This window comes from Clostridium magnum DSM 2767 (assembly GCF_001623875.1).
Lineage (GTDB): Bacteria > Bacillota > Clostridia > Clostridiales > Clostridiaceae > Clostridium_AM > Clostridium_AM magnum.
The window spans coordinates 1-57,671 of sequence record NZ_LWAE01000007.1; the positions used below are offsets into that span (position 1 = coordinate 1).

A 57,671-nucleotide genomic window follows, 5' to 3' on the forward strand; every position below is an offset into this window, starting at 1 on the left:
CAACTGCAGCAGCTGTAACAGCATATGATAATAATCCAGTATACACAGATACAAACTTAGATAAAATTGAAGCTATAAAGGCACAAGGTTCAGCAGCACAACTTGTATTAGCTACTAATACGCTTAAAAAGACCTTGCTGGAGCAGCAATTGCGCCAACAACTTTAGCTTCAACAGTATATAATTATACAGCAGCACCAAAAACTACTTCAGATTTCTGGTATGCAACTGCTGGTAGCACAGAATCAACAGTAGTTATAACATTTGATAATGTTATTGATTCACATAGTGGAGTTAAAACTGATGACTATACATTCGTTATAGATGGAGAATCAGTAAAAGCTGATGCTGTTCAAATAGTTGATAATACTTTAGTGTTTAAATTCAACACTGCTGATAAGGCTACTAAGTTTGTTGCAACTAACAAAGTAGGAGTAGCTCTAAAGAATACTGCAATTAATGTAGAAACTCTTAAGGATGCTGATGGAAAACTAATATGTACCATCAACTGATGACACTACTAAGACAAGTTGTTATTCACTAATTTAAAATTATATAGTGTTATTGATTAAAATACACAAATTGTAAGATGAGAGGGTAGCCCTGGAGCTATCCTCTCATTTTTAGTTTTAATAGAGAAATAAATTAGCATAACTGAAAAAGTATGGAAATACATATATCCTTGTGGTAAAATTATACTTAATAATTGATGTTAAATTATTAAACAGAAAAGTAATAATCACATCACTGGCCCATTAACAGAAAGTGAAAGTCTTCTTCCAATAGTACAGCTTCAGTTTTGGTAGACAAGCTTGCAGGGAATGTTAACTAGAGTTAGAGATGTAGATGACAGGAGAAAAGTGTTAATATGCATAACAGATAAGGCCATGGAGTTAGAAGAAAAGATTAGTGGCGAATTTACTGAATATCTTAAAGAATTAATAAATCCAGCTACAGATGAAGAAGTTGAAACTATTTTTAAAGGACTTGAGACTTTGACAAAGGTAATAGAGAATGGTGATCAAATGAAGTAAAATCTTAACCAGATAGGAGTATTTGGGTGAGTAACTACTGAATAAACAGGAGAAGTATATAAAAATGTTACAAAAATGTAAAAGTTCTATGTGATTCTATGATGTATAATTAAGAATATAACCTTCTGATATTTTCTAAATGTGGAATAAGTTATGAGTAAATTAAAGAAGGAGATAAATATATAATAAATACTTCTGAAAATAAAACAACAAATCTAACTTAATTACTAAGTAGTAAGATATGAATAGTAATAGTAAACGAGGAGGGAAAGTATGAAAAAAATTAAAATGCTGGTTTCAGCAGGATTAATAATTGCAGCTTGTTTAAGCAGCAATACAGTTTTTGCAGCATCAAATACCTTGGATATAGATTCTGTCCTAGATACTGCTGTGCAAAGTTCAGTAACAATAAAAAGCATTGATATCAGTATTCAGAAGAGTGAAAACTCATATAAAAAAGCAGTAAAAGATGCATCAGATTATGATGAACAACTAGATAATTTAAAAGGCAGTGATGATGCCTCAAAGCTGCAACTTATGCAGTCTAGGGATGATGCCCCAGCAATACAGAAAAATGCCTTATACCAATATACTAATAAAAAAGAAGTCGCTAAGAATGGAGTAAACTTAAGTGTGTATCAGCAATACATTACTTTATTAAATTATAAGGATACTGTAGATACAGAGCAAAAAAGATTGAATAATGCAGAAGCAGATTATAAAAAAGCACAACTGCAACTGGATATGGGAATGGCGTCAAAAGGAGATGTGTTAACAAAGCAATCAGCCTATCTTGCTCAAAAGGCTAAATTTAATTCTGTAAAAAGACCAATATGATTTGCAAACAATGCAATTGAATAAAACAGTAGGAGTACCTATTGAAACTAAATATGATACTCTTTTAAAAGATAAAATTACAGACAAGCCCTACATAAGAAGTTACAATGATTATTTAAATGATGCCTTAAAAAATAGAGCTGAGATTTTAAATGATCAAGATACAATAAAGTTGAAACAGTTTGAATTCCTTACTATAAAAGGAGTTTATCATTATAATACTCAAGATGAATATAAAGATGGACAATTTTATATTAATGAAGCACAGAATACTTTAGAGAATGATAAAATAGAAATTTCAATAGAGATTGATAGTCTGTATAATGATTTACAAAATAAATCTAAACAGCTAAAGTCTAAAAAGGAAAACGTTGAATTTACACAAAAGGATTATAATCAAGCATTGCAGAAGTATAATTTAGGAATCATAAGTAAAATGGATTTAGATTCCAAAGCAGTAACACTCCAGGATGCACAAAATAGCTTAAAAACACTAGAAAGAGATATATGGTTATCACAGACTAAACTCAATTATGCTTGTGGTATCGGTGCAGATACTTCAAAGCTTTAATGATCCAAGGCAAAATTAAGGAGGAAAATTTAATGAATAAAAAGGTTAGTTTATTAATTGCACTAGTAATGTCTGTAGGAATAAGCAGTACTACTTTTGCAGCAGATACAACAACTACTTCAAATGGAACTAATATAAATATAACACAAAGTGCTACTGGCACAATAAGCCTTACTTTAGTGGATGCACTAAATAGTATAGAAAAGAATAATACAACAATAAAATTATTAGATCAAAAAATAAAACTTACTAATAGACAATATGATGATGCTCATCAAAAGGCATTACAAATTAGTACTAGCGGTAAGAGTGCTGTTAACTATTCTGGAGATAGCTATGCTGGTGTAAAAATTCAAGAAACAGTAACACCGCTGCAGGCTAGTCAAAATATAGAATATGCAAAACATGATAAGGAAAGCAAATTAAAAGACTTAAAAGTAAGTCTAGAAAAGTACTATATGGATGCTTTAAATTGTGAGGATCAAATAAGAAATATAAATAGTACTATTGAAAATATAGACAAGCAAATAGAACAGACAAAAGCAAAAATAGCTCAAGGAACAGTAACTTCTGATGCAGTGGATTCACTAAATTTACAAAAAAGTCAGAAATTAGCTACGCTAAATACTCCGAAGGCACAGATTGAGCAGGATATTTTAAATATAAAGCAGATACTAAACATAGATTTGAATAGTGATGTAGTATTAGCTCCTGTAACAAAAGAGTTTGTAAAATATGATGATAGTAAAATAGAAGAGATAATAAATACTGCTGCAGAGAACATCTATAGTATTCATAAAGCGAATAACAATATTCAGTTGTTAAAAATGCAAGCTGATATTTATGCAAGATACTATTATGTAGATAACACTAATGTTCTAAATTCTCAATTAAACTTACAGGATGCACAAAACACTTTACAAGATACTATAATCCAAAATAAAATAACTTTGTGGCAAGCTTACTATACTGCAAAAAATTACGAAGATAATATAGCAACAGCACAGGTAAGTGTACAAAATGCTCAAACTAAATACGATAATACTCTTGCTAAATTTAATTTGGGACAGGTAGATAAGCTTCAAGTAGACTCTGCTAAGTTAGCACTAGATAGTGAAAAAATTACTCTTCAAAAGGCAGTAAATGATTATATGGTAAATGTACAGGCATTTATCAATCAGTTAACACAATAAATATTACAGCTAATAGATGATTTTAATCATTTATTAGCTGTTTTTTTATTGTAGAAGGTATCTATAAGAAATCAGCTAAATAGCATAGTAAAATTTCTGCAGTCTAGCAAATGCCAAATTAGAAGGGAAAACTTCGCATAATTATTGGAAAAAATTTATTATTGTAGTATAATATAATTACTTTAGCTAAAATAAAGGAGTTTTTTACTCTTGTAGAACAAATTCAAGGGCGTGGACATTCTTTGCGCAGATGAATTATTAATTAAACTTTATATTTTATAAGATAAATGGGGGGATGAATAATGCAAAAGAAGATAAAAAGAGCTTTATCAGCAAGTACTATTGCATCTTTACTGGTAACAAGTTCAGTAGTATCTGTAAATGTAAAAGCAGCAACGACCACACCGTCAGAAAACCCAAGATTATGGGGTTCAGACAGATATGAAACAGCAACAAAGGTAGCACAAACTGGATGGACAAGTACTTCGGATTATGCTGTAATAGCAAGCGGAGAAGGATATGCAGATGCACTTTGCGCAGCACCACTGGCAAAGGCAAATAATGCTCCTATCCTTTTAACTCAAAATGGTGATTTGAATGCAAATGCTTTAAGCGAGTTAAAAAGATTAAATGTAAAACATGCATTTATTGTAGGTGGAACAGGAGTAGTATCTCAGAATGTAGAGGACAAAATTAAGGCTCAAGTTGGTGATGTTCAAAGATTAGCAGGACAGAACAGATATGAGACTTCAGTTAAAGTAGCTGAAAAGCTAGGAACTAATTCAAAAATAGTACTAGCTTCAGGAGAAGGCTATGCAGATGCTCTATCAGCAGCACCAGTGGCAGCTATAGAGGGAATGCCAATACTTTTAACACAAAGCAATACACTATCAACTGCAACAGCTGAGTACATAAAAGCTAATACAGGTATAACAAAAACCTACGTAATTGGTGGATATGCTTCAGTTAGTGATGTAGCTATGAACTCAACTCCAGGTGCTGAAAGAATATATGGTTCAGACAGATATGCAACTAATGCAGCAGTAATTAATAAATTTGCATCAGATTTTAACTTTAACAAGGCATATTTTGCTCTAGGAAATGGACCAACTGGTAATGAATTTGCAGATGCTTTAACAGGTTCTGCATTAGCAGCTAAAGACAAAGCACCTCTAATAATAGTAGGAAAAGAATTAAGTGATAGCACTAAAGAACTTATTAAGACAAGATTAACTAAGAATACTACGATAACAGTGCTAGGTGGAACGGCTAATATAGCAGATTCCATGGTAAGCGATGTTATTACATTATCAGCCACAGGCACAATAACTCCAGGTGGAAGTTCAGGTGGCGGAAGCTCAAGTAGTAATAGCGCAACTTATTTAAATACTACAAATACTTCATTAGGAACTATAAGTGGTCCTGCATATATTACAATTGCAGGTGTAGCACTTTCAAACGGAACTATAAATGGAGACCTTTATGTTAAGGCTGATAGTACAACGCTTTCCGCTATAACAGTAACTGGAACACTTTATTTGGATCCAGGTGATGGTAAAAGTGTAACCCTTGACTCAGTGACTGCTGCAAATGTAGTAGTTCAGTCAGGTGGAAGTAACAGTATACATTTTAAAGGCAATACAAAAGTTGATAAATTAGTAATAGCAGCTGTAAACAATAATGGTAATAAAGTAAGAATAGTAATAGAAGGAAATATAGATATAAAAGTGACTGAAGTAAATTCACAGGCAAAACTTGAGGCGATTGAAGGATCCTTTGGTGATGTTGAACTGCAGCCAAGCACTGCAAATAAGGCTGTAGAACTTATAGGAGCCTTTGACAAACCTGTTATAATCAAAGGAAATGTAGATGTACAAACTTCTTCAGATACTAATATAGCAGCACTTGTAGTTGCTGCAGATGCAAATGCAGATGAAATAAAGGTTGAAGGTAGTGGAAATGTTACTAATATTCAAATTAGAAATGCAAAGGTAACAGTAACTATAACTAATGACATAATCGTTGTAACCGTAGTATCTGTACCTGATGCTAGAGTAACTGCCCCTGTGCCAGTAGTTATAAAACCTATAGATCAAATGACTGATCTTGATTCCCTATCATATAATGATATTACAACATTTGTATCAGGAATATATACTAACAACATTGCTACTTATATAGCAAAGCATCCAAGCTTAAATAACTACTTTACAGTAAATACAGAAAGTGGTATCAATGTTCAATTAAATAAAGACAGCTTAAATTCATTAAGTACTGCATTTGATACTGCTCAGAGTAAGGACTATGCTACAATAAAAGCAAAATTAACTAAAGTACAGGAGCAAATTGATTTACATTCTTCATATATTAAAGTTGATGGAGTACCAGTTAAAGAATTCTTAGGAAGATTAAATTACTCACCATATATCACTACTAATGGAGATATAAATGTGTATGAGGTTGCAACAAGAATATTAGACAAAACATTAACTTACGAAATATTCAAAAATAACTTAAAAACTAGAATAGAAGCAATGTATAATACTAGCAGTGCTGCTCCAAAATTAAGTATTAGTTATGCAGGTTTCTCTAAAGAGATAACTAAAATAAGCAAAGATGGTAAAGTTATATACAATACTTCACTTTCAAGAGAAGCTAACATAACAAATCTATTAAACCTTGGAGACTCAACTCCAGGAACATATACAGTATACTGTGGAATGGACTTCTTTACAGTAAAAGTTTTAGCTAAATAGGTTATTGAGTAAAAATAAAAAACTCAGGTATTGTACCTGAGTTTTTTAATGAACTGATGAAACCTCAGCTGATTGAAGTTTAGGGTTATTGATGTTAAAATAACAAATACAATGATGTAATTAAGTACTTTCATATTATAAAAATAAAAAGGAGAATAACACATGGTAGTGAGAAATAAAAAACTTATGAGTGCTATTTTAGGAGTTTTAGTAGCAGCTTCTATAAATGCTTTAGGATCTTCTTATGTATCTGCAGCTTCTTCTAGACTTGGAGGACAAGATAGGTATCAAACAGCAGTAGCAATATCAAAAGAAGGTTGGGCAACATCCGATTATGTTGTACTTGCCAGCGGTGAGGGTTATGCAGATGCATTATGTGCAGCGCCTCTTGCTAAAAAATATAATGCACCAATACTTTTAACTGGTAGTCAAGAATTAAATAGTACTACAAAGGAAGAGATAAAAAGATTAGGAGCAAAGCACGTATTCGTTATAGGAAAATATGCTTCCGTTTCTCAGCAAGCAGAAAGTGATTTATCAGCAGTTGTAAGTGATATCAAGCGTCTTGGAGGAAATGATAGATATGAAACCTCTGTTATAGTGGCGAAGGAAATTGGTCCAATTAATGCAGTGGCTGTAACTTCTGGTTATGGTTTTGCAGATGCTCTTTCAGTAGCTCCAATAGCAGCTCAGAAAAATATGCCTATACTTTTAACAGGTAAGGACGGATTACCGGAAGTAGTTCAAAACTATATTAATGATAACAAAGCCTCTATAAGTAACTCATATATAATAGGTGGTTCAGGAGTTATAAGTGATAGTACAGCGCAGCAGGTTTCAAGTTCAGCGGTAAGAATTAGCGGCCAAAATAGATTTGAAACAAATCTTAAGGTAATGGAGTACTTCGCAAAGGATTTAAAATTCGACAATTTATATGTAGTACAAGCAGATGGTCCTACAGGAAACGAGTTTGCAGATGCACTTTCAGGAACTGCTTTAGCAGTACAAACCTCATCTCCTGTAATTTTAACTTATAAAACTATTCCAACAGCTACAGACAGCTTTATAAAGAGTAGTATAAGTGGAAATACAAAGGTTGTGGCCCTAGGTGGTACTGCTGCAGTTCCAGAAGCTATTGTAAGTACCCTTGAAAACTATGTTACAACAAGCAGTGGAGAGCAGACAACTACTCCTCAAACTCCAGCAGCTGGTGGCGGCGGGGCAGCAGGAGGCGGAGGTAGTACTTCAGTAACAACTGATGCAGATGGTGATGTGGAAATTATATTCTCAAATGGATCCAAATCTGAATTTAATATTAATAATGAAAGTTCTATTGATATAAGTGATAACTTTAATAATAATAGACTTACTAAAATAAGAGTCTATTCAGCATCAGCAAGAACTTTAAAGTTATCAATGAATGGTTTGCCGGTTTCAAAAAGCGTAAGTGCTGGATGGACAGAATTGAATGTTCCTGCTGATTTTGGATTGACAGATACAGGAAGTACAGGAATAGCACAAGGTGCTCTCGACCTTATATGCACAGGTGGAAAGTTCAATCTTTCAATAAGTAGCGATGGCAGTAGCAAAACTATAGAAGTAATCTATAAATAATCAAGTGTCATTATAGAGCTAATAGATTGATAGTTTGTCCGATGACTACCCGCTCTAATACTCCCATGCTTTATATGAAAACCCTCTTCCTATGTCAGAGGAGTAAGCAATTCACACCAAATCATAGATTTGGGCTCTCTGATTAAATGGGAGTAAAGAGCGGATACGTCCCTGGATTCGTTCAACTAAGAATCAGGTGGAGTTTGAAACTCGACCTGATTCAAGTTTTCACTTCATTAGCTCTTTTCCAGTTATATGTGGAAGTTAAAGTTAGTAAGGCTAAAAATATTATAAGTTTACGTATAAAAGAGATAATGATAAAATAAATACGAATATATAAAATATAATTTCTGAGGAGATATACAATGACTAAATTAAAGAATAAGAAAAAAATTAGTATATTTTTGTCTGTTGCCTTAATTTTAATTGTATTACTAGGTGTATTTTTCACATCATTATTCTCCAATTCTTCCTATGTCCAATCAGATATAAAGATATCCTCTGAATTAATAGATAAAATTAGAGAAGCCCAAAAACAAGGTGCTACCCTACAGCTTAATAATGAAGAGTTAAATCAGGTTAAAAATATGTATTTTAAAGGACAAATGACTTCGGGAAGTATTACAGTTAAAGGAATATATCCTCATATATTAAATAATGGCCTAAAACTTTATATTCCTATATCCTACAAAGGATATAATTTGTTAGTATCCTCAGAAGGTAACTTAACTTTAGATAATAACAATATTCAGTATAAATCATCATATTTTAAAGTTGGAACTATAAGAATACCTAATAGCTTAGTACTAAATAAGCTAAAAAACTATTTGAAAAAGGGAGTATCCATAAATAGTGAAAATATAGTATTAGATAAGTCTATGATATCCTTACAGATCAAATCTCTCCAAATTAAAGATGAGAAGCTTTTACTGGGCGTAGAAAAAAGTTCTACTACAATAGAGGAACAGTTAAAAGCCTTAGAAAATAAAACTAAAAGTTCATTACAAGGTGGTTCAAAAAGCTTATCAACTACAGATACTGAAGAAAATTCAATCATAGAAAAAAGTGATGAACCTTCTAAAAAAGAATCAGCAGATAATAGTTCCTCACAACCTGCAAAAAATACCGAGGAAATGAATCAGGCATTTGACAGAATAAGCAGTGGTTTAAATGCAGCTATGTCTTCTGTGAGCACCAGTGGACAAAAGGCTGTCATATCAGAAATGATCTCTGTAATAAACAGTATGAAAGGCAATCCATCAATGGATACTTACTCAGCAGCTAGTGGTGCCAGAGACATATACAAAAACTTGTCCCCTAGTGAAAAAGCAGAATTAAAATCCGCTGTATTTTCTAATATAAATGGAAATGATATCAACATAGTAAGTCAAATGTTAGGGAAATAAGTTTAATATAACTAAGGAGGAATAGCGATTTATGGATGAAGAAATAACACTGGATTTAAGGGATTTCTTTAATATACTAAGAAAAAGATTAAAATTGATAGTTGGTATTACTGTTTTATGTACACTAGTTTCAGTAATACTTAGTTTTTTTGTGATCAAACCAACCTACCAGGCAAAAACTAGTATTGTTATAGGTAAAACAGATAGCGAATCAACTGTTGATAAAAGTCAATATAATTATAATGATGTTATGATGTTTCAAAAGCTTGTAAAGACCTATGCAGAAATTGGAAAATCCAGAGCGGTTGCAGAAAATGCTTCTGCTAGAGTAAAGGGTGTAACAGCAGATCAGATTCAAAAAATGGTCACAGTAACACCCCAGGCAGATACTCAAATTATTGAATTTAACATTGAAAATAACGATCCAAAACAAGCCTATCTTATAATCAATGCAGTTAGTGAAGCTTTTATTCAAGAAGCTAAAAGGATATATCCATCAGGAAATATTCAAGTTATGGATAATGCAAAGACCCCTGAAAAGCCTATAAAACCAAAGAAGGCTTTAAATGTAGCTATAGCATTTTTTATAGGATTAATGGCTTCTGTTGGACTTGCTTTTGTACTGGAGTATATGGATAGTACCATAAAAACAGAAGATGATATAAGTAGATATTTAGATTTACCTGTCATAGGCATAATACCTAAAAATATGGAATAGTAAAAAGGTGATATAATTATGATAGATATACACAGTCACATACTTCCAAGAATAGATGACGGAGCAAAAGACATAGATACCACACTTAATATGCTTCAAATTGCAATAGATAATGGAACGGCTAAAATAGTAGCCACTCCCCATTATAGAACTGGCTATTTTGAGAATACTTATGAAGACGTAAAGAAAGCTGTGGACGAAGTTAATAGTGTAATCATAGATAAAGCTATGGATATACAGGTGGTGATAGGTCAGGAAATATTTTTAGACAACCATACTATGGGAAATTATAAAAAAGAGGTAGTAGGATGTATAGGGAATACAGAATATATGCTTATAGAACTTTCTATGGATGTACTGCCTAAAAATGCAATAGATATAATATATGAGCTTAAGTTAAAGGGAATAAGGCCTATAATTGCTCATCCAGAAAGATATAATTATATAATAGAAAAACCTTCTATAATAAATGATTTCATAGAAGAAGGGTGTCTTTTTCAAATAAATGGAGGGAGTATTACTGGATTATTTGGAAAGAAGGTACAGAAAACCTCCGAAGTTTTAATTCAACATGGCGTGTGTGATTTTATAGCCTCTGATGCACATTCAACAGGAAGGCGTTGTCCAGGCATCAACGAAGCTTTTAAAGTATTAGAAAGCTTAAATAGAGACCTAGCTAAGAGTGTTGTAAATAATGGACAAGTTCTCTTAAATAATGAAAAAATACATTTAAATGCTCAAAAAATAAAAGAGAAAAAAAGTTTATTTAGTTTTTTCAAAAGATAAAATTAGAAATATAATTAATTTACGAGTTTATATTAGTTTTGCAGTAATATAATTTTGTATATTATGGATAAATGGAGTGGAAAATATGGAGAAACCAGATATTATATCAGTTAAAAGTCCTAAATCTCCTATAGCAGAAGCTTATAGGACTTTAAGAACTAACATTCAATTTTCATCCTTTGATAATAAAATTCAAACTATAGTCGTAACCAGTTCAGGACCAGGAGAAGGAAAATCTACTACAGCATCAAATCTTGCTGTGGTTATGGCGGAGAGTGGAAGTAAGACAATATTAATAGATTGTGACCAAAGAAAGCCTAGATTACATAAGGTATTTTTAACCACCAATGAAAGGGGTATATCAGACTTACTTGTAGGAAAGGTAAAGTTTGAAGAAGCTGTTCAAGAAACAAAAGTTCCAAACTTAAGTATTTTGACATCAGGCACAAGACCTCCCAATCCATCAGAACTTCTAGGTTCAAGTAAGATGAGGGCCTTTATAGATGCTTTGAAGGAAAGATATGAATACATAATAATAGATACGCCTCCAATAATAGCGGTAACAGATGCACAGCTTCTAGCAAGTCACGCAGATGGCTCTCTTTTAGTAATAGCCTCTTCACAAGCAGAAAGAGAAGCAGCAGTAAAGGCTAAGGAGCTTTTACAAAAGGTTAATGCTAAGATACTAGGAGTAGTACTAAATAAGTTAGAAGTACAGGAAAAGGGTTATTACGGATATTATTATCATTATTATTATGGTAATGATGGTGGAAAGAAAAAGAAGAAAAAAGGAAAATAGAATTTTAGTATTTATGGAAGAAGTCTTGATTAAAAAAAGGACTTCTTTATTTTGCGTTAAAGAAAAAATAAATTTAATTCAAATATAAGTGAAAATAAAATTCGTATTAAAGATATATTATATCATAATTTTACTTGGATTTTATTAACAATTGATTAAAAATAGGTTGTTAAAGCTATTATGCGGTATTATAATGTAATTAATATTATTGCAGGAAAGGTTGGATGGATATGGAAGAGGTTAAGGAAAACACTACCGCCATTCAGTGTATGGATACCTATAACAAGAGCATAGGATATTATTTTTTTAAAAGAGTTCTAGATATTTTTGGATCCCTGTGTGGAACTATACTTTTAAGTCCGGTTATGATAATAGTAGCTATTGCTATTAAAATAAATTCTAGGGGACCGGTGTTTTTTGCTCAAGAAAGAGTAGGTAAGGATGGCAAGAAATTTAGAATGTATAAGTTTAGATCTATGGTAATAAATGCAGAAGAAATTTTGGACAAACTAAAAGATAAAAATGAAATGACAGGACCTATGTTTAAGATAAAGGGGGACCCAAGGGTTACTAATGTTGGAAGGTTCATTAGAAGGACAAGCATTGATGAATTACCTCAATTGCTTAATGTACTTAAGGGGGAGATGTCTTTGGTAGGACCTAGACCTAATTTGCCAAGGGAAGTTGATAAGTTTAGTGAATATCATAAGCTGAAGCTTTTGGCTAAGCCAGGACTTACTTGTTATTGGCAGGTTATGGGGAGAAGCAGTATTGGCTTTGAGGAATGGATGAGGCTAGATATTAGGTATATTGAAGAGCGAAGCCTTTGGGTGGATTTGAAGTTGATATTTAGGACGGTTTGGGTGTTGTTTGGAGATGAGAATGCGGCATAAGGGGGGGCTTAGTATGTTATGTGCACTAATTATGGCAGGTGGTAAAGGGGAAAGATTTTGGCCTTTATCAACAGATGAAAAACCAAAGCAGTTTTTGAATCTTTTAGGGAATGAAACAATGATTCAGATGACAGTGAAGAGATTGGAAGAGTTAATTCCTATAGAAAGAGTTTTTGTTGTAACCGCTAAAAGATATGTAGAATTAGTTAGAGAGCAGCTACCTAATTTGCCTGAAAGAAACATCATAGTAGAGCCAGTAGGTAAAAATACAGCACCCTGTATAGCACTTTCTGCTTTTATAATAAACAAATGCTACGGAGATGCATCTATAGTGGTTCTGCCATCAGATCATTTGATAGTAGATGAGAATAAGTTTAGAAAAACTATAGATATGGCGAATGAATTTGTAGAAAATTGCGATAGTGCTATTGTAACACTAGGCATGAGACCAGATAGGCCAGAAACAGGATATGGTTATATAAAATACAGCGAGATAGAAAAAACATTAGATGAATTTGAAATTAGAAAAGTAGATAAATTTGAGGAAAAGCCTGACTTGGACAAAGCTAAAAGATATCTAAGTGAAGGAAACTTTTTATGGAATGGTGGAATGTTTGTATGGAAGTGTTCTACTGTACTTAATCTAACTAAGGAATATCTGTGTAATACATATGAGGTATTGAGTGAAATAGCAGCTGCTTCAGAAGAGGAATTTAATAAAGTTTTAGAGAGCAAGTACCATCAGGTAGATAGTGTATCGGTAGATTATGGAATAATGGAGAAGGCAAAAAATATCTATGTTATACCTGCTGATTTTGGATGGGATGATATAGGAACGTGGTATTCTGTTGAGAGATATCGAGAGAAGGATGATAACAACAATGTTTGTGTTGGAGATATAAAGAATATTGAGGGAAGTAATAATATTGTCGTGAGTAAGGAAAAGCCTATTGTTGTTGTAGGACTTGATGATGTTTTTGTGGTAGAGAGCGATGATATTATTTTTGTGGGGAAGAAAGAGGATATTGAGAGGATTAAGGAGATAAAGAAGAAGGTTTGTTAACAACTACCTTAAAGTCATGTTTAATAATTGAGGGTATGCATTAGAACATAGAGGTTAGGGGAGAAGATTGAAATGAAAATAGTTGTAGCAGGTACTGGATATGTGGGATTAGTAACGGGAGCGTGTCTGGCTGAGGTTGGTCATAACGTGACATGTGTGGATGTTGATGAAAAAAAGGTCGATATGATGAAAAGTGGAATCTCACCAATATATGAACAGGGGTTAGATGAATTACTTGAAAGAAATTATAAAGAAAGCAGATTAAATTTCACAATTGATTACAAAGCAGCATACAAGGATGCAGATGTAATCTTCATTGGTGTAGGTACCCCAGAAAGAGAAGATGGGTCCGCTAACTTAGATTATGTATATAAGGCTTCCGAACAAATAGCTGAAAATATAGAAAAAGATTGTTTAGTTGTTGTTAAATCAACGGTTCCAATAGGAACTAATGATAAAGTAGAAGAATTTTTAAAGGAGCATTTAAAAAATGATGTTCAAATAGAAGTGGCTTCAAATCCAGAATTTTTGGCACAGGGAACAGCTGTTAAAGATACTTTACATGCTAATAGAATAGTAATAGGTGTTGAATCAAATAGAGCTAGAGATATTTTGAGAGAAGTCTATGAAAGATTTAATCAACCAATAGTTGTAACTAATAGAAGAAGTGCCGAGATGATAAAATATGCATCAAATGACTTTTTAGCATTAAAAATATCCTTTATGAATGAAATAGCTAACTTCTGTGAAATGGTTGGTGCGGATGTTGAAGATGTGGCAAAGGGAATGTCTTATGATCCTAGAATAGGAGACAAGTTCCTAAAAGCAGGAATAGGATATGGAGGTTCCTGTTTTCCAAAGGATACGAAAGCACTTCATTGGTTAGCTAATGATAATGGATATGAGTTAAAGACCATAAAAGCAACGATTGAGGTAAATGAAAATCAAAAGTATAAGCTGTTTAGAAAAGCTAAACAAAGATTTGGAAGTTTAAAAGGAATGAAAGTGGCAGTCTTAGGGTTAACGTTTAAACCAGGAACAGATGACTTGAGAGAAGCGGCGTCTATACCTAATGTAAGAAGGTTATTAGAAGAAGGGGCAAAAATCTTTGCTTATGATCCGGTTGGAATAGAGAACTTTAAAAGGATTTATCCATCAGAAATAGAATATGTAAATGACCCAGAAGAAACATTACAGGATGCAGATGCAGCTTTTATATTTACTGAATGGGAAGAAATAAGAAGTATAGATTTGGATGTTTATGAAGATTTAATGAAAGTTCCAATAATTTTTGATGGTAGGAACTGCTACGATGTTTCAGAAGTGGAAAAGAAAAAAATAGAATACCACTCAGTTGGAAGAAAAACGGTGGGCGTTTCACAAGACTACACTCAAATAATTGAAGAGGTAGCTACAGATAAAGAAAAATAGGTTAAAAAATGAAAAGTAAATAAGAAATAAGGTTGGTTAATGGAAGGTGGAAAATTCGTGAAAAAAGCATTGATTACAGGAATAACAGGGCAAGATGGTTCGTATTTAACAGAATTATTACTAGAAAAGGGTTACGAGGTACATGGAATCATAAGAAGGCATAGTACAATAAGTACAAGTAGATTAGATCCTTTGTTTGAGGATCCTGAGATTGGAAATAAGAAGTTATTTTTACATTACGGTGATTTAACAGATTCAAGTAATTTAAATAGATTAATAGAAAAGATTCAGCCAGATGAAATATATAATTTAGCAGCTCAATCACATGTAGCTGTATCCTTTGAGGTGCCAGAATATACAGCAGAAGCTACTGGTGTAGGAACCTTAAGACTTTTAGATGCCATAAGAGAAAGTGGACTCAAGTGTAAATTTTATCAAGCCTCAACTTCAGAACTTTTTGGAGGACTGCCAGATACAGCACCACAAAGTGAAAAAACACCATTTTATCCAAAGAGCCCATATGGGGTAGCAAAGCTTTATTCCTATTGGATAACAGTAAACTATAGAGAATCCTATGGAGTATTTGCGTGTAATGGAATATTGTTCAATCATGAATCTCCAAGAAGAGGAGAAACCTTTGTGACTAGAAAGATTACCAGAGCAGTAGCATCAATTATGGCAGGAAAACAAGAAAAGTTAAGTCTCGGAAATATGGATGCAAAGCGAGACTGGGGATTTGCTGGAGATTATGTTGAAGGAATGTGGAGAATACTGCAACAAGATGAGGCAAAGGATTATGTACTTGCAACAAATGAAACTCATACTGTAAGAGAGTTTGTTGAGCTGACCTTTAAAGAAGTTGGTGTAGAAATTCAGTGGAAAGGTACTGGTGTTGAAGAAAAAGGATATGATAAAGCTACTGGAAAACTTCTTGTAGACGTTAATCCAAGATACTTTAGACCAGCAGAGGTTGAACTTTTATGGGGCGATTCTTCTAAGGCAGAAAAAGAACTTGGATGGGAAAGAAAAGTTGATTTTTCTGGGCTAGTAAAAATGATGGTAGATGCGGATATGAGAGAAATTGCTGGGGTAGGTACTGAAGAATTTTTAGCACAGAAGGAAGCTGCAGTAACAGAATAGCGGGGAGTGAAAAATGTGAAAAAGGACAGTAAAATATATGTGGCAGGACATAAAGGATTGGTTGGTTCTGCTATAGTTAGAAAGTTAAAAGAAAAGGGTTATACAAATATAATCGGAAAGACTCACAGTGAGCTTGATTTAAAGAATTCATTTGAAGTTGAAGAATTCTTTAAAACAGAAAAACCTGAGTATGTATTCTTGGCAGCAGCTAAGGTTGGAGGAATTCTTGCAAATAGCACTTATCCTGCAGATTTTATATATGAAAACCTACAAATACAAAATAATGTTATAGGAATGGCACATAAATATGAAGTGAAGAAGCTAATGTTCCTTGGAAGTTCATGTATTTATCCTAAAATGTGTCCGCAACCAATAAAGGAAGAGTATTTACTTTCAGGATATTTAGAGGAAACTAATGAAGCTTATGCATTAGCTAAGATATCTGGACTTAGGATGTGTCAATTCTTCAATAAACAATATAGGACAAACTATATAAGCGTAATGCCTACAAATTTATATGGACCTTATGATAACTTTCACCCGGAAAACTCACATGTAATGCCAGCGCTAATTAGGAGATTTCATGAAGCTAAAGAGAAGAATGCTCCAGAAGTTGTAGTATGGGGAAGTGGAACTCCACTTAGGGAGTTTTTATATTCTGAGGATATGGCAGATGCTTGTGTTTATTTGATGGAAACATATGAAGGTAATAATTTCTTTAATATTGGGACTGGTAAAGAGATTAGTATAAGAGGACTTGCTGAAATGGTTAAGGAAGTTGTGGGGTATGAAGGTGAGTTAGTATTTGATGCTAGTAAACCAGATGGAACTCCTAGAAAGCTTCTTGATGTAAGTAGACTTGAAGCAGCAGGGTGGGCTTATAAGACTGAACTTAGAGATGGGGTTGAGAAGGCTTATGAATGGTTTAAGGAGAATTATATTAATAAGTAGAAGGGATTACCTATGGCAGATTTAAAGAAAAAGCTACTAGTATATGCTCACTATTACTATCCTGATGTTGCTTCAACGGGTCAGATATTAAAGGAATTATGTGAAGGCATGAAGGATAAATTCGATATTACAGTAATTTGTGTAGTGCCTAGTTATAGTGGAAAAGTAGATGAGAAATATAAAACAGATAAATACTACTATGAGAATATTAATGGAGTAAAAGTTATAAGGGTAAGAGTACCTGAATTTACCAAAGGCAATAAGAAAAGTAGAATTGAAAATCTATTAGTATATTTTTTTAGAGCAGTATGCTCAACATTAAAGCTTGAAAAGCAGGATTATATATTTACAATTTCTCAGCCACCAATACTTGGCGGAGTTTTAGGAGTAATTGGAAAATGGGTTAAAGGCGGAAAGTTAATTTATAATATCCAAGACTTTAATCCAGAGCAAACTGTAGCAGTAGGGTATAGTAAAAATAAGCTTATACTCAACATGGCAATGTCGATAGATAAATTTTCTTGCAAGAGAGCAGATAAGGTAATAGTTGTTGGGAGAGATATGCAAGAAACGTTAAGAAATAGGTTTAAAAATAAAAATGTGCCCAATAATGTTTTTATAAATAACTGGATTGATGAAAAAGAAATATATCCTTTACCAGATGATAATGAAAGAGTAATGGCTTTTAAAAAAAAATACGGGTTTGAAAACAAAATAGTAGTTATGTACTCAGGGAATATAGGGCTTTATTATGACCTAGAAAATTTAATTAAGGTCATTGAAAGATTTAAAGATAGAGATGATGTGGTTTTTGCTTTTGTAGGAGATGGAACTAAAAAGCAGGATATAGAGACTTATGTTAATGAACATAAGCTAAGAAACATTAAGTTTATACCTTATCAAGATAAGGCAGATTTAATTTATTCTTTAAATGCTGGTGATGTTCACTGGGTAGTTAATGCTAAGGGAATTAAGGGGGTGTCTGTTCCTAGTAAGCTTTATGGAGTTATGGCTGCTGGAAAGACTGTGTTTGGTGTTTTAGAAGAGGGGTCAGAGGCTAGGTTGATTATAGAAGAGTGTGGATGTGGAGTTTGTATTGAGCCTGTTAAGTATGATGAGATTTATGAAGAATTGAAAAAGGTTATTGATAATAATGATGAATATAGGAGACTTGGAATTAAAGGCAAAAGGTATGTTGATAAGTATATAAAGAAGGATGTTGCTATTAGGAAGTATAGTAGGGAAATTCTTTGTGAAGATGATGTAGTAGTAGAAGTTGATGCTAAGGAAAGAATAAGTATTTAGGAGATCGATAATGTTTAAAAGTAATTACTTTAAAATATTTATGAAATTGAATGGAGTTACTTTTGGTAAAAACTTAAACTTATTTGGAGTGCCAGTAATATTTAAAAAAAGTGGATCAGTATTAAAAATAGGAGATAACTGCAGCATAAAAAGTAGTTTTCTTTCTAATTTAGTAGGGTTAAGTCAAAGGACTATTATTGTTACCAGAACTAAGGAAGCAAAGATTGAAATAGGAAACAATGTAGGTATTTCTGGAGCTACTATATATGCTAGAAAAGGAATTTCTATTGGAGATAACACTTTGATTGGTGGTAATGTTAAGATATTGGATAATGATTTTCATCCTATAGAGCTTGAGGCTAGGAATAGGGATGATAAGGATATGATTAGGAGTAAGGAAGTTATTATAGGAAAAAGTTGTTTCATAGGATGCAATGCGTTGATACTTAAAGGCACTAGGATTGGTGATGGATCTGTGGTCGGAGCTGGAAGTGTTGTTAGTGGAAAATTTGGTAGTGGTGTTATAATTGCTGGCAACCCTGCTAGAGTTATCAAGAATATTTAATAGTCATAGAGTTATATAAAAAAGATAAGAATTATATATTGGATTTTAACACTAATGTATGTCTTATTTAAAACTAAATATACCTTGTATAACTTTAATTCAACTGAAAAGTTTGAGTTCGAAAAAGTTAATCTTACAAATAATGATGCAATAAGTATCAAAGCATGAGGTGATTAATTTGAATAAAAATAGAATATTTGACGCTATAGAGAAGACGAATGCTAAAGTAGTGGCATTTGATATATTTGATACGGTAATTCATAGGAGTGTATCTCCAAATCACGTTCATAGAATGTGGGCAAAGTATTTAATAGATTATTATGATTTAAATATGAGTATTAACCGCTTGGTATTACTAAAACTAAATTCAAGGCGCTTTGCCAAATTGCATAATGTAAGAAAAGGGCTTGATAAGGAATGTAGATATGATCAAATGACAAAGAGAATATATACGTTCCTAGGTATACAGGAATCATATAATGAATTTAATACTAGATGCATTGATTTTGAATTGAAGATAGAAAAAAAGGTTGGACATATTGATGAGAAATTCTTGGAGTTATATATTGAATTGCTTAACATGAATAAGGATATTATATTCATTTCTGATTTCTATCTGCATGGTAGTACTTTGTTTGAATTGTTGAAAGCAAAAGGATTAGATGTTAAAGAACAGCAAGTATTTTCATCTAGTGATTTCTGTAAAACAAAGATTACTGGTAACCTGTATCAATGTGTTATAGAAAAATTAAAAATCGAACCGGATAAAGTAGTAATGGTTGGTGACTCAAAGACAAGCGACTATCAAAATGCAAGACTGAATGGGTTAAATGCTTATTGTATTGACAGTTCTAAGTATTACGGTAGATATAAGGCATTTGAGAATGAATTCCAGAAAAATAGAATGTTTTTAGATTTACTTTTGAACGAAGGCTGGGTGAAAGAAAGAGAAATACCTTTTTCTCATGTTGCTTTTTGCATGTTTCCTTTTGTCGATAACTTATACAAACAGTTGCGTAGAGATAACAGAAGAAATGTATTCTTTTTATCAAGGGAAGGAGAGTTGTTTAAGCGATTATTTGATATATATCAAGAAATTACTATTCCTAACCAACAGGAGAGAATTAACACATACTATCTTAAAGTATCGAGACATGCAACATTAATTCCATCAATTTTTGATGTTGAAAAAGATAGCTTTCAGGAAATATATAAGAATTATCCCGATATTACATTAGAAGCTTTCTTAAAAAACTTAGGGTTAGAAAAAAATAATGCTATAGTTACTGAATTTGAAGATACTCTTATAGCAAAAAAAATGATTAACGACTTTAAAAATAGCAGTATATATGATGAAGTATTAAAATCAGAAGTTTTTCAGAGGGAATGTACGGCACGTGCAGAACAACAACGAGAATTATTCATCAGCTATCTTGATAGCTTTAATGTAGATTACCGTTCAGAGGGACTTTCCATTGTTGATGTTGGATATAGTGGAACAACACAGGAGAATATAAAGAAGATTTTTTCCAATGAAGTAGCAATGTATGGTTATTATATGTTTTCGTATGCAAATCCTAAAACAATGAATTCTATGAATCAAAAAATTGGAATTTTATACGATAAAAATAATAGTAAAAGAAAAAAAGACTATTTTGCATATAATTCTGCAGTTCTTGAGCTGATATCACTAGCATCACATGGTTCCGTTAATGACTATGTTACGGAAGGCAAGGCTGTTGCTCCAACGTATGATTTTATAGAAAGTGAAGAAACTGCATATAAAGAGGTTATATTGCCAATACAGAAAAATATAGAAGATGCAATGAGAAAAATATGTAGTGCTTATTCTCGAACAATATTTGTTAAGAAAGATTACTATAAGTGCTTTATGCGTCAATATCGAAGGTTTATTTTTAATCCTACATTGGAAGAAATGTCTTTGTATACTCAAATTCCTTTTGTTGATAATTTTGCAGCTTATGTAACCTACGATAGCTCTATAGTAAGGAAACAGTCAGCTTTAGTTAGCATTGTAAAGTTAATTTTAAGCTGTGGTAGGTTGATCAGAAAGCAAAATACCCATTGGGTGGCTGTTGCTCTGGATCGACTTAGACTAAGATTGTTTAATCCCTTATTATATACTTTTGCGCCGATATCTTTGTTAATTTTTGACTTACTGGAATTATTAGAAAAAAGGAAGAAGGGGTTATCATCATGAAAATTGTTCACATTTGTTTATGTGGAGTTGTAACTGATAATTTTTCTTACCAGGATAACTTGTTGTCTAAATATCATGTGAAATTGGGACATAATGTAACGTTCATTGCCTCTCAATGGTCATACGATACAAAAGGTATGTTAAAGTCTTTTAAGAAAAGTGATTATATGAATGATGATGGTGTGAAAATGCTTAGATTAAAAATGCGTGGAAAAGATGATTTCAGTAAAAAGTATAAACGCTTCTACGGTTTAAGTGAAGCATTGAAGATAGAGCACCCTGATATTATATTTATACATGGCTGTCAGTTCCCTGATATTGATAAAGTAGTTAACTATTTGAAAGAAAATAAGGTAACGAAAGTTTACGTGGATAATCATGCGGATTTTTCTAATAGTGCAAGAAATTGGGTATCAAAGAATATATTGCATAAAATTTTATGGAGACATTGTGCACAATTAATCGAACCATATACAACAAGGTTTTATGGTGTACTTCCTGCAAGAGTGGATTTTTTAAAGGATATTTATAAATTACCAGCGGAAAAATGTGAACTTCTTGTTATGGGGGCCGATGATGATAAGGTTGAAGAGGCACAAAATGAAGTAACGAGGAAATCCATACGTGCCCAGTACAATATTAAAGAGGATGAGTTTCTTGTTATGACAGGAGGTAAAATTGATCCTGCTAAGAAACAGACTTTGTTGCTTATGGAAGCAGTTAACCAGATAAAAGATCCAAGAGTTAAATTGATTATTTTTGGGTCTGTTACAGAAGATTTGAAAGATAAATTAAATAGTCTTTGTGATGGAAATAAAATTCAATATATTGGATGGATACAATCACAAGATTCTTATAAATATTTTGCAGCAGCAGATTTGGTTACTTTTCCAGGTAGACATTCTGTTTTTTGGGAACAGGTTGCTGCGCTTGGAATTCCAATGGTTGTAAAGTATTGGGAGGGTACTACTCATGTAGATTTAGGTGGAAATACAAAGTTCCTCTATAGAGATAGTACTAATGAGATTAAACAGAGTATTGAAAGTTTAGTTGATAGTGAAGAATATAATAATATGAAAAGAATAGCGTTAAAAAAGGGAGTGGAAATGTTTTCGTATAAAGAAATAGCAAAACGAAGTATTAATAGCAATGAATAAAGTGTTAAAACAATAGAGGTAAAATTCTCAGGTTATTAATCAAATTCCACAAAAATTATAGATTTATAAAGTTATAATTTTGTGGGTAAAGTTTTGCAAAAGTATATGAGATGAACTAGAGTATTTATTTTGCTCCGTATTCTTAAACGATTTTTTTATTGGTGAAAACTTATGTCTGTATTTTAATTTATGTACTTATGGAATAGGTTTTTGTTATATTAAATATTAGTAATAAGTACTTGAATTTCTGTTAGTATTTGGTTCATGATTTATATTATTTAAAGAATATCCATAAAAAAAATTTGAAACTAGGTCAAAAGAAAATTTTAATTAAAGAATAAATTGAAAAAAAGATAGAATTGTTTAAAGACAAAAATTGATCTAACAAGTAATCTTATAATAATGATAAATAAAACAATGTATGTCAACGTTGGAAGTTCTGTGAGGCTTACGGATAATATTTTTAAAAATAAAATTATAACTACTATTTAAGAATTATTAAGTAATAAATAAAAGTATGAAAGTAGTTGCTATGATTGAGAAATGGTAGTTTTTTATGGAGATATTGAAGAGCAGAGTATTGATAGTTAACATGTTTAATCTAATGGATATAGGTAATATGAATATTATTATAATGTTTACAAAGTTTTATTTCTATCATTGGAGGTAATTAAAAACACGTCTTTTAATTTTTGTAGTATTATAAATTTATAACAGTTTTAGAGTGAAATTAGAAAAAGTAATCTTGTAATTATTTGAGAGTACAACATTTTTATATAAATAGTAAGGTTAGTAGGTGATTCTTTATGGTCCAATCCGAATATGATCAAATGAAGAAATGTGTGGAAAGAACAAATGATAAGTTATATCGCTCTCATGAAATTCGAAATGAAAGGATAAACTTTATAGTTATTTTTCTTATTGTATACATACAATATTCACTTTGGTTTTTAGAATACAGTGCTTCTATTCGAATGGCATTAACTCTTGGTTTAATAGGCGTGCTATTGACTTTTCATAATTTTAAGCTTCGTATTAACGTATATAGTCTAATAGTATTTGTTGTAGGTATACTATGTATAATTATTAGTTGTTTAGTAAATGGATTCAATTTACAATTTGACGGTTGGAATGTTGTAACTTGGTCTTGTGCTTTTTTAACAAGTTCTATAATAGGTTCATCTTCCTTTTACAAAGCTTATACTAAGACAATTGCAATTTTGGCGTTTTCTGGAACTGTGGTCTTTTGTATATCACTATTTATACCTAGCATATTCTTTCATCTTCCTATACTTGATAAACAGAGTTGGACTAGCGACGCAATTATCCATAACGCATTTTTAGGAACAGTATCATTATATAGTAACTATAAAAGAAATTTTGGTATATTTTACGAACCAGGTTTATTTGCATTTCATTTAAATTTAGCTGTTTTTTTAGAACTATTTGTCTTAGAGCGACCAAATACTAAACATTTAATGATCCTTTTAGCTGCACTTTTAAGTACATTTTCTACTAACGGATTTATTACTGTTTCAATTTTTTTTATAGCATATTTTTTAAAAAAACATAATCAATTAAATAGAACTCAAATAAAAAAAATTAAAGGAATATGTGGAGTAATAGTTATCATTGCTATTTTTATTTTCGTAACTAACAATTCTATCTGGCTATTTTTGATCAACAAGTTATCTGAGCTAAATTCAAGTTCGACGGCTGGATCTGGATTCGAACGTTTTCGTGCGTTCAAATATGCTACTGAAACATTTCTAGAAAATCCTGTTTTTGGCGTAGGCCAGGAAGGTTGGATAACTATATTTAACGGATACATAGCAACATTTACACCTATAAACTGGTTTGCATTATATGGTATTATTTATGGCTTGTTATGTATTATTTTATATGTAAGAATAATCACTGTTGGTAAGAGCAACGTAGTTTCAATGGCAATTCAGTTTGTAGGGTTGTTAACATTAATAGTATCGCAAAATGTTTCTAATTATTTTGTTATAATAATTATTATATTATATAATGCTAGTACTTTTACTCGAAAAATTTAACCGATTATATAAAATTATGACATTATAATATCATTGTTGGAGCAAGCAAAAATAATATGAATAAATTAATATATAATAAGTATGTAAATAGGAGCGTATATTCATGATATCAATAATCGTACCCGTATATAATACACAACGATATTTGCATCGGTGCATTGAAAGTATATTGAAACAATCATACAAGGATTTAGAAATTATATTAATTGATGATGGATCAACAGATAACTCTCTATCTATTTGTCAAGAGTATGCAAGTCGTGATAAGCGTATAAAAGTTATGCATAAAGATAATGAGGGACAAGGTGCTGCTAGAAATTTAGCTTTAGATATCTGTAAAGGTGAATATATTGGATTTGTGGATAGCGACGATTATATTATGCCTGAAATGTATCAGATAATGTTAGAGTCAATTAAATTTCATAAAGCTGATCTTGCAATATGCGGATTTTCACGGGACCACAACTTTACAGTGAGAAAGCAGCCTACTCCTAAGAAATATTGTATATATGATAATATTACTTTGATAAAGAATTATATAAATACTCCTTATATAACTACAAGTGTGTGTAATAAGTTATATTCACGAGGGTTATGGGAAAATGTTCGTTTTCCCAAAATCCGTGCTCGTGAAGATGTAAGTATTTTATATAAAGTTCTTGGAAAATCTCAGTGTGCTGTTCATATTGGGAGTTGTCAATATATTCAATTTGTACGTCCAGGTAGTACTGAAAGAACAAAGTTTTCTGAAGCAAAACTTAGTGCTATTCCGGCAAGTCGGGCTAATATGGAGTTTATCGAATCAAATTATCCAGAGTTAATAAAGTATAGCTTTTTAAGAGTCACCAATACTTACGTTAATTTAATGCAAGATATTATATCTTCTTTTCAGTATTTTAAGCAAAAAAGTATTTATCAGAAGCTATATAAAGAATTTGTAATTGAATTGGGAAATGTTTTTGAGATAAAGGAATTTGATCTTGAACAATACAGTAGATTATGTGATATTCGAGATAATCAGGGAAAATTCTTTTTATGTTGCCATATTTGTGGAATTAAGAACTTGATAGTGAATTTTGCTACTAGAGTTCTACCTAAAAATTAATTTAAAATGGTTATTTATGACGAGGAGATATAAAAATTATGCGTATTTCAATTATTACTGTTTGCTATAAAGCTAAAAAAGAACTTGAGATTACTATTAATTCTATCCTTAAGCAGGATTATAATAATATTGAATTTGTAATCGTTGATGGAAATTCACAAGATGGAACTTTACAGGTGGTCAATGAATATCAGCAACAATTACAGCAAAAGGGAATAAAAGTATTGTTTAGTAGTGAGTCAGATAAAGGCATATATGATGCTATGAATAAAGGAATGCAAAGATCGTCAGGAGAGTGGTGTATTTACATGAATGCAGGAGACGTTTTTTATCAAGATGATGCACTAACTAGTTTGTCACAATATTGTACAAATGACCGTGATATTATTTACGGTGATGTGATTCATTGCTATCATAATAAGATGAATATTTATAAAGCTAAAGATGATACTGAATTAACTTTTAAGAAAGGAATGGAGTTTTGCCATCAGTCTACTCTTATCAGGACCTCATTACTAAGAAAAAGAGGATATGATATCAATTATAAGATTGCTGGTGATTATGATTTTTTTGTGAATGCATATAAACATTCTTCTAAATTTTATCATGTTGATTGTATTGTATCAGTTTTTCAAAAAGATGGTATAAGTTCTACAAACGCAGGGTTAGTGAAGCTTGAGAATGCTCAAGTTCAATATAAGTACGAGTTAATTAAAAGAAATCAATATTATCGGAAGATCTTCAAAGCCAAGGTTTTTATTTTTATAAGATCTTTGATTCCGAAAAGCATAGTTGATAGAAGGCATGAAAAGATTATGAAAACTGCCACAGGAAGCTGGATGAGTTTTCATAAGTAGTATTAATGTAGTCATTTTAACAAAATACGGTGAAATATTTGGAAAGCTGAAGAAACCTATAATTAAATTTAACATTTTTGCTGCTTAGGGTAAAGAAGAGTTCATATTCAAAAGCCTTGAATTTTAATGATTGTTTACAATTAGCATTTTTTAAAAATCTATGCGTGTGTTTTTTAATTATGTAAGCATAAGCTTTTATTAAAAATCAAATCTATGCGGTGGTTCATAAGGTTGTGGATTTTAAGATAAAAAAATCCTCATATGGATGTGGCGTCTAAAGTAATAGATGTAATTAGGTGAAATTCTACTCTACTGCAACATAATAAGGATACATTAGTTCTTTCATAATGATCTTTGTAGTTAGTGCACAATCTAAGAGTTTAATAAAATACATTTATTTAGTCAAAGGGTATGTTCTTATGATGTTTTTATATAGAATTATTTTATCCTTCAAGAAGGATGAGAGATAAAGAAAGAGTCAAATACTATAATTATGGAACGGACAGACTAGCAGTATTTAAATGTATTGGTCGTGGTGAATCTACAATAGGCAGGGAGATACAATAATAAAAAGTGATATTAAAAATAATACTTCTAAAGAGCGGAATCCAAATAGAACTACTAGGGATAATATAGAATGGAGTATATTAAAAATGGCAAGAATTTTGGTTAATTTTAAGAAGCTAGTTAAAAATTATATTAAGAAAAAAGTAAAAAATTATAAAGTAATTCAAAATATAAATTTAGATGTTACTCAAAATCAAAAAAAAATATTATTTATTTACTTAAATCAAACTTTATACCAGAATATAAGTAAGAATTTAGCTCATACAAATTATTTAGAATCATCAATAATGATAAAAGTTTTAATAGAAAATAATTTTTGTATTGATATTCTTAAAGTTAATGATATGTTATCAATCCAGCCTATAAAAAATAAAAAATATGATTATATATTAGGTTTCGGTGATAACTTTTATGAAATGGGTAAGTTTAATATGGAAGCAAAAAAAATATTATACTTGACAGAAAATCCACCTGAAATATCCTTAAAGAAAGAATTAGAAAGATTAAAATATTTTCAACAACGTAAAGGTATTAAAAGTAGCTTAACTAGAAGTGGGCAATTTTATAAGGAAAAACACTTTACAAACATAGATTATTGTATCACTTTAGGTGAAGAAAAATTTCACGAATATAAACATTATAAAACATATAGAATGCTACCGACTGGCTTGTATAATGAAAACTTTAACATAAAGAATATTAAAAATACGAGAGGAAAGCCTAATTATTTATGGTTTGGATCCAATGGGGCTATACATAAAGGATTAGATATATTATTAGATGTTTTTAAAGATAGAGGTGATATAAACTTATATATAGCTGGCTTGAATAAGAAAGATGAAAAAATATTAAAAATACCAAGGAGAAATAATATTCAAAATCTAGGATTTTTAAAGGTAAATAGTTATGAATTTATTGACACTATCAATAAGTGTGATTATGTTATATTACCTTCTTGTTCTGAAGCAACATCTACTTCGGTTTTGACGTGTATGAGACATGGAGTGATACCAATAGTACAAAATGATATAGGATTTAACCATATGAGAGATGAGTATGTTTATATATTAGATGAATTCAGTATTGAATATATTAATAACTTTTTAAACGATTTAATTAAAATTGATAAAAATAAAATTTTAGAAAAAAGATTAAAAATATATGAGTTTGCGAATTATAAATTCACATTGGGATGTTTTAAAAAGAATTTTAATAATATAATAAATAAAATAGTAAGTGAAGCTAGTGGTAACAGGAAGGAATCGAAACATGATAAGTAAAATGAAAAAAGAAAGTATGTATAATTATGCATATAAAGCATTGCTATTTTTGGTTGGTTTTTTAAATGTAAGAGTAACTATTAATTATTTAGGTACGGAGACATATGGTTTATGGGCAACAATGATTTCAATTCTTGGTTGGATAAACTTGTCTGATTTTGGAATATCAAATGGTATGAGAAATAAACTTACAGAATTAATTACTTTGGGAGAAAAAAAAGAAGCAAGTTCACTAGTATCAACTGGATATAATATTATTGCTATTATAGCTGTCACTATGTTTTTTATTTCGGTAGTAATTTTTAATATAATAAATATTTTTAGGGGAGTAGATGTAAGAATAATAATACCTTTTTACATAAGTATTTGTGGGTTTTGTATCAATTTTGTTCTAAATATATCAAGAAGTATTGCGTACAGCATACATAAAAGTTTCTTAGTTATGTTTACCCAAGTACTAACAAGTATATTGACTTTGTTTGGTACCATATTAATAAGTATATTTAGTACCAAAAATTTGACTCTTTTTTCTATAAATTCTTTTATAGCAATCTTTTTGTCTAATTTAGTTCTATCTACAATAATTTTTAGGAAGTATAAATTCCTTATACCTAGAATAGGAAAAGTTAACACTAAAAAATTTAAGGATATAATTAATAATGGAACTAAATTCTTTATAATTCAATTATGTATGATAGTACTATTCTCTACAGATAATGTTATTATTTCTAATATTTTAGGAAACGAAGAAGTTGCAAGATATAACGTTATTTCTAAGGTGTATAATTCATTAAATGATTTACAGTCAATTATGTTGATAAGTTTTTGGGCAGCAGTATCAAAAGCTATAACATTGAACGATATAAAATGGATAAAATCAGAGAAAAATAAACTTCTGATATTAGTTATACCATTTACTATTTGCATTATATTCATAAGCGTTTTTCTAAATCCAATTATAAAGATTTGGCTAGGAAATGAAAGTTTTATATTTGATACAGGGACAATTATCGTATTTGCATTATATTCAGTTGTAGTAGCATTAAGTGGGATATATGCCAATATAGCAAATGGCATAGGCAAACTTAATATTCAGGTTGTTTTATCTATAATTGGAGCAGTAAGTAATATTCCTTTATCGGTCATTTTTTCTAAATATATGAGTATGGGAATTGCAGGAGTAAAACTTGCAACATTATTAGCAGTAGCATTAAATGTTATATTTATACCTATACAACTAAGAAAAGAATTTAAAAATTTGCAATTAGAAAAGTAAAGTTGATGTGCAAGCTAGGGGGCTAAGCATAACTCTGTAATGGCACTAAGAAAGGTTCTGAAAGTTAATGCAGATGGAGAATGATACAAAAATACTAATAAATTTTTATAGTCCCTATAGCATTAACAACTGATTGTTGATTTATAATTAAAATATATGAAGATTAAATAGAGAGGAGCAATATGAAGAAACAAAAATTTTTAAATATTATTAGAAAAGTAGTTGTCTTTCTTGAAAATTTATTTCACATCGCATTAAACAAAAATAACAACATTAGTATTAATGGTTACAAAAATAGAGTGAAAATTAAAGGTGAGTCTAATATTATTACAGTAAATAAAAATTGTGTAAAAAGCTCTTTTATTATAAGTGGTAATAATAACATTATTAGAATAGAAGAGGGGGTCATAGTAAATTGTAGGTTTACTATCAAAGCTGATAACTGCAGAATATTAATAAAAAAGAATAGAGGAATATCAAATTCAAATATTATATTATTAGACAATGAATGTGAAATTAAAATAGAAAAGAATACTGGGATTGGTGGAGCAAGAATAGTTGTGGCTGGAAGTAAGAATTTTATAAACATAGGCGAATGGTGTATGTTATCTGATAACATAGAAATATGGGCTAGTGACACACATCCTATATTTGATTTACAAACTAACCAAAGAATTAATAAGGATAAACCTATAATTGTTAGAGATCGTTGTTGGATTGGGACAGGGGTAAGAATTTTAAAAGGTACAGTAATTAATTCAGATTCGGTGGTAGGTATGGGAACGATAGTAAATAGTAATATTAAGAATAACACTGTAGTTGTTGATAATCCAAATAGAATTATTCGAGAAAATATAAGATGGAGTATATATTAGAGAGTCATAAAAATTTTCGTTAATTTTAAATTATAATCAAGCTTGAACAAAGCTTGCTCCCTCAAAAGTACCAGGTACCACCTACAATTTAGCAAGGAGATAACTTCCAGTTGCCTCCTAGCACCTCGGAGGAACCTACTTATTTTGGAAACTACGTTAAACAAAAAGCTTAGCGTGTTTATTTTTTAGGTTTAAATTGATTAATATAGCAAGTTCGGGCAAGTTTGCCCTCACAATAGGGTCAGTCCCTGCGGAAGGAAATGGAAGCGGAGAGCTAGGCGAAAATGGGACATTTGATGCGAATGGGTAGAGAGGGAAATTAGGTTTAAGGGAAGATAGTTTGAGGAAAAGAGAATAAAAAAACTTGGCGAAGCAAGCTCAGTCAGGCAAAGCCTTCCTTCGCAACGATCCCCGGGGGATGTGAACGTTCTGTGAACATTGATAAGTGAAGCGATGCGAAAATGGGACATTTGATGCGGATGGGTAGAGGGGAAATTGGGTTTATTAAAAGATAATTTTAGAAAAAATAGAATAAAAAAAGTTGGCGAAAGCCGGGGGTGAACTACAGAAATTTGGAGGAGATAAATTTCTGTAGTTTTTAGCTTAAATGAGCATTTAGCAAAATTATTAAAATTATTGAAGTATGCGTGAACTAATGCTAAAATAAAATTGAAAAGCTATTGATAAACAATCTTATTAAAAGGAATGAATGGAGTTCTATTCCACCGCATTTTCATGCCGAATATGGAGAATATAATTGTTGTATTACCATTGATGATATAGAATTACTTACAGGTTCTATGCCTAATAAACAGCTTAAAATGCTATTTGGATGGGCTGCTTTACATCAAGAAGAGCTAAAAGAAGAGTGGTATCTTGCTCAATTACAGAAAGAGTTATTTGCAATAGAACCTTTGAAATAGAATTTTGGAGGTGAGTGGTTTGGAAGCAAACATAATTCCTGATAAAGTTAAAGAATATTTTATCAAAGGACCTAGGAAAATTAAAAAGATAACTCCAAATGATGATTATACGCTAACGATAGTATTTGATAATGAAGAAATAAGGTTATATGATATGTCTAGTAGCTTATTTGGAGTATTTGAAGTACTAAAAGATATAGATAAGTTTAAAGAAGTATTTATAGATGAATCGGGAAACATTGCCTGGGATATAGATAAAAATGTTGATTCAGCTATTGTGTGGAATAATAGGATTGATATATGTAGAGATTCGGCATATATGGATTCTATGCCTGTTTAATAAGCTGATTAGCAAGCTCGGTCAGACAAAGCCATCCCTCGCAACGATCCTCGGGGTATGTGAACGAATTGTGAACAATGTTAAGCGAAGCAATGCGAAGATGGGACATCTGATGCGGATGGGTAGAGAAAAAGGTTAGGTTTAAGAGAAGAGAGTTTAGAAAAAAGAGAATAAAAAAAGTTTGGCGGTAGCTAGGGAGAAAGCTAAATAAGCTGTTTTATATTCCATGGTTGCTCTAAATATTAAGGTATGATAAACTAACTACATACAATTTAATATGGTTGCGTGTGGGCAACTGGTATTGCTATCCCTTTTAGGAGGGAGGTGATACATATGTACGAAATGTTTATAGTGGTTTTTGCTGCTCTATCATTTTTGGTAGCTTTGATAAATTTAGTTATCGTACTAATAGATAAAATAAAAAAGTAGCCCACCGACGCAATTGGTAATGGCTACTTTTTTTAACATTTAGCTTTGCCGGTTGCCTAAGCAACTAGAATTGTATACTACAGGGTGCACCAACACCCTGTTTTTATTATGTCAATTTCTTAATTAAATTATACAACATATATTGGAGATAAACAACTCTAAGAATTAAAGAATTTGGTTCAAGTTAGAAGCAAGTAACATAAATCCAGATAATCTCGGTAGTTTTTACGTTAAAACTATCTTGGTAAAAGTAAATAAAACACAAAGAAAAACAGAAGCGGAAGTTTCTGTTTTTCTTTGTGTTTTTGATTAAACTTTAGTACCTATGTCAAAAATTATAGGAAAGGAGTTGGGAGAATGACAAATAAGAAAAGACCATGGTGTCCAGGAGCTATTTTTCATATTACTGCTCGTGGAAATCATAGAAATGATATATTTAGAAATCAAGAGGATTTTCAGGTTTATTCTACTTTTTTAGAAGAGGCATTACAACACTTCGAGAATCAATTTCAGATATACTGTTATTGTTTAATGAATAATCATGTGCACCTTCTTGTAAAGACTGAGAATTTGCATATATGCAACTTTATATCAAGAGTCCACAGTATTTATGCACGATATTTCAATAAGAAATATAAATATATAGGACATCTTTATCAAGATAGATATTATACAGAACTTATTGAAGATGATGCTCAGCTTCTGTCAACTAGTAGGTACATACATCTTAATCCAGTAAGGGCTAATATGGTAAAAAAGCCAGCAGATTATCAATGGAGTAGTTATAGTATGGTCATAGGTTTAAATAGAGAAAAACTTATAAATTCGGAACCAATACTTTCATATTTTAAAGCTAATAAGAGTAGAGAATTCTATAAAAGTTTTGTTGAAAGTGCAATAAAAATTAAGCTAGATGAGGGTGAAGAGGTGATTTAATGGCATCAGTTATAAATAGTTTTGCAATAGCAGGTATAGATGCTTATGTGGTGAATATAGAAACGGATACTATATATGGGCAGCCTTCAGTTTCAATAGTGGGACTTGGAGATGCAGCAGTAAAAGAAGCAAGAGAAAGATTAGAAGCAGCGATAAATCATGAGAAATATGAGTTTCCCAAAATGAAAGTGGTAATAAATTTAGCACCCTGTGATATGAAAAAGAGTGGCTCTCATTTTGATTTAGGTATGGCAATTGGCATATTGATTAAAACTAAGCAGGTTACTTCTGATAAAATCAATGAGTTTGGATTTATTGGTGAGTTATCTCTAAATGGACAAATAAGACCCTGCTTAGGGGTACTGCCAATGGCAATAGAAGCAAAGAAAAAAGGAATAAACAATTTAATAGTTCCAAAGGAAAACTACACAGAAGCTAAATTAGTGAGTGAATTAAATATTTTTGCTTTTGAAACGCTAAAAGAGGTTATAGAATTCTTTGAAAATGATATATATGATTTTAAATTGAGTTCATATGATAGAAACACATACAATAAATCGAATTTATTAGATTTTAGAGATGTACAAGGACAAGATAGTATAATAGATTTTGTTATCGCTGCAGCTGCAGGTGGCCATAATATGATTCTATCAGGTTCACCGGGATGTGGTAAGTCTATGATAGCGAAGAGGATTCCCACAATTTTGCCTTCTATGATTGAAGAAGAGGCCTTAGAAGTAACAAAAATATATAGTGTAGCGGGGCTACTAAAGAGTAGAGGAAGTTTAGTGGAAGCAAGACCTTTTAGATCACCTCACCACAATGCTTCCATGAATTCATTGATAGGTGGAGGAAACTATGCAAAACCAGGAGAAATATCTTTAGCTCACAATGGAGTTCTCTTCTTAGATGAAATTGCAGAGTTTAATAAAAGAACTTTAGAGGCTTTAAGGCAACCTATGGAGGACAATGTTGTAACTATATCAAGAGTAAAATATTCACACAGCTATCCAGCAAGTTTTATGTTAGTAGCAGCAATGAATCCTTGTCCATGCGGGTATTACGGTGAAGAAAGATGTCATTGTACTGATTATGAAGTCATGAAATATAGAAGTAAAATTTCCGGACCTATTCTCGATAGAATTGACATACAAAAATATGTTCAACCAGTAAATTTTATGGATTTATCTGAACATAAAGAAGGTAGAAGTTCAAAAGAATTAAAAGATATAGTTGATAAAGCTAGAAAAATACAAACTAATAGATATAAGAGTATAAACAGTTTTAATTGCAATGCTCAAATGACTCCTGCTCTTATTAAAGAATTTTGTGTATTAGATAATGAAAGTAGCAAGATATTAAGGTTAGCTTATGAAAGATTTAAATACAGTGCAAGAACCTATCACAAATTTTTAAGAGTTGCTAGAACCTTTGCTGATTTAGAAGAATCTCAAAGAATAAGAAAAGATCATGTAATAAAAGCTTTGTTATGCAGGGACTTAGAAAAAGAACAAGCAAATATGATTGTAGTTTAGGAGAAGATAAATTATGGATAATATAAATTATTTATATTATATTTGGTTAACTCAGATTAAAGGTGTAGGGCCTATTATAGGTCAAAAGTTAATGGATAGATTTAAATCACCGAAAGCTATATATAATTTAACTTTTGAGAAACTTCTAGACATTGAAGGCGTAGGAGCAGGAGTAGCTAAAAAAATAATAGAATCAAGAGATTTAACTAGTGCTGAGGCTATTTTAAAAGAATGTAATGATAAAGGAATAAAAATTACAGTTATAGATGATGAAACTTTTCCTCAAATTGTTAAGCAATATACTGATACTCCTATAGTACTTTATTATAAGGGAACTTTGCATAAAAACTTAACTGGAGTTGCTATAGTTGGATCTAGAAGGTGTACAGACTATGGAAAAAAGGTTACAGTTGAAGCAGCTGAATTTTTAGCAAAAAACAATATCCCCGTTATAAGTGGAATGGCAAAAGGAATAGATAGTTACGCACATACAGTTTGTTTAAAAGCTGGTGGTTTTACAGTAGCCGTTTTAGGATGTAGTGTCGACGTTTGCTATCCAAAGGAGCACAGCGAACTTATGAAAAAAATTATAGAAAGCGGAGTTGTCATATCGGAATACCCACCTCATACACAACCTAAACCCGAATACTTTCCTAAAAGAAATAGAATTATAAGTAATTTATCTAATAAGATTTTAATAGCTGAAGCAGGAGAAAAAAGTGGTGCATTAATAACTGCTAAATATGCAATAAAACAGAAAAAGGAACTATATGTAGTACCGGGAGATATATATTCTAAAGCATTTAAAGGCTCTAATAAACTAATTAGTGATGGGGCAATAATATATTTATCTAAAAATCAGCTACTAGGTACTGGTCAGCAAGCTAATAATTTTATAGAGAGTAAGAATAATATAATAGATGATAATAACAGTGCTTTAGAAAAAAATATAATTAAAACACTTAGTCTTAAAGCTTTGACAGTAGATGAGTTAGTTTTAATACTAAAAATAAGTAGAAACAAGTTAATAAATATACTGTTTTCAATGGAGTTAAATAATAAGGTGAAAATAATTGGTGGTAAGTATGCTAGGTAGTTTCCGAGAACCAAAGGGGGGCGATCCTTGGGGTAGGTAATGGAAGCAAAGCTATAGCAAGTTCGGGCAAGCATGCCCTCACAATGGGGTCAGTCCGTGCGCCAAGCAAAGGGCGTAATATATAGTAGGTGGGAAGCCTACATGGCAAAGTTTAGCCAACAGCCATTAGCGAGTCTTGGGCTCTTTGGGGTGACCCAAGGAGTCAAGCGTAGACAGTTAACTAGTGGGTCATAAACCGAGAGAGGTTGAAGCTAGTAGCTCCGAAATCCCAGTGGGTAAAGTCGATATGTTGGTCTGTATAGAAGACAGCACTGATATAATCATTACTGGCAAGAGGATATCAGTTTACCCGGAGTCGTAGAGCATGACACGCTAGATATCGTTATATTACGTCAACTTGAAGCAAGCTCAGCCAAGGCCTCGCAACGATCCCCGGGGATGTGAACGAACTGTGAACATCGAAAAGCGAAGCAATGCGAAGGTGGGACATCTGATGCGGGTGGGTAGAGAAGAAAGTTAGGCTTAGGAAAAGAGAGTTTCAGAAAAATAGAATAAAAAAATTGGCGAAAGCCATGGAGAAAACAACCGAAATTTATGGAGGAATTCGGTTGTTTTTACGTTAAAAATAAATTTTAGTGCAGTTGTTTATAAGTTTGGTTATAATATAAATACGTAGAGGTATATTATAAAAGATAACAGAGTACGAATAAAATGAAGATAGATGTAGGTGTATAAAGTGGAATTTAATATAGATGATGTAAGAATGCTTATCAAAGAAGATAGAATTCAATGGAGTAAAGATTTAAAATGTAGGAGGAAATAGTAATGGATTGTATCATATGTAAAGGGAAACTGATAGAAGGAATTGTTAATCATATTGTAGATATAAAGGGACATATAATAATAATTAAAAATGTACCAGCTAATATTTGTACACAATGCGGAGAATATTATATCGAAAATAAAATAGCATTAATATTAGAGGAACTAATTGATGGGATACTAAGTAGTAATGCAGAAGTTTTGATAATAAATTATCCTGGATCAGCAGCATAGATAAGCTAGTGTTAAAATGTAGAAATACAATTATTAAATCAGTATAATATGGTAGAAAGAACTTTGTTTTATTGGAGCAGATTATTTAATAGCCAATTAAAGAAAGGCCAAAATTATAGAAATTTGAAAAGGACAATAACAATTAATATATTAAATTTTGATTATATAGATATAGAAAAATTCCATTCAACTTTCGGATTGTATGAAGAAGAATTAAAAATAAAGTTAACTGACTTGATGGAACTAGACTTTATAGAATTACCTAAGTTTTTGAAGCAACAGAAAGATTTAGAAGATTCTTTGCAGAGATGGTTATTGTTTTTGATTAAACCCAATAAAGAGATATTGGAGGAGATAGAGATGAAAGATCCTACAATAAAAAAGGCTAAGACAATATTAGAATTTTTAGAAAGAGATGCAGAAACAGTAAGATTAGCAGAACTAAGAGAAAAAGCAATAAGAGATGAGATATCTAGAATCGAAGGTGCAAGAGAAGAAGGAAGAGAAGAAGGAAGAATAGAAGTTGCAAAAAAATTATTGAAAATGAGAATGGATATACTTACAGTAATAAATGCAACAGAATTAAAAAAAGAAGAAATTGAAAAAATAAAGTCAAGTATGAATTAGGAGAGCCTTACTAAGGAAATACTAATATAAAGCATTGACAAGCATGACCAAGTCCTTACAACGGGGTTAGTTCCTCTTAAAAAATGGAAATTAAGTCCTGTAAGAAAAGTTAGAGAAAGTAAATAAAGTGAGGCCGAAAAGAGAAACGAAGTGTTGCAAAAGAATTAAAGGATGAAGAACTTATATTATCGGAAAAAGATATGAAGTGGCCAGCACTTAAAGAAATTAAAATAAGGTTTTAACAAAAATACTTCAAGTTTTCCAAAGCTTGAAGTGTTTTTAATTATTTTTAGATAAGGCGAAGCAAGTGGGGCCAGCAAAGTATGTTCCCACTAAGGTACGCGGTACCACCCGCAATTTGTAAAATTTTCAGAAGTTGTCCACAAACAGCCTTTTGGCTGTTTTTTGATTTGATAAATGAGCATTTAGTGAATATAAAATGTTATTTTAAGGTTGGTTTGTTTATACTTAAATGTGGTAAAATATAAATAAAGAATATATATTTAGCGTATTTTTATTAAATAAAAAGTAATCTGTGGAGAGTGAAATACTATGCTATTTAACAGAAATCAATCTTATAATGATATAGTACCTGAGTTAGATACTAAAAAATTAATAATGTTAGTTAAGAAGTTATTGCCGGATGTTGTATTTAACATGGCTAGTTTGGAAGGAAATCCATTTACATATCCTGAAGTACAAACCTTACTTGAAGGAATTACTATAGGTGGACATAAAATAAGTGATGAACAACAGATTTTAAGTATTAGAAATGGGTGGAATTACTTGTTCGATTTAGTAATCCGAAATGATGCATCTATTGACATTAATAAATTCAATAAATTTAATGATATTGTTGCTAAAGAGGAAGCGTTAATTAGTGGTACATTTAGAAATGGGCAAGTTAGAATAGCAGGTACAGATTTTGTTCCACCAAGGGCAGACGAATTAGAAAATATTTTTGAAAGTGAGTTACCTAAGTTAATAGAAAGGTGCAAAAGTAAAACTGAATTAGCTTTTGAAATATTCTTATGGGGAGCTTTAAACCAATTTTATTATGATGGAAATAAAAGAACTTCTAGATTAGTATCTAATATGATTTTAATATCAAATGGCCAAGGAATATTTAATATAAAAGCAAAGGATAGATTGGAGTTTAATACTTTAATGGTTGAGTTCTATAATACAAGAGAAGCAGATAATATATTTAAATTTTTATATTATAAGTGTCTAGAAAGATATTAGCAAGCTCAGCAAGTTCGGGCAAGCATGCCCTCACAAAGGGGTCAGTCCGTGCGGAAGTAAATGGAAGCGGAGCGATGCGAAGATGGGAACATCTGATGCGAATGGATAGAAGAGAAAGTTATGTTTAGGAAAATAGAATTTGAGGAAAATAGGACAAAAAAACATGGCGAAAGCCAGGTGTGAACTACAGAAATTTGCAGGAGATAAATTTCTGTAGTTTTTAGCTTAAATGAGGATTTAGGGAATATTATATTAGTGTAAAAAACAAAATAGTTTGATATAATGAAATAAATGAAAGTATATATTAGGTAGGTGAAGAAGCTTGGAAGAAAACAAGGATATATTAATAAGTTTCTTAAATGCAGTAATTTGAACATAATAAGAAGTATAATGGATATAGAATACAAGATTTGGAATATATAGATCCAATATTAGGTATAGTAAATGCAGTAGATGATAAAACAGGAATATTAGATGTACGAGTAAAAACAGAAGATGGAACACATATAAATGTAGAAATACAATTATTAAATCAGTATAATATGGTAGAAAGAACTTTGTTTTATTGGAGCAGATTATCTAATAGCCAATTAAAGAAAGGCCAAAATTATAGAAATTTGAAAAGGACAATAACAATTAATATATTAAATTTTGATTATATAGATATAGAAAAATTCTATTGAACTTTCGGATTGTATGAAGAAGAATTAAAAATAAAGTTAACTGACTTGATGGAACTAAACTTTATAGAATTACCTAAGTTTTTGAAGCAACAGAAAGATTTAGAAGATTCTTTGCAGAGATGGTTATTGTTTTTGATTAAACCCAATAAAGAGATATTTGAGGAGATAGAGATGAAAGATCCTACAATAAAAAAGGCTAAGACAATATTAGAATTTTTAGAAAGAGATGCAGAAACAGTAAGATTAGCAGAACTAAGAGAAAAAGCAATAAGAGATGAGATATCTAGAATCGAAGGTGCAAGAGAAGAAGGAAGAGACGAAGGAAGAGAAGAAGGAAAAATAGAAGTTGCAAAAAAATTATTGAAAATGGGAATGGATATACTTACAGTAATAAATGCAACAGAATTAAAAAAAGAAGAAATTGAAAAAATAAAGTCAAGTATGAATTAGGAGAGCCTTACTAAGGAAATACTAATATAAAGCATTGACAAGCATGACCAAGTCCTTACAACGGGGTTAGTTCCTCTTAAAAAATGGAAATTAAGTCCTGTAAGAAAAGTTAGAGAAAGTAAATAAAGTGAGGCCGAAAAGAGAAACGAAGTGTTGCAAAAGAATTAAAGGATGAAGAACTTATATTATCGGAAAAAGATATGAAGTGGAAACTTGAATCAAGTGGAGTTTAAAACTCCACCTGATTCTTAGTTGAACGAATCCAGAGACGTACCCGCTCGCAACGTACACTTTGAAGAAGATGGGAGTATTAGAGCGGGTAGTCGTCGGATAAAGTTCTAATAGCTGAAGCAGGAGAAAAAAGTGGTACATTAATAACTGCTAAATATGCAATAAAACAGAAGAAGGAACTATATGTAGTACCAGGAGATATATATTCTAAAGCATTTAAAGGCTCTAATAAACTAATTAGTGATGGGGCAATAATATATTTATCTAAAGATCAACTACTAGGTATTGATCAGAAAGTTGATACTTTTATAGAAAGTAAGAAAAGCACAATAGATGATAGTGCTAGTATTTTAGAAAAACACATACTTAAAGTACTTACTGTTAAACCCTTAACGGTAGATGAGCTAGCTTTAATATTAAAAATAAACAAAAATAGGATAATAGATATACTGTTTTCAATGGAGTTAAGTAATAAGGTGAAAGCAATTGGTGGTAAGTATGCTAGATAGTTTCCAAGTAAAAAGAGGGGCAGTCCCTTCGGAATATTAAATTAACAGCCAAAGGCTGTTTTTTTTATCCCCAAATATTTATTAGCTCACAACAATGAAGTTTTTTCTGCCTATATTCCCTTAGTCTGAGTATATAGTAAATGAAGGGGGATACGTATATGAGTAAAGCATTAGTAATGAATTTTTTAAATGAAGGCGGTCAAAAGGTAGCGGTGAGGGTCAATAATGTAAAGGAGAATTCAACGGAAGCAGAGGTTGGTGCTGCCATGGATGTTATTATTAATAAAAATATATTTTCATCCACTGGTGGAGATCTAAAGTACAAAGACTCTGCAGAAATTGTAGATAAAACTTCTACTGAGCTTACTGTTAAATAGTCCATAGTTTTATTAATCAAATCTTTTGCAAGACACTCTAGCTTACTAGAGTATTCAAAGGAAAATAACTGCAGCTATACAGCGGCGAAACAGAGAAAATATAGACTAAGGCTAAAGATAGACAAAATTAAAGGCAGGATTGATCCTAAAACTTATACTTGGGAGGCGATTTAAATAGATAAAACTACACTAATAATTTTAGTTATTCAGGCTCAAGCTGGAGATAAGAAAGCCCTGGAAGAAATATGTAAAGGTTTTACTGGGTTAATTTCAGAATTGGTCGAAGCTTGGTATTACTACTAGGGAAAAGTTTGATGCTTATAAAAAATCGGAAGCAGTTCATCGGAAAAAATATAGTAGTAAAAGAGCTAATTCTGATGCTTATAAATACATAGATTAAGCCATATGAGGGGGATTAAAAGTGAATGTGGAAAGCTTTAAAAACTTAGAGGCGGAGAGTAATGTTCTCGCCTCTATAATAATAGATAATGACAGTATATGTGAGGTTATGGGGATTTTAAAGCCTGAGGACTTTTATAGTTCTAGTAATAAAATAATATACAAAAACTTGAGAGAAATGTATGAGAATAATACACCTAAGGTACAGCAGGTTAGATAATGAAGAAAAGAATAGTTGCTGCTTTTAAAACTATTATAGTGCTTTATTATAAAAGCCCCTGTGTCAAATAAAACCATCCAGAATAGTATATAAAAAGGGAAAATCTATTCTGGAGTTGATATTATGAAGAAGCTGATTAAATTCTTCGTGATAATATTGGGGGTTATTTTTTTCAATATGACATTAGTTGGAGCTGAAATAACCAAAGGTACTCCTACTAGCAATAAAATATGTGGGAATATTAGTTGGGCAAGCCCTTTCTATAATGAAGGAGATAGACTATACAGTGGAAATGATACTTCAGATACCTTATATGTTGATGCTTCCTCAGAAGAAGAATTAAAGAAGTGTATAATGGCAAGTATACAAAGTATGAGAGGAGTCTTTTTTATACACTACACTGGAGATTCTGAAAATCTTAAGAATCTGCTAAAGGATACGTTGGATGGTCGTTATGATTATAGTGGTTATGGGAGATGTTTAATGAAGTGCTGGAAATGTAGTTACGATGGTTATAGCAATAATGTAATGATAAATTTTAATATTGAATATGTAGAAAGTAAAGAACAGGCTGATGCTGTAGATAAAAAAATAAGAGAAATATTAGCTGGATTAATTACCGTTGACATGAATGAGTTTCAGAAGGAAAAAGCTATACACGATTATATAGTTAAAAACGTTGCTTATGATGAAACAAAGGACAAGTATAGTGATTATGATGGGTTGTTTAATGGAAAAACTGTATGCCAGGGATATGCTCTTTTAAATTATAAAATGCTTACTATGGCAGGGATTAAAACACGAATTGTTATAGGAATTGCCGGAGGTGCGCCTCATGGTTGGAATATGGTAAATATTAAGGATAATTGGTATCACGTAGACTGTACCTGGGATGATCCTATACCAGATATTCAAGGAAGAGTTAACAATGGCTACTTTAATGTAACAGATGATGCTATAGAAAAGGATCATTCTTGGGATAAAACCAAGTATGAAGCTTGCACTTCTTTATTTAAGTATGAAAGCCTTAAGGAAGTTCTATTTGAGCCTACAGGACAGTATAAAGTAGTTAAAAATATAAAAGATGCTTCTGTAGATAGAAAATTTACTATAAAATTTTCAAAGGAGCTAAATAAGGATATTTTAAATAAAGATTCAATAGTGTTTGTTAAAGGGTATGACGGCGAAAAGCTGTCTTTTAAAATAGAAAATTTAGGGACTAGCCTTGTGATTACTCCAGAGGAAAAGTTAAAACCTTTTACAAAATATTATATTATTATAAATGAGGGAATAACAGCAGTTGATGGTAGTGAAACAAACGGTAATGTGTTGATCAAAATAGAAACTGCTTTATAAAAACTGGGGAGTGAAGACTCCCCTTAATAGGAATCGTTTTGAACGAGCTGAAGAGAGATTTCGCTTCCATGATAAATCTATATTTTTAGTGAAGTTAAATAAAAATATATGAAAAATATGTAAAATATGATACAATTTGTACTATAAGTAAAGTATATGATACGTGTAAAGGTGGAATGTGTGTGAAAAGTAAGAAATTATTATGTATTTTGACTTTAAGTACAATGATATTTCATGGTTCTCTCATAAGCAATGTGAATGCGCAGACTGTATCTACCCATAGAATATCAGGACAAACTAGATATGATACCTCAGTGGCAATATCAGAAAAAGGTTGGACCCAATCTGATACTGTAATACTTGCAAATGGAGAAAAATTTGCAGATGCCCTATGTGCTGGTCCTTTAGCAAAAAAGTATAATGCACCAATTCTTTTAATCCCTTCTACATCAATAGGTAATAATACTCTCAATGAATTAGCTAGATTACAAGTGAAAAACATAATAATAGTAGGTGGAAATGGTTCTGTTTCATTAAATGTCGAAAGTCAGTTGAAGTCATCAGGTTATAGTAATATTGATAGAATTAGCGGAAAAGACAGATATGAAACATCAGTCATGATAGCTCAAAGATTGGACAAAACAGATAAAGTTATTATAGCTTCCAGTGAAAAGTTTCCTGATGCATTATCTATATCTCCTATTGCTTCAAAACTAGGTATTCCAATATTACTATCAAATAAGGATGCTTTATCGGAAGATGCAAAACAATTTATTCAGAGTAATAATATAAAGAAAACTTATATAGTTGGTGGAAAAGGTGTTTTATCAGATGCCATGGAAAAATCAGTTCCTTCACCGATAAGGTTAAGTGGTTCTGATAGATATGGTACTAATGCTGCTGTTATGAAAGAATTTGAAAGGGATTTAAGCTTTGATCAGGTTTATATGGCTATGGGTGATGGCCAGACCGGTGATGAGTTTGCAGATGCCTTATCAGGTGCAGTTTTAGCCTCTAATACAGCAGCACCAATCTTATTGACATACAAATCTATAGATGATGCTGTGAATGAATATATTAAATCCAAGTTAAATATTAATACAAAAGCTATTGCCTTAGGTGGACAAGCTGTAGTTCCAGACGAATTAATAAAAACTATAATGGATGAAAAAGCTGATATATCTATAGCTAAAGATTATAATAAAGCAGGGACTTATAGTGATGGAGATATTGATGGATCTGTAATCATAAGTGAATCAGGAGTATACCTAAAAAATACAACAATTGAAGGAGATCTTTTAATAGCATCTACTGTAGGTGATGGCACCGTGGACTTAGATAATGTTACTGTAAAGGGAAAAACAATAATAAATGGTGGAGGCTCTCATAATATTCATTATCATAATGTAAATGGAGCGAACATTTTAATTGATAAACCTTTAGGGGAAGAGGTTGGTATAACTGCAGATGAAAATACAAGTATTAGCTCGATTGTAGTTCAGTCTAATAGTGTGTTAGATCAATCTAAATCTGCAAAGAATAGTAACATAACTGTGGAACAGAATGTAAATTTAAAATTAATAGGTAAATTTGAAAATGTAGAAATTAAAGGGCAGGAGGCTAATGTAGACATACAAAATGCTAGTATTAATACGTTAAATGTAAATGATTCAGCAAAAAATGCTGTAGTAAGTCTAGATAAAAACTCTAAAATAAATAAGCTAACCTTAAATACGGAAGCAGTTGTTAAGGGAGAAGGAACTATAGAAAGTGCATTTATAAATGTAAATGGTATAACTTTAGAACAGAAACCAACTAATATGCATATAGCTTCAGGAGTATCTGCCATAGTAAAGGGAATAAAGGAGACAGGTACGAAATCAGCAAGTGGTGGTGGAGGCGGAGGAAGTTTAGTAGTACAGTATAAGATAGTAACTTCATCAGCAATTATAGGGGATATAGATGTAGCTGCTGGAACAACACTAGGCGCTATAAGTTTGCCACAGAATGTAGGTATTGGACTAAATGATGGTTCAACAACAAGTGCAGCTGTTACATGGGATGGTGGAAACCCAGTCTATAATGGAAGTATAGCAGGAACATATCTATTTACAGGAAATTTGACTTTACCACAGGGAATTATAAATCCTGATAATAAGCAGGCCTCAGTAAAAGTTGTAGTTAGGGAAAATGGAGAGGGAATAGAGGATAAAACAGTAATTTCAGCAGTTCCTATCGCCGATATAAATGTAGTAACTGGTACAACATTAGGAGCAATAAGCCTGCCAGAAAGTGTTGATATTATATTAGATAATGGTTCAACAACAAGTGCAGCAGTTACGTGGAATGATAGTAGTCCAGCTTATAATGGAAACACTTTAGAAACATATAATTTTATAGGAACTATCACTTTGCCACAGGGAGTTATAAATCCAAAAAATAAACAGACTTTTGTAAGAGTTATAGTAGTCCCTAAAATAAGTAGTCATTTTGAGGCACTAGGATTATTGGCTAAAGACAATGAAGGAAATATTTATGTGACTGATGCTGCTAACAATAAAGTCCAAAAATTCAGCTCTGACGGAAATCTTATAAAAGAATGGGGAACTAAGGGTTCTGGAGATGGGCAATTTGTTAATCCAAGAGGAATCGCAGTAGATAGTTCGTCGGGAGATGTTTATGTACTGGATACTGATAACAGTAGAGTACAAAAGTTTAACTCTAATGGAGAATTTATAAGTAAGTGGGGAAATTGGGGATATGGTAATGGTCAATTCCGCTATCCAAGAGGAATTGCAGTAGATAGCTCGTCGGGAAATGTTTATGTAGTAGATGCTGATAATAATAGAATACAAAAGTTTAATTCTGATGGAAATTTTCAAGGAGCATTAGGAAGCTGGGGATCAGGTGATGGTCAATTTAAATATCCAGCTGGAATAGTAGTAGATAGCTGGGGAAATATTTATGTAGCTGATGGTGATAATGATAGAATACAGAAATTTAATAGTAGTGGTGATTTTTTGATTAAATGGGGGAATACGGGATCAGGTAACAGTCAATTCCAGCGTCCAAGCGGAATAGCATTAGACAATTCAGGAAATGTTTATGTAGTAGATACTTATAATCATAGAATACAAGAGTTTAATAGTAATGGAGGTTTTATAACAAGTTGGGGAAGTGCAGGGCAAAATAGTGGTCAATTTATTTGTCCGACAGGAGTGGTAGTAGATAATTCGGGAGATATTTATATATCTGACATCTATACTAGCAGAATACAAAAATTTAAATCCGATACAACCTTTGAGAAACAATGGTATCCAGGTGATTCAGGTAAGTGTGAATTTAAATATCCAGTTGGAATAGCTCTAGATAGATCAGGAAATATTTATGTATGTGATATTGGTAACAGTAATGTGCAAAAAATTGATTCTAATGGAGCGACTATAAGAGCTTGGGGCGGTTATGGATCAGGAACTAGTTATAGTGCACCAAGTGGAGTAGCTATAGATAGTCTAGGAAATATTTATACGATTGATACCTATCGTAATGAAGTGCAAAAGTTTAATTCTGATGGAAACCTTATAACAAAATGGGGAAGTTGGGGATCAAGCAATGGTCAATTTAACTATCCACAGTCAATAGCTGTAGATAGTTTTGGAAATGTTTATGTAGCTGATACTGATAATAATAGAATACAGAAATTTAAGTCTGATGGAACTTTTATAATCCAATGGGGAAGCGAAGGATCAGATAATGGTCAATTTAATAGGCCTTATGGAGTAGCGGTAGATGCTTCAGACAATGTCTATGTAGTTGATACTTATAATAATAGAGTGCAAAAATTCGATTCTAGCGGAAAGTTTTTGACTAAATGGGGTACTTTAGGTGCAACTAATGGTAAGATGTATGTACCTAGTGGAATAGCAGTAGATACTTCAGGTAATGTCTACGTAGTAGATGTTGGTAACAGTAATGTACAAAAATTTGATTCTAACGGTGTTTTTATAAAAAAATATGGAACATTGGGTTCAGGGAATGGACAACTTTATATGCCATATGGAGTAGCGATAGATTCAAAAGGCAATATTTATGTAGTTGATAGTGGTAATAATCGTATACAAATCTTCACCCCTTAAGCAGGAGTAAAAGAAAATAACAAGTTAAAGACAGGAGTTGATATACCTCCTGTCTTTTCTTATCTCTCTCCTAACCCGTAGATAAAAACATATACTTTCCATGGTTAAAAAATGTATAATTAACATCATTTCATCATTGTAAAGAGGACAAAATCTCAGTAGAATAAAACCATCGAGTCGCGAAACATATCGAACTAAGTCGATGTGTTTTCACAATATCATTCACATCAAATCTAAAATTAGTAAATGAAGAAATCTAAAACAACATTACATCGTAAATTATGTACTCACAATACTTTAATAACATATAAAACCATGGAGGGTTAAGATGAAAAAAGCAATGAAAAAAACAATGAAAAAAACTTTATCTGTAAGTACTATGGCATCCTTATTAATAACTAGTTCAGCAGTGGCTATTAATGTAAAAGCAGCAGGGGTAACACCGCCGGAGAGTCCAAGACTATGGGGACAGGACAGATATGAAACTGCAGTTAAGGTATCACAAGCTGGATGGGAAAATGGTTCAGACTATGTAGTAATAGCAAGTGGAGAAGGTTATGCAGATGCTTTATCAGCTGCACCACTGGCAAAAGTAAATAATGCACCTATACTTTTAACTCAAAAGGATTCTCTAAGTGATAAAACTCTAGAGGAATTAAAAAGATTAAATGTTAAGCATGTAATTATTGTAGGTGGACAGGGTGTTGTATCTCAAGGAATTGAGGATAAGATAAAAAGTGAAGTAACAGCCGATGTTGAAAGACTTTGGGGACAAAATAGATATGAGACTTCTGTTAAAGTAGCAGAAAAGCTTGGAGTAACAGACAAAGTAGTATTAGCAAGTGGACAAGGTTATGCAGATGCATTATCTGCGGCACCAGTGGCAGCTGTAAATGGTATGCCAGTACTTTTAACAGAAAGCACAAACTTATCACAAGCTACAGCTGATTTTATTAAAGCGCATCCTTCAATAACTAAAACTTATGTAATTGGAGGAACTGCATCTATAAGTGATGGAACAGCAAATAAAGTTCCAGCAGCAGAAAGATTAGGTGGAGCTAATAGATATGAAACAAATGCAGCAGTGGTAAATGCCTTTGCAACAGATTTTGATTTTAAAAATGCATACGTAGCTTTAGGAAATGGACCAACTGGAAATGAATTTGCAGATGCTCTATCAGCTTCAGCATTAGCAGCTAAAAATAGTGCAGCAGTAGTAATTACAGATAAGGTATTAACAGATACTACTAAAAACCTTATGAATTCTACAATATCACCAAGCAGTGTAATAACTGTATTAGGTGGAGTGGCAAATGTATCAGATGCAGTAGTAAGCGGTATGAAGATATCTGCAAGCTTTTTAAGTGAAGCAGGAGCAACTGTTACTGAAGTTATAAATGGAAATGCAGACATTACTGCAGATAATGTAACACTAAAAGGAAATGTAAAAGGTGACTTATACCTAGAAGGTAACAATGGATCTATTTCAAATATAACAGTAGACGGAACTATTTATTTAAATCCTGGATCAACTGGAGTAGCTAATCTTGATACAGTAACTGCTAAGAACATAGTAGTTTTATCAGGAGCACAGAATAGCATACACTTAAAGAATGTAAATGCACAAAAGTTAACAGTGCACAGTAAAACAGATGTAAGAGTTCAAAGTGAAGGTTCTACTTCTATAGGAGCTACTATTGTTAAATCAAAGGCTGTTCTTGATGCAACATCAGGTTCCTTTGGTACAGTGAATGTAGCTAAGACTATGAAAGATAAAACTGTTGAATTTAGAGGAACTTTTGATAAACTAGTAACAATAGATGGACAGGTTAATTTAAAAACAACTGCATCTGCAAATATAATAGGAATATTAGTAAGCAGTATAGCACAGGGACAAAACGTTTCTATTGATGGAGAAGGAACAATAAAGAATGTTCAGGTTAAGAATGAGACAGCTAAGTTAAACATAGGAAAAAACCTTGATATAAGAGGAGTTATTGAGGCGATAAACAAAAATAATATAAGCTCAGAGAACAGCTCTATAATTTCAAAGGTAGATCAGAAGTCATCAGATGGCATGACTGATATAGGTAATACAACACCAGGTGGAACAAATGGTTCAGGAAATTCAGGTGGAGGAGTTACCTATACTGATATAACGAAAGTAGTATCAGGTTTATATAAAGATAGGATAGCAGAATATTTAGCTGCTCACCCAAATTTGAATAGTGACATATCAGTAACAACAGGAGATACTATAGTAGTTAAAATTAATAATCAAAACTGGACTTCTATAAGTGAATTATTCGCTAATGCTCAAAATGATGATATAGGGACTATAAAATCTAGATTGAATACTCTTCAAGGAATATTAGATCTTCATACTGTAGGTAATATTAAGGTTGGGGGTGCTTCTTTACCTGAGTATATTCAGCAGCTATATCCAGCTGACTTTACTGAGGATGGAAGACTAAATATAGATGTTATTGCTTCTAAAATAGCAGCAAAGGATCCATCATATGAAAACTTTAATGCCAATTTGATAAATAAAATAACTAGTGCAAATAGTACTTTAGTAGGACCAAGTGTAAGTGGATCTGTGTCATTCGAAGGACAAACAATCAGTGTAGCTGTAGATAAGATAGCAAAGGATGGTCAAACTATATACCATAGCGCATGGTCACAAGAAGAAAATCTTAAATTCTTAAGTAAGAATAACGTTAGTGATATAACGGGCTTATATACTATTTATTCAGGAAACAACATCATAAAAGTGCAAATTACAAAATAAGATTTTTATGAAGTGAAAACTTTAATCAGATGGGGTTTCAACCCCACCTGATTCTTAGTTGAACGAATCCAGGGACGTAGCCGCTCTTTACTTCCGCTTTGAGAAGCGGGAGCATTAGAGCGGGTAGTCATCGGACAAAAATCCTATAAAAACTCAGGTTTTACAGCCTGAGTTTTTTATGTAAGAACTTAAAATACAGCAACTAATCCTTGGCATAATAGTAAAAACTTTTGATATTAACTAATGTAATAATTGATGCTAAAATAAAAGTGGACAAAATAAAGAACATTAAATATAGAGGTAATGGAGGCTAGAAATATATGAGTGGAGAAGTTTCATTGAATCTTAGGGATTTATTAAATTTATTAAAAAAGAGATCTAAATTTATATTAGCTGTCACCGTAGGAGCTACCGTAGTTTCAGGAATTTTGACTTTTTCATTAATTAAACCTACTTATGAAGCTAAAACTACCATTGTTATAGGTAAAGCAGCTGAGACAAATGACAAGTCACAATATAATTACAATGATATAATGATGTTTCAGAAGCTTGTGAAAACCTACTCTGAAATCGGTAAATCACGAGTTGTGGCAGAAAATGCTTCTATGAATCTAGGTGATGTTTCGCCGGAACAAATTCAAAAAGTCCTTAAAGTAACACCGCAAGTAGATACACAAATCGTTGAACTTAAAGTGGTAAGTAATAGTCCAGAAAAAGCTTATCTTATGATGAACGCAGTTAGTAATTCCTTTATACAGGAGTCAAAACGAATTTATCCTTCAGGCAATATTCAAGTTATGGATGGAGCTAAGATCCCAGAAAGACCAGTAAAACCTAATAAAGCTTTAAATTTAGTTGCAGCTTTTGTTATAGGGCTGATGGCTTCTATAGGGCTTTCCTTTGCTCTTGAGTATATGGACAGCACTATCAAAAGTGAAGAGGATATAAATAAGTATTTAGAATTGCCCGTTGTAGGTATAGTACCTAAAAATGCGGAAATATAGGAAAGGTGATATATATGATAGACTTGCACAGTCACATACTTCCTGGTATAGATGATGGTGCTAAGGATATGGAGATGACACTTAATATGCTTAAAATTGCAGCTAAGGATGGTACTAAAAAAATAGTGGCCACTCCACATTTTTATAGAGGCTATTATCTAAATACCTATGAAGAGGTAGTTAACCTTGTAAAGCAGGTTAATGACAAAGCAAAGGAAAATAATTTAGATATTGAAATATATCCGGGACAGGAAATTTTTATAAATAGACAAGTTATTGAGGACTACAAGGAAGGGATTATAAAAGGTATTAGGGACACAAGATATATGCTTATAGAGCTTCCAATGGATAAAATGCCTAAAGAAACCTTTGATATATTGTATGAGCTTAGAATACAAGGAGTTGTGCCAGTAATAGCCCATCCAGAAAGATATGTTTATATCATAGAGAAGCCCCATAAAATAAATGAATTTATAAAGGAAGGCTGTCTTTTTCAGATAAACTCAGGAAGTATTAAAGGTATATTCGGAAAGAAAATTCAAAAGACAGCGGAAATTTTGATTAACCATAGAGTTTGTAATTTTATTGCCTCTGATGCTCATACAACTAGAACAAGAGCTCCAATAATTAAAGAAGCCTTAAGCAGGGTTAATGGAATAGATGAACAGTTATATAGAGACATCATAAGCAATGGACAGAAGCTATTAGATGATGCACATATATCATCAGAAGCTGAAAAGATAAAGGAAAAAAGAAGTATCTTTGGATTTTTAAAACTGTAATTAGGTTTTAAAATTTCATAAAGGTAGCAAATATTGTTAAAAAAATAACAAGTCTTAATTATGAGGTGAATATTTTGGAGAATATAGATATCATTACGATTAAAAATCCCAGATCCCCTATAGCAGAATCCTATAGAACCTTAAGAACTAACATACAATTCTCATCCTTCGATAAAAAAATTCAAACAATAGTCATCACAAGTTCAGGACCATCAGAAGGAAAATCAACTACATCTTCAAACTTAGCGGTGGTTATGGCTCAAAATGGCAACAAAACTATTTTGATTGATTGTGATCAAAGAAAACCAAAGCTCCATAAGGTGTTTTTAACCTCTAACCAAAAGGGATTATCAGATTTACTTGTAGGAAATTCTGTATTTGAAGAGGCAGTTGAAAAAACAGAAATAGAAAATCTAGATATTCTTACTTCAGGCACAAGACCTCCAAATCCCTCAGAACTTTTGGCATCTACAAAGATGAAGAACTTTATAGAAAATTTAAGAGAAAAGTATGATTGCATAATAATAGATACACCGCCTGTAATAGCTGTAACAGATGCTCAAATTGTTTCAAGATATGCAGATGGATGTCTTTTAGTGGTAGCATCAGCTCAAGCGGAAAGAGAAGCGGCTATGAAGGCTAAGGAACTTTTAGTGAAAGTGGATGCAAAAATAATAGGAGTAGTACTGAATAAGCTTGATATAAAGGAAAAAGGATACTATGGATACTACTATACTGACTATAGTGATGAGGGCGAGAAAAAAACAGTAAAGAGAAGAAGTAGAAAAAATAAAAAACAAAGATTATCCTTAAGCTTTTTTTCAAGGCTAAAAAAGTCCGTAAACTAGAAAATAAGATAAGAAAGGGGTACAGCATGTGGCAGAGATAGGAAAAAATAATTTTGGCCTTCAGTTAGGTTATACAGATAACTATAGGAAGAGTAAAGCTTACTATTTTTTAAAAAGAACTATAGACATATGCGGTTCTTTTCTTGGAATTGTATTGTTAAGTCCTATTATGATAGGAACTATTATAGCCATAAAATTAGATTCTCATGGTCCTGTATTTTTCTCTCAACCTAGAGTAGGGAAGGATGGAGAAATATTTAATATGTATAAATTTAGGTCAATGGTCACTGATGCGGAAAAGCTTTTAAATAATATTAAAGATAAAAATGAGATGTCAGGACCTATGTTTAAAATGGCCAATGATCCTAGAGTTACTAAAATAGGTAGGTTTATTAGAAAGACAAGCATTGATGAACTTCCTCAGCTATTTAATGTACTAAAAGGAGAAATGTCACTGGTTGGACCTAGACCAAATCTTCCAAAGGAAGTAGAACAGTTTAACGACTTTCATAGACTAAAGCTTTTAGCAAAGCCTGGTATTACTTGTTATTGGCAGGTTATGGGCAGAAGTAGTATTGGTTTTGAGGAATGGATGAAGCTTGATGTTAGGTATATTGAGGAGAGAAGTATTTGGGTGGATTTGAAGCTGATTTTTAGGACTGTTGGAGTTTTATTTGGAGATAAGAATGCAGTTTAGGTATTTTTAATGAATTTAACTAGGGGAGGAACATTAATGAATATAGTAGTAGCAGGAACAGGTTATGTGGGATTAGTTACCGGTGCATGTTTATCACATTTAGGGCATAAGGTAACTTGCGTTGATACAAACAAAGAAAAGGTAGAATTAATGAAGCAAGGTATATCTCCAATCTATGAGCCTGGATTAGATGAATTGCTTAAAAAAAATTATGAAGAAGGAAGATTGAATTTTACAACGGATTATAAAGCAGCATATAAGAAGGCAGATGTAATCTTTATAGGTGTAGGTACTCCAGAAAGAGAAGATGGTTCTGCTAACCTGGATTATGTATACAAAGCTTCCCAGCAAATAGCTGAAAATATTGAAAGAGATTGTTTGGTTGTTGTTAAGTCAACAGTTCCAATAGGAACTAATGATAAAGTAGAAGTGTTTTTGAAGGAACATCTTAAAAATAATGTTCATATAGAAGTGGCTTCAAATCCGGAATTTTTATCTCAGGGAACAGCAGTTAAAGATACCTTGTATGCTAGTAGAGTTGTTATAGGTGTGGAATCTGACAGAGCTAGAGATATTTTGAAAGAAGTTTATGAAAGATTTAATCAACCAATAGTTGTCACTAATAGAAGAAGTGCTGAGATGATAAAATATGCATCTAATGACTTTTTAGCTCTGAAAATATCCTTTATGAATGAGATAGCTAATTTTTGTGAAATGGTTGGAGCGGATGTTCAGGATGTAGCAAAAGGAATGAGCTTTGATCCTAGAATAGGAGACAAGTTCCTGAATGCAGGAATAGGCTACGGAGGATCTTGTTTTCCAAAGGATACAAAGGCACTTCACTGGTTAGCTAATGATAGCGGATATGAGTTAAAGACTATAAAAGCCACTATAGAAGTAAATGAGAATCAAAAATACAAGTTGTTCAGAAAGGCTAAACAGAGATTTGGAAGCTTAAAGGGAATAAAAGTGGCAGTATTAGGACTAACTTTTAAACCAGGAACCGATGATCTAAGAGAGGCCCCTTCTATACCGAATGTAAGAAGACTGCTGGAAGAGGGAGCGGAAGTGTTTGCTTATGATCCTGTTGGAGCAGAGAATTTTAAAAAATTATTTCCAACGGAAATCACATATACAAAAACTCCGGAAGAAGCTCTAAGAGATGCAGATGCAGCATTTATATTTACAGAGTGGAACGAAATTAAAGCCTTGGATTTAGGTTTGTATGAGGAATTAATGAAAACGCCTATTATATTTGATGGCAGGAATTGTTATGACATCAGTGAGGTAGAAGAGAAGAAAGTAGATTATTATTCAGTGGGAAGAAGGGCTGTTTTAAGCCTAGAGGAAAAAGCTAAAAAAGAAGTAGCTGTAGCAAGTTAGGCCAAAATACTTAAGGGGTTAGAGGTGAATGCAATGAAGATATGCTTTATAACATCAAGTGGGGGGCATTTAACACATTTAATCCAATTGCAGGATTGGTGGAAGGATAAGGAAAGGTTCTGGGTTACCTTTGAAAAAGAGGATTCAAAATCAATACTTAAGAATGAAAAAAAGTACTGGTGCTATTTTCCCACTAATAGAAATATAAAAAATCTGATAAAGAATACCATTTTAGCTATAAAAATATTATTTAAAGAAAAACCGGATTTAATTGTAAGCACTGGTGCGGCACCGGCCATCCCATTTTTTTATATAGGAAAAATCCTAGGGTCTAAGGTTGTTTATATTGAAGTATATGATAGAATCGACAAACCAACCATAACTGGAAAAGTGGTTTACCCCATAAGTGATTTATTTATATTGCAATGGGAAGAACAAAAAAAATTCTATCCTAAAGGTAAAGTTTTGGAGGGATTATTTTGATTTTTGTTACTGTAGGAACACATGAACAAGGATTAGATAGATTACTAGTAGAGCTAGATAGATTGATTGAAACAAAGGAAATTGAGGGGAAAGTCTTTGCTCAAATAGGATATAGCAAGTATATCCCCAGAAATTATGAATATAAAACAATGATTGGTTATGATGAAATGGATCAGTATGTTAGAAAAAGTGATATAGTTATAACCCATGGTGGTCCGGGAAGTATATTTCATCCATTACAATATAGTAAGATTCCTATTGTAGTACCAAGAAATCCTGAATTTAATGAGCATGTTGATGACCATCAAATACTTTTTACTAAAAGATTAGAAAAAGAAAGTAAGATATTAGCTGTATATGATATTGATAAGCTAAAAGCTGCAATTAATGGATATGAGGATTTAATATTAGGATGTCAGATTAATAACTCAGATAAAAAAAGCTTTATTAAAAACTTTGATCAATTAATAAGAACTAAGTTAAAAATTGTCTGAGATATATTTTTGAGGAGCAAAACATGAATATATTATATCTTAATAGAGGCATGGAAATGGGCGGAGTTGAAAAGTGTATTATTCAACTATCAAAACTATTTAGAAGTAATAATAAGATCATAGTAGCTAGTATGGGTGGCGAACTAGTTAGAGAGTTAGAGAAAATAAACATCAATCATTATGACATTATTAATACTGATTCAAAGAGTCCATTAGACATACTGAAAAATTTAAATATTATATTAAGAATAGTTAAAAGAGAAAAAATAGACATAATTCACAGCCACCATAGAATGACTACATTATTAGCTAAAGTGGTGTCAAAATTTATTAAAGTTAAAGTTATACACACCCAGCATTTATGTATTGAAGATAAGCATAGGCTAACTAACTTGGCATTAAAAAATATAGATACTATAGCAGTAAGTGAAGCTGCCAAAAGAATATTAGTAGAAAGGTCAAGTTTAGACGAGAAAAAAATAACTACTATATATAATACCATTGAAACAGAATGTAAAAACAACAGTGTGGATAACATCCTTTTAAGTTTGAAAAAAGAAGGATATTTTATAGCTGCTCAAGTAAGCAGGGTAGTAGACTATAAAGGAGTATATGATTTTATAGAAATAGCTAAGAAGACAAGTTTAGAAAATGAAAAAATAAAATTTGTTTTATTAGGGGATGGACCAGAATTAAATAATTTGAAAAAGATAGTTAAAGATGAGAAGTTGGAAGAAAAAATTTACTTATTAGGGGCCAAGGATAATATTATAGAACACCTAAAATATGTGGATGTATTATTGCTATGCTCATACATTGAGGGATTACCGTTAACACCCTTAGAAGCATTTTCACAAGGTGTCCCAGTTATAGGAACTAATATTAATGGAACTAATGAAGAAATTGATAATGAATATAATGGATATTTGGTGGAAGTTAAAGATGTTGAAGGATTCAAGAATAATATTCTAAAGCTATATAATGATAAAACCTTATATATATCTATGAAGGACAACTGCAAAAGGACTTTTAGAGAAAAGTTCAATAAGAATATATATTTAAACTCACATATGAGTATGTATAATACTTTGGAATAAAATCAAAACTAAGATAGGTGATAATATGATTTCAATTGTAATACCTACGTATAATAGAGGGGACCTTATAAAGAGAAGTGTAGAAAGTATATTAAAACAATCATATCAGGATATTGAGATAATAGTAGTAGATGATAACTCAAGTGATGATACAGCAGATCAAATAAAAGAGATTAACAGCTCCAAAGTGAAGTATTATAGATTAGATAAAAATAGAGGAGCCTGCTTTGCACGTAATTATGGAGTAAAAAAATCCATTGGTGAATATATAGCATTTCAAGATAGTGATGATATATGGGATAGCTCAAAGTTAGAGAAACAGCTGGAATATTTAATTAGCAATAATTTTGATATTGTTTCCTGTAAAATTAAAATAATCGGAGAAGAAAAAGAAACTGTCTTTCCTGAAAATAGCCATATAGATATTGATGAGATATATACAAAAAATAAGTTAAGTACCCAAACTCTTGTGGGAAAGAAACAATGTTTTTTAGATACTCCCTTTGATGAAAGGCTGCCTAGATTTCAGGATTGGGATTTAGCAATAAACTTAGTGAAAAAATATAATGTAGGGATATTAGATGAAGTATTAGTAGATGTGTATATGCAGGATAACAGTATAAGCAAGAATCCAGGAAAGGCAGAAAAAGCATTACAGATATTTTTGGAAAAGTACGGAACTAACAAAAGGGCTAGAGCTCAGTATCTTAGATTAATTGGAGTATATAGATTACAGCAGCATAAGGATACTAAAAAATACTTTTTAAAGTCTTTTACGCTTAATCCTCTCGATATTAAATTACTGGTAGATATAGTGCTAAGTGTTTTTGATTTGGAGAAACTACATTATAATATCTATTTAAAAAAGGGAAGGTTTAAATAATATTAGTGTAGGGTAGATGAACTTAAGGGAGTCATGGACTATATGAAGATTTGTTTTATAACGGATACAGTTTTCGAGTTAGGTGGAATACAAAGAGTTTTATCAACATTAGCTAATGAATTAGTGGAATACTATGATGTAGATATTTTGTGTACAATGAGTGGGTTTAAAGTAGATAGAAGGCTATATGGTCTTAAGGAAA

49 protein-coding genes and 2 pseudogenes (1 of these 51 running past the window's edge) are annotated in these 57,671 nt (G+C 31.7%); all 51 read left to right on the forward strand.

Annotation, left to right across the window (positions count from 1 at the left end):
- Positions 1-373 precede the first annotated feature (373 nt).
- Positions 374-511, forward strand: a complete 138-nt coding sequence (locus CLMAG_RS32650; RefSeq protein WP_161487022.1) for a hypothetical protein — start codon at positions 374-376, stop codon at positions 509-511.
- A 309-nt stretch (positions 512-820) separates the two neighbouring features.
- The gene (locus CLMAG_RS22405) at positions 821-1,033 is read left to right on the forward strand and encodes a helix-turn-helix domain-containing protein (RefSeq protein WP_153041003.1); all 213 of its coding nucleotides are present in this window, start codon (positions 821-823) and stop codon (positions 1,031-1,033) included.
- Between the two features lie 273 nt (positions 1,034-1,306).
- Positions 1,307-1,870 carry a TolC family protein gene (locus tag CLMAG_RS31095; protein WP_082832046.1) on the forward strand — a complete coding sequence of 188 codons (564 nt, stop codon included), beginning with the start codon at positions 1,307-1,309 and terminating at the stop codon, positions 1,868-1,870.
- A 16-nt stretch (positions 1,871-1,886) separates the two neighbouring features.
- On the forward strand, positions 1,887-2,441 hold the full coding sequence (locus CLMAG_RS31100; protein ID WP_161487023.1) for a TolC family protein: 555 nt from the start codon (positions 1,887-1,889) through the stop codon (positions 2,439-2,441).
- 32 nt (positions 2,442-2,473) lie between these two features.
- On the forward strand, positions 2,474-3,634 hold the full coding sequence (locus CLMAG_RS22415; RefSeq protein WP_066627820.1) for a TolC family protein: 1,161 nt from the start codon (positions 2,474-2,476) through the stop codon (positions 3,632-3,634).
- Positions 3,635-3,936: 302 nt separating this feature from the next.
- On the forward strand, positions 3,937-6,390 hold the full coding sequence (locus tag CLMAG_RS22420; RefSeq protein ID WP_066627823.1) for a cell wall-binding repeat-containing protein: 2,454 nt from the start codon (positions 3,937-3,939) through the stop codon (positions 6,388-6,390).
- A 162-nt stretch (positions 6,391-6,552) separates the two neighbouring features.
- A complete protein-coding gene (locus tag CLMAG_RS22425) occupies positions 6,553-8,004 on the forward strand; it encodes a cell wall-binding repeat-containing protein (protein WP_066627833.1) in 1,452 nt (483 codons plus the stop codon).
- A gap of 365 nt (positions 8,005-8,369) precedes the next feature.
- Complete coding sequence (locus CLMAG_RS22430) at positions 8,370-9,410, forward strand: hypothetical protein (RefSeq protein WP_066627837.1); 1,041 nt, start codon at positions 8,370-8,372, stop codon at positions 9,408-9,410.
- Between the two features lie 31 nt (positions 9,411-9,441).
- Positions 9,442-10,128, forward strand: a complete 687-nt coding sequence (locus CLMAG_RS22435) for a YveK family protein (protein ID WP_066627840.1) — start codon at positions 9,442-9,444, stop codon at positions 10,126-10,128.
- Between the two features lie 18 nt (positions 10,129-10,146).
- A complete protein-coding gene (locus tag CLMAG_RS22440) occupies positions 10,147-10,914 on the forward strand; it encodes a tyrosine-protein phosphatase (RefSeq protein WP_066627843.1) in 768 nt (255 codons plus the stop codon).
- An 85-nt stretch (positions 10,915-10,999) separates the two neighbouring features.
- Complete coding sequence (locus tag CLMAG_RS22445) at positions 11,000-11,713, forward strand: CpsD/CapB family tyrosine-protein kinase (RefSeq protein WP_066627846.1); 714 nt, start codon at positions 11,000-11,002, stop codon at positions 11,711-11,713.
- A gap of 230 nt (positions 11,714-11,943) precedes the next feature.
- Entirely contained in the window at positions 11,944-12,606 is a 663-nt protein-coding gene (locus CLMAG_RS22450) for a sugar transferase (RefSeq protein WP_066628394.1), read from the forward strand.
- A gap of 13 nt (positions 12,607-12,619) precedes the next feature.
- A complete protein-coding gene (locus CLMAG_RS22455) occupies positions 12,620-13,669 on the forward strand; it encodes a mannose-1-phosphate guanylyltransferase (RefSeq protein ID WP_066627849.1) in 1,050 nt (349 codons plus the stop codon).
- A 72-nt stretch (positions 13,670-13,741) separates the two neighbouring features.
- Entirely contained in the window at positions 13,742-15,100 is a 1,359-nt protein-coding gene (locus CLMAG_RS22460) for a UDP-glucose dehydrogenase family protein (RefSeq protein ID WP_066627853.1), read from the forward strand.
- Positions 15,101-15,157: 57 nt separating this feature from the next.
- Positions 15,158-16,240, forward strand: a complete 1,083-nt coding sequence (gene gmd / locus CLMAG_RS22465) for a GDP-mannose 4,6-dehydratase (protein ID WP_066627856.1) — start codon at positions 15,158-15,160, stop codon at positions 16,238-16,240.
- Between the two features lie 15 nt (positions 16,241-16,255).
- Entirely contained in the window at positions 16,256-17,191 is a 936-nt protein-coding gene (locus CLMAG_RS22470) for a GDP-L-fucose synthase family protein (RefSeq protein ID WP_066627859.1), read from the forward strand.
- Between the two features lie 12 nt (positions 17,192-17,203).
- On the forward strand, positions 17,204-18,496 hold the full coding sequence (locus tag CLMAG_RS22475; protein ID WP_066627863.1) for a glycosyltransferase family 4 protein: 1,293 nt from the start codon (positions 17,204-17,206) through the stop codon (positions 18,494-18,496).
- 10 nt (positions 18,497-18,506) lie between these two features.
- The gene (locus tag CLMAG_RS22480; protein ID WP_066627865.1) at positions 18,507-19,061 is read left to right on the forward strand and encodes an acyltransferase; all 555 of its coding nucleotides are present in this window, start codon (positions 18,507-18,509) and stop codon (positions 19,059-19,061) included.
- 178 nt (positions 19,062-19,239) lie between these two features.
- Complete coding sequence (locus CLMAG_RS22485; RefSeq protein ID WP_066627867.1) at positions 19,240-21,282, forward strand: hypothetical protein; 2,043 nt, start codon at positions 19,240-19,242, stop codon at positions 21,280-21,282.
- Complete coding sequence (locus CLMAG_RS22490) at positions 21,279-22,439, forward strand: glycosyltransferase family 4 protein (RefSeq protein ID WP_066627870.1); 1,161 nt, start codon at positions 21,279-21,281, stop codon at positions 22,437-22,439. Before CLMAG_RS22485 ends, CLMAG_RS22490 begins: the two co-directional genes overlap by 4 nt.
- 806 nt (positions 22,440-23,245) lie before the next feature.
- Positions 23,246-24,499 (forward strand): O-antigen ligase family protein, encoded by a 1,254-nt coding sequence (locus tag CLMAG_RS22495; protein WP_066627872.1) that lies wholly within the window; start codon positions 23,246-23,248, stop codon positions 24,497-24,499.
- A 103-nt stretch (positions 24,500-24,602) separates the two neighbouring features.
- Positions 24,603-25,604 (forward strand): glycosyltransferase family 2 protein, encoded by a 1,002-nt coding sequence (locus CLMAG_RS22500; RefSeq protein ID WP_066627875.1) that lies wholly within the window; start codon positions 24,603-24,605, stop codon positions 25,602-25,604.
- A gap of 38 nt (positions 25,605-25,642) precedes the next feature.
- Complete coding sequence (locus CLMAG_RS22505) at positions 25,643-26,461, forward strand: glycosyltransferase family 2 protein (RefSeq protein ID WP_066627877.1); 819 nt, start codon at positions 25,643-25,645, stop codon at positions 26,459-26,461.
- A 653-nt stretch (positions 26,462-27,114) separates the two neighbouring features.
- Entirely contained in the window at positions 27,115-28,308 is a 1,194-nt protein-coding gene (locus tag CLMAG_RS22510) for a glycosyltransferase (protein WP_066627879.1), read from the forward strand.
- Entirely contained in the window at positions 28,298-29,584 is a 1,287-nt protein-coding gene (locus CLMAG_RS22515) for an oligosaccharide flippase family protein (RefSeq protein ID WP_066627881.1), read from the forward strand. The genes CLMAG_RS22510 and CLMAG_RS22515 overlap by 11 nt, the downstream gene beginning before the upstream one ends.
- Before the next feature lie 182 nt (positions 29,585-29,766).
- Positions 29,767-30,459 (forward strand): acyltransferase, encoded by a 693-nt coding sequence (locus CLMAG_RS22520; protein ID WP_066627884.1) that lies wholly within the window; start codon positions 29,767-29,769, stop codon positions 30,457-30,459.
- Positions 30,460-31,139: 680 nt separating this feature from the next.
- Positions 31,140-31,382: a DUF4160 domain-containing protein gene (locus CLMAG_RS22525; RefSeq protein WP_242873111.1), complete on the forward strand. Its 243-nt coding sequence runs from the start codon at positions 31,140-31,142 to the stop codon at positions 31,380-31,382.
- A 19-nt stretch (positions 31,383-31,401) separates the two neighbouring features.
- A complete protein-coding gene (locus CLMAG_RS22530; protein WP_066627888.1) occupies positions 31,402-31,722 on the forward strand; it encodes a DUF2442 domain-containing protein in 321 nt (106 codons plus the stop codon).
- 786 nt (positions 31,723-32,508) lie between these two features.
- Complete coding sequence (locus CLMAG_RS22535) at positions 32,509-33,087, forward strand: REP-associated tyrosine transposase (protein WP_066627890.1); 579 nt, start codon at positions 32,509-32,511, stop codon at positions 33,085-33,087.
- Positions 33,087-34,622, forward strand: a complete 1,536-nt coding sequence (locus tag CLMAG_RS22540; RefSeq protein WP_066627898.1) for a YifB family Mg chelatase-like AAA ATPase — start codon at positions 33,087-33,089, stop codon at positions 34,620-34,622. Before CLMAG_RS22535 ends, CLMAG_RS22540 begins: the two co-directional genes overlap by 1 nt.
- A gap of 13 nt (positions 34,623-34,635) precedes the next feature.
- Positions 34,636-35,718, forward strand: coding sequence for a DNA-processing protein DprA (dprA, locus tag CLMAG_RS22545; protein ID WP_066627902.1), 1,083 nt, complete (start codon positions 34,636-34,638; stop codon positions 35,716-35,718).
- Between the two features lie 825 nt (positions 35,719-36,543).
- A complete protein-coding gene (locus CLMAG_RS22550) occupies positions 36,544-36,774 on the forward strand; it encodes a type II toxin-antitoxin system MqsA family antitoxin (RefSeq protein ID WP_066627905.1) in 231 nt (76 codons plus the stop codon).
- Positions 36,775-36,798: 24 nt separating this feature from the next.
- Positions 36,799-37,401 (forward strand): Rpn family recombination-promoting nuclease/putative transposase, encoded by a 603-nt coding sequence (locus CLMAG_RS22555; RefSeq protein WP_066627908.1) that lies wholly within the window; start codon positions 36,799-36,801, stop codon positions 37,399-37,401.
- A gap of 552 nt (positions 37,402-37,953) precedes the next feature.
- On the forward strand, positions 37,954-38,646 hold the full coding sequence (locus CLMAG_RS22560; RefSeq protein ID WP_066627912.1) for a Fic family protein: 693 nt from the start codon (positions 37,954-37,956) through the stop codon (positions 38,644-38,646).
- A gap of 410 nt (positions 38,647-39,056) precedes the next feature.
- Positions 39,057-39,779: pseudogene (locus CLMAG_RS22565) on the forward strand (Rpn family recombination-promoting nuclease/putative transposase).
- Between the two features lie 338 nt (positions 39,780-40,117).
- Positions 40,118-40,519, forward strand: a pseudogene (locus CLMAG_RS35110) (DNA-processing protein DprA); the annotation flags it as partial.
- A gap of 158 nt (positions 40,520-40,677) precedes the next feature.
- A complete protein-coding gene (locus CLMAG_RS22570; RefSeq protein ID WP_066627915.1) occupies positions 40,678-40,896 on the forward strand; it encodes a DUF2922 domain-containing protein in 219 nt (72 codons plus the stop codon).
- A gap of 421 nt (positions 40,897-41,317) precedes the next feature.
- Positions 41,318-41,515, forward strand: coding sequence for a DnaB-like helicase N-terminal domain-containing protein (locus CLMAG_RS22575; RefSeq protein WP_066627918.1), 198 nt, complete (start codon positions 41,318-41,320; stop codon positions 41,513-41,515).
- A 123-nt stretch (positions 41,516-41,638) separates the two neighbouring features.
- The gene (locus CLMAG_RS22580; protein ID WP_082832050.1) at positions 41,639-42,871 is read left to right on the forward strand and encodes a transglutaminase domain-containing protein; all 1,233 of its coding nucleotides are present in this window, start codon (positions 41,639-41,641) and stop codon (positions 42,869-42,871) included.
- Between the two features lie 182 nt (positions 42,872-43,053).
- Complete coding sequence (locus tag CLMAG_RS22585) at positions 43,054-47,007, forward strand: cell wall-binding repeat-containing protein (RefSeq protein ID WP_066627930.1); 3,954 nt, start codon at positions 43,054-43,056, stop codon at positions 47,005-47,007.
- A 328-nt stretch (positions 47,008-47,335) separates the two neighbouring features.
- The gene (locus CLMAG_RS22590; RefSeq protein ID WP_066627933.1) at positions 47,336-49,798 is read left to right on the forward strand and encodes a cell wall-binding repeat-containing protein; all 2,463 of its coding nucleotides are present in this window, start codon (positions 47,336-47,338) and stop codon (positions 49,796-49,798) included.
- Between the two features lie 320 nt (positions 49,799-50,118).
- Positions 50,119-50,802: a YveK family protein gene (locus tag CLMAG_RS22595; RefSeq protein WP_066627940.1), complete on the forward strand. Its 684-nt coding sequence runs from the start codon at positions 50,119-50,121 to the stop codon at positions 50,800-50,802.
- 14 nt (positions 50,803-50,816) lie between these two features.
- A complete protein-coding gene (locus tag CLMAG_RS22600) occupies positions 50,817-51,584 on the forward strand; it encodes a tyrosine-protein phosphatase (RefSeq protein WP_066627943.1) in 768 nt (255 codons plus the stop codon).
- Between the two features lie 71 nt (positions 51,585-51,655).
- Positions 51,656-52,432, forward strand: a complete 777-nt coding sequence (locus CLMAG_RS22605; RefSeq protein WP_175562159.1) for a CpsD/CapB family tyrosine-protein kinase — start codon at positions 51,656-51,658, stop codon at positions 52,430-52,432.
- Positions 52,433-52,460: 28 nt separating this feature from the next.
- Entirely contained in the window at positions 52,461-53,129 is a 669-nt protein-coding gene (locus CLMAG_RS22610) for a sugar transferase (RefSeq protein WP_066627949.1), read from the forward strand.
- Between the two features lie 36 nt (positions 53,130-53,165).
- Positions 53,166-54,512, forward strand: a complete 1,347-nt coding sequence (locus tag CLMAG_RS22615; RefSeq protein WP_066627952.1) for a UDP-glucose dehydrogenase family protein — start codon at positions 53,166-53,168, stop codon at positions 54,510-54,512.
- A gap of 33 nt (positions 54,513-54,545) precedes the next feature.
- Entirely contained in the window at positions 54,546-54,995 is a 450-nt protein-coding gene (gene pssD / locus CLMAG_RS22620) for a PssD/Cps14F family polysaccharide biosynthesis glycosyltransferase (RefSeq protein ID WP_066628397.1), read from the forward strand.
- The gene (locus CLMAG_RS22625; RefSeq protein ID WP_066627956.1) at positions 54,992-55,489 is read left to right on the forward strand and encodes a glycosyltransferase; all 498 of its coding nucleotides are present in this window, start codon (positions 54,992-54,994) and stop codon (positions 55,487-55,489) included. Before pssD ends, CLMAG_RS22625 begins: the two co-directional genes overlap by 4 nt.
- A 23-nt stretch (positions 55,490-55,512) precedes the next feature.
- Entirely contained in the window at positions 55,513-56,586 is a 1,074-nt protein-coding gene (locus CLMAG_RS22630; protein ID WP_066627959.1) for a glycosyltransferase family 4 protein, read from the forward strand.
- A gap of 25 nt (positions 56,587-56,611) precedes the next feature.
- Positions 56,612-57,469 (forward strand): glycosyltransferase family 2 protein, encoded by an 858-nt coding sequence (locus tag CLMAG_RS22635; RefSeq protein ID WP_066627962.1) that lies wholly within the window; start codon positions 56,612-56,614, stop codon positions 57,467-57,469.
- Between the two features lie 42 nt (positions 57,470-57,511).
- On the forward strand, positions 57,512-57,671 hold the 5' portion of the coding sequence (locus CLMAG_RS22640) for a glycosyltransferase family 4 protein (protein ID WP_066627964.1). It continues 1,022 nt past the right edge of the window; 160 of the gene's 1,182 nt are visible here — the first part of the coding sequence; the start codon lies at positions 57,512-57,514; its stop codon lies off the right edge, out of view.

Coding starts and splice junctions, on each gene's coding strand:
- CLMAG_RS22405 (WP_153041003.1), top strand. CDS start 821: ATGTTAACTAGAGTTAGAGATGTAGATGACAGGAGAAAAGTGTTAATA.
- CLMAG_RS31095 (WP_082832046.1), top strand. CDS start 1,307: ATGAAAAAAATTAAAATGCTGGTTTCAGCAGGATTAATAATTGCAGCT.
- CLMAG_RS22415 (WP_066627820.1), top strand. CDS start 2,474: ATGAATAAAAAGGTTAGTTTATTAATTGCACTAGTAATGTCTGTAGGA.
- CLMAG_RS22420 (WP_066627823.1), top strand. CDS start 3,937: ATGCAAAAGAAGATAAAAAGAGCTTTATCAGCAAGTACTATTGCATCT.
- CLMAG_RS22425 (WP_066627833.1), top strand. CDS start 6,553: ATGGTAGTGAGAAATAAAAAACTTATGAGTGCTATTTTAGGAGTTTTA.
- CLMAG_RS22430 (WP_066627837.1), top strand. CDS start 8,370: ATGACTAAATTAAAGAATAAGAAAAAAATTAGTATATTTTTGTCTGTT.
- CLMAG_RS22435 (WP_066627840.1), top strand. CDS start 9,442: ATGGATGAAGAAATAACACTGGATTTAAGGGATTTCTTTAATATACTA.
- CLMAG_RS22440 (WP_066627843.1), top strand. CDS start 10,147: ATGATAGATATACACAGTCACATACTTCCAAGAATAGATGACGGAGCA.
- CLMAG_RS22445 (WP_066627846.1), top strand. CDS start 11,000: ATGGAGAAACCAGATATTATATCAGTTAAAAGTCCTAAATCTCCTATA.
- CLMAG_RS22450 (WP_066628394.1), top strand. CDS start 11,944: ATGGAAGAGGTTAAGGAAAACACTACCGCCATTCAGTGTATGGATACC.
- CLMAG_RS22455 (WP_066627849.1), top strand. CDS start 12,620: ATGTTATGTGCACTAATTATGGCAGGTGGTAAAGGGGAAAGATTTTGG.
- CLMAG_RS22460 (WP_066627853.1), top strand. CDS start 13,742: ATGAAAATAGTTGTAGCAGGTACTGGATATGTGGGATTAGTAACGGGA.
- CLMAG_RS22475 (WP_066627863.1), top strand. CDS start 17,204: ATGGCAGATTTAAAGAAAAAGCTACTAGTATATGCTCACTATTACTAT.
- CLMAG_RS22480 (WP_066627865.1), top strand. CDS start 18,507: ATGTTTAAAAGTAATTACTTTAAAATATTTATGAAATTGAATGGAGTT.
- CLMAG_RS22490 (WP_066627870.1), top strand. CDS start 21,279: ATGAAAATTGTTCACATTTGTTTATGTGGAGTTGTAACTGATAATTTT.
- CLMAG_RS22495 (WP_066627872.1), top strand. CDS start 23,246: ATGGTCCAATCCGAATATGATCAAATGAAGAAATGTGTGGAAAGAACA.
- CLMAG_RS22500 (WP_066627875.1), top strand. CDS start 24,603: ATGATATCAATAATCGTACCCGTATATAATACACAACGATATTTGCAT.
- CLMAG_RS22505 (WP_066627877.1), top strand. CDS start 25,643: ATGCGTATTTCAATTATTACTGTTTGCTATAAAGCTAAAAAAGAACTT.
- CLMAG_RS22510 (WP_066627879.1), top strand. CDS start 27,115: ATGGCAAGAATTTTGGTTAATTTTAAGAAGCTAGTTAAAAATTATATT.
- CLMAG_RS22515 (WP_066627881.1), top strand. CDS start 28,298: ATGATAAGTAAAATGAAAAAAGAAAGTATGTATAATTATGCATATAAA.
- CLMAG_RS22520 (WP_066627884.1), top strand. CDS start 29,767: ATGAAGAAACAAAAATTTTTAAATATTATTAGAAAAGTAGTTGTCTTT.
- CLMAG_RS22535 (WP_066627890.1), top strand. CDS start 32,509: ATGACAAATAAGAAAAGACCATGGTGTCCAGGAGCTATTTTTCATATT.
- CLMAG_RS22540 (WP_066627898.1), top strand. CDS start 33,087: ATGGCATCAGTTATAAATAGTTTTGCAATAGCAGGTATAGATGCTTAT.
- dprA (WP_066627902.1), top strand. CDS start 34,636: ATGGATAATATAAATTATTTATATTATATTTGGTTAACTCAGATTAAA.
- CLMAG_RS22550 (WP_066627905.1), top strand. CDS start 36,544: ATGGATTGTATCATATGTAAAGGGAAACTGATAGAAGGAATTGTTAAT.
- CLMAG_RS22560 (WP_066627912.1), top strand. CDS start 37,954: ATGCTATTTAACAGAAATCAATCTTATAATGATATAGTACCTGAGTTA.
- CLMAG_RS22570 (WP_066627915.1), top strand. CDS start 40,678: ATGAGTAAAGCATTAGTAATGAATTTTTTAAATGAAGGCGGTCAAAAG.
- CLMAG_RS22580 (WP_082832050.1), top strand. CDS start 41,639: ATGAAGAAGCTGATTAAATTCTTCGTGATAATATTGGGGGTTATTTTT.
- CLMAG_RS22590 (WP_066627933.1), top strand. CDS start 47,336: ATGAAAAAAGCAATGAAAAAAACAATGAAAAAAACTTTATCTGTAAGT.
- CLMAG_RS22595 (WP_066627940.1), top strand. CDS start 50,119: ATGAGTGGAGAAGTTTCATTGAATCTTAGGGATTTATTAAATTTATTA.
- CLMAG_RS22600 (WP_066627943.1), top strand. CDS start 50,817: ATGATAGACTTGCACAGTCACATACTTCCTGGTATAGATGATGGTGCT.
- CLMAG_RS22615 (WP_066627952.1), top strand. CDS start 53,166: ATGAATATAGTAGTAGCAGGAACAGGTTATGTGGGATTAGTTACCGGT.
- pssD (WP_066628397.1), top strand. CDS start 54,546: ATGAAGATATGCTTTATAACATCAAGTGGGGGGCATTTAACACATTTA.
- CLMAG_RS22630 (WP_066627959.1), top strand. CDS start 55,513: ATGAATATATTATATCTTAATAGAGGCATGGAAATGGGCGGAGTTGAA.
- CLMAG_RS22635 (WP_066627962.1), top strand. CDS start 56,612: ATGATTTCAATTGTAATACCTACGTATAATAGAGGGGACCTTATAAAG.